The organism is Flectobacillus rivi, assembly GCF_030056655.1.
GTDB classification, from domain to species: Bacteria; Bacteroidota; Bacteroidia; order Cytophagales; family Spirosomataceae; genus Flectobacillus; species Flectobacillus rivi.
This window is the reverse complement of the sequence record NZ_JASHIE010000001.1, coordinates 115,343-173,013: the sequence shown is the minus strand read 5'-3', so window position 1 is coordinate 173,013 and position 57,671 is coordinate 115,343. Positions and strand designations below refer to the sequence as shown.

Sequence of the window (57,671 nt, the reverse complement as noted above, 5' to 3'; positions counted from 1 at the left end):
CCTTCATTGATAACGTAGGTAACCGCTACACTTCCTTTTTTGATAAACAAAGAGTCGACTTTATAAGAAACTTGGGTTAAGAAAAAGCCATGATTTTTGTAGTAAGTTTTGATTTTCTCAACGTTTTTCTCAGACTCATCCTTGTAAAAATAAGAAGGAGGTTCACCAAATGTACGCATGGCCCAGTTGCCCTCAGCAATGGCTCGGGTAAGTTTTTGAGCCTTTTTTTCCTTCTTTTGAAGAAGTTTGTTGTATTCGTTCGAATTAATATCAAGCCCTTTTATTTGTTCCTCAAAATCCTCATTTAACTTTGTAAGTTCATATTCCCATTGAAGTTTCTTTTTAGGAAAATCTTTAGAAAAAAGCTGATAAAAATACAAACCAGGGGTAATGGGTGTTCGCAGAATTTTTTTGTTGGGTTTTTGGGGCAATAGCGGTTCTAAATTCTCAGTAGTGATTTTTCGGTTGCCACGAAAGTTTTGAGAATACAGCAAAGGGTCAGAAAATATGTTTGAAGTAGTACAGCCCGAAAGCCAACTACCCATACCAATCAATGTGAGATATATGCAAAAATGTCTCAAAGTCATACTTAATATATGTAACAAGGGTGCTGATATACAGCGACTAACCTTTTAAAATATTGCTTTATGTTGTCAAAAAATCAGATTAAATACATTAATTCTCTTCAGCAAAAAAAGTTTCGTCAAGAATACCAATCTTTTGTGGTGGAAGGTGCCAAAAGCGTGGTTGAACTACTTTCATCTGATTTTGAGCTGGAGTCGTTGTATGTCACTGAGGATTTTTACAAAGAAACTAAACCTCTATTAGACAAACAACCTTTGAGAGCCGAAATTGTAGGACAGGCAGAATTAGAAAAGGCTGGTACATTTAGTTCGAACAACGCGGCGCTTGCGGTTGCCAAGATAAAATCTAATCAAGAGTTACTGTTGAATGAGACTGAATATGCTTTGGTTTTGGATGAAATTCGTGACCCCGGCAATTTGGGAACTATTATTCGTATCGCAGACTGGTATGGTATTCAAAAGATTATTTGTTCGGAGGGCACTGTAGATTTGTATAATCCCAAGGTTATATCTTCAACGATGGGTTCTTTTACGAGAGTTTCTTTGTTTTATACCGATTTAGTGAAGTATTTAAAAGGTCAACAAAAGTCGATATATGGGGCATTTTTGGACTCAGAAAATGTACACACGCTCAATTTTGCGCCGAGTGGGTATATCATCATAGGTAATGAAGCGAATGGGATTTCTGAAGCAGTAGAGGAGGTCGTTACGCATAAAATTACAATTCCAAGATTCGGTGGTGCAGAGTCACTAAACGCTGGTATTGCGACTGCCGTAATATGCGATAATTTAAGAAGATAGTTCTTTAGAATTTTTGCTGTTGTTGGAGCTCTTTCCAACAACAGCAAAAAAATCAATCTATTTCATCAAGGCTACGTTGTAAATCTCGTACCAGTCTTCGTGGTTCAATTTGATTTCGGTAGCGCTCACAGCATTGCGAATACGTTGTTCAGACAAAGATCCAATAATTGGTAAAGTACCTAGTTGAATCAACCATGCTACCGCAGTTTGCTCGATGTTAGCACCATATTTTTGACCAACCTCAGCTAATTTTTCTTTCAAAATTGCCGATTTGAAATCTGTGCCATCAAGGATTTTTCCACCTGCCAATGGCGCCCAAGCCAATGGTTTGCTAAAGCGTTGTTTGATAAAGTCTAAACGACCATCCTCAATAGCAGAGGTGTTGGCTAAGTTTAGTTCAATATGATTGGTAACGATGGGTTTGCGCAAATATGATTCTAACAATTGGTGTTGGAATACCGAAAAATTACTTACACCAATATGTTTGATTTTGCCAATGTTTACCAACTCACGAAGCGTTTGTGCCGTTTCTTCAGGATTGCTAATCATATCTAATTGATTCAACAAAAAGATATCTAAGTAATCTGTGCCAAGGCGCTTCAAAGAGTTATCTACACTTTCTAAAATGTATTTTTCAGAATTGTCAAAATACGTATATCCTTTGTTTGATTTACGAACGCCACACTTACTGAATAAAACAATATCTTCTCTTTTGACCCCTTTACTTTTGATTAATTTACCAAAATACTCTTCAATAGAAGAATTACCATAAATGTCTGCGTGGTCAAAAGTATTTACTCCTAATTCGAGGCAAAGATTTACGATTTTTTCCATCTGGTTAATGGTCTGTTCGCCATTGTTAGTCCATCTCCAAAATCCATAAACCGCTTCTGAAACTTTAGGACCCGAATCACTCAAATAAACTTTGTTCATAAAACAGGGGGTTAAAACACTTAAGTACTTGTTGGTTTTTCAACCGTTTGTTGGTTAGTATAAAATTAAATTGAACCAGAAATGCTAGAAATCATATTCAGCAGTTTTCTTCAATTTGCTTTTTTGACAAAGATTCAAAAAATCTCTTTAACCCAAAAATATAGCGTCGATAATTTATTGAAATGATAAAATATGATTCGTATTTTATGATATATGATGATACATGTTTGTGACGAAATTCGTGTTGACATAGCTTTAAACGCAATGCATTGCATATTTACAACTGAAATAATCACAAAATCTACCAATCACCATTCACTCAATTTGTTTAGAACCAGTCATCCACGTTCACCCCAGATTCTATTTGTTTTTGTAGAGATTCTGGAAATTTAGCAAAAAAATCAATTCCTGTTTTCTTCTCAATACTATCGATACTCACGGCAAAAGAGCGAACCGTTTCATAGGAAGCTTGATTTGGCATCAAGAAAGCAATAGCCTGTTTGTCTCTTGGGTCGTATACAATTTTGTAATAATATTCGGGTACCGCTATTTGATTGCGTTTTCCGATAAATTCTAATCCTTGGCGTAAAATAGGTCCTGTTACAACAATCAAATCCCCTCTATCTTGTGCCCATTTTCTGACTCTACTTTCCAAATCACTCCAAATACCTCTGTTAAAATCGGGAGCTTGTGGACTCATATTGGACATGTAAAAGGTCTCATTTTGCAATTCGTGATCATATTTAAAATCACCAGCAGGGCAAAGGTGACCTCTGTCATAACCCGATCTAGAGTAATCCTGAGTAACTGCCGAACCCGTAGATACTTCAGGGTCAGCCATAAATTCATTCGAGCGGGGTTCATTCCCCTTTGCTGCTTCTGACTTTAATAAATGCAGCACCCAAGATGCTTGTTCATAGTCCTCCTGATAGCTCAACATATAGCCTGTATGACGTACAATCTCGTTGTCTTTCGAAGAGTAAGGCTTGTATTTGTCAAGATCTTTGAAAACTACATTTGAAGAGCTATTATCCTTGAAGACTTCATCTTTAATATTGGGTAAAGTCTTGGTGCCTTCCTCCACGGCATCTTTCAGAATATCTACGATAGAGTTATCTTTCTTGGAGGAGCTTTTAGTGTCACTGGCTTCATTGTCAGAAGCTTCGGTGTCATTTTCTTTTGTGTCGCTAGCTACATTGTCTTCGCGTCCTTCACGAGTCCAAGGCTCTTTTTTCTTTTCATTTTTACCGTTAAAAATGTTAGAAACATCGTGTTTAAATTGCTGAAAAGGATGAGGTTGACCCCAATAATATAAAACGATTCCGAGTACAGCTAGAAAAAATAAAAACTTAATTTTACTGGTTTTCATAATACAATTTTACTGGGTTTTCTAGACCCATTCTGGTATGAATATCTTCGATTGAGGCGGTATGTCCCAAAGCGGTTTTTTGAAAGTAATTTCAGATTAGGCTTTTGGGATTAAGCTAAAAGACTACAATTTTACTAATTTCGTACTAATAAACGTAAGAGTCTGGGGCTTTTTGACTAAAAAAACGAGAAATAAGCTCGAACAGTATCAGAATTAAAAAGTCGTAGATAAAAAAATCAAATGAGTCGAAAAAAAATAGTCGTAATAGGAGGAGGAGCTGCTGGCTTTTTTGGTGCTATCAGAGCTGCCGAGCAAAATCCTGCTGCAGAAGTTTTGTTATTGGAAAAAAATAGGACGGTTCTCAACAAAGTGCGAATCTCGGGTGGAGGGCGTTGTAATGTGACACACGCTTGTTTTGATGATAAAAAATTGTCAAAGTTCTATCCAAGAGGAGGAAGTTTTCTGAAACCACTTTTCAAAACCTTTAATCCTCAAAGTACTATTGATTGGTTTCAACAAAAAGGAGTAGCGTTAAAGATTGAATCGGATGGACGTATGTTTCCAACCACAGATAGTTCTGAAACCATCGCCTTATGCTTGGAAAATGAGGCTATTAGAAAAGGCGTTCAAGTAAAAACTTCGACAGGTGTATCCAAAATCCACCCGAAAGAAGAGACTGGATTTGTCCTTGATCTATTAGATGGAACAAGTCTTGAAGTAGAAGCCGTGTTGGTCACTACAGGAGGAAACCCGAATGTTGAGGGTTATCGTTGGCTGGCAGATTTGGGCTTGAATATTCTTTCCCCATTACCGTCTTTATTTACTTTTAATACTCCAGAGGGAGTTTTTAAAGATCTCTCAGGCGTGAGTGTGCCCAATGCTAACGTCAAAATTGCAGGGAAAAAACTCAAACAGGATGGCCCTTTATTAGTAACGCACTGGGGTTTTTCGGGTCCAGCTATCTTAAAGTTATCGGCTTGGGGCGCCAAAGAATTGGCTGAGGTGGAGTATAAATTCTCTACATTAATCAATTGGTGTGGCGAAACAACTGAAAATGAGGTACGTGAGCAATGGATTTCTCAAAAAAAGCTTCATCCTAAAAAAGTGATTCAGTCAAACCAATTATTGGGTGTACCGTCTCGTTTATGGAAACGTTTATGTGAATTAGCCGAAATAGATGAACAACTGCGCTGGATTGATGTTTCAAACAAACAACTCAATAAACTTACCGAAAACTTGATCAATTGTAATCAGACAGTTGCTGGAAAAACTACCTTTAAAGAAGAGTTTGTTACTTGTGGAGGCGTAGATTTGAACGAAATCAACCCCAATACGATGGAGTCTAAAAAAATTAAAGGATTGTTTTTTGCAGGAGAAGTACTGGATATTGATGCTGTAACAGGCGGATTTAATTTTCAAGCCGCTTGGACAACTAGTTATGTGGCTGGATCGAATATAAGTATTTAAGAGAATCAAGATTTCTTGTATTTTGTTAAACAGAAAATAGGAGTCATCTCGAATTTAGTGATTATGTGAAAATTTGTATTCTGTCAGTAGAGACGCAATGATTGTGTCTTAAGCTAAGTCATATTTAGCATAGTAGCATTAAAAAAGCGGTCGAAAAACAATTTTCGACCGCTTTTTTGATTTTTAACATAATCACTCAATCCCAACTCACTAAATTGAGAATGATTTTTATCTATTAACGATGTCTACCACCGCCGCCGCCAAAACTTCTACCGCCCCCTGAAAAACCTCCTGAGCGGAATCCTCCTCCATAGTTTCCTCCATAACTTGGACGATTACCTCCGTTGAAACTATTACCTCTAGAAGCAGTAAAATGGTTATTCATTGTACCACTAAAGGTATTTCCTCGATAATAATTAGGTCTGCTAGCCACTACGTTACGGTAATAATTTCCGTAATGACGATACAAATTTGGGTAATTCATATAATAACCGCCATTAAAGAACCAGTTTGAGAATCCGTAGGCAGGAAACATGCCTAACCCCCAGCCTCCAAAACCATAACTCATCCCAAAACTGCCCCAATATGCTCCAGGATACCACAAAGCTGAGCCATACCAATATGGATAACCAAACCAATATGAGTATGGATTTGCATACCCGTAACCATATCCATTACCATAAGCGATTTGACCATTGGGTAGGATATATCCATTGCTTTTGGCGAAATCCTTAGCTGCTTGGTTCAACTCTTGTTTGGCTTGTGGATTTTTATCCAATTCACGTTTGTAGGCAGCCAATTGCGCTTGATTTTGAACGACCAAACTATCATGTTGTGCAGCCAACTCAGTTTTTAAACCGCTTTGATCTGAAATATACTTTTTACCTAATTGTTGCGTAATGTCCAAATTGTCATTCAAGAATAACATTACATCTGGATATTTTGCCAATGTAGTAAAAGCAGTTTGCGCTGTGGCGTCAAGTGGCTGAATGGTTTTTTTGAACCCATCCTCCGCTTGTTGATACAATTGATCTACTTTGTCTAAATCATCTTCGTGATGACGATAAAGTTTCCATGCCGCAGTTGCCAAATTTTCATCTTTGTTGGGTAACATCGCTTCAATCTCATCACGACTTTTACCGCTTGGAGTGGTAGCCAAGGTGTGTAACAAATCTGGATAACGTGTTAGCTCGTAAAACCAGCCTTGTTTTTTCTGATTAAAGTCTTTAATAACGTTTTGAAATGAGTTTTGAGCCTGACTACGCAAATTTTGAATCGTTGCCAACGCCACAGGATATTGACTGGTGGTCAATATAGACTCACGTACATCTGCATCGTATGAAGCAATACTTTGTTGCATCCCTTTAAGGGTTTCTATCTGATTAGCTTGTCCAAAGATTTGACTTTGGAACAATGTCATGATAAGAGCTGTAAAAGCAACAACTGTTTGACGGAAGCTAATTCCTCCCAATGCTTCCATTCCTCCGAAAAGCTTGTTAGTTTTCATGGCTTTAAATACTATAATGATTAGAAAACGAATAGATAATACTGTGGAAACCGAAAAGTCAGTATCCAAATGACTGTTGCAACCGAAAATGAGTTTACAACGTATTAAAACAAGCAATTAGAAAAGTAAATATTTCCATTCATGGAAAAGCACGTAGAGATGATTGATGTGATAAGGAAAAGTGGTGCCAGTAGATTTCCATATTACCAAATTTTCAGGTAATACAAAGGCATCAAAAAAAGCACTAAAATCTGGAAGAAAACCAACAACTGATACAAAGTCTGAAGTATGTTCTGGTTCTGTTTCGTTGTCATCTGCCAAAACAAATGATGGAGTTGTGTTTTTTACTACTCCATATACACCAGAAATACTTGAAGTTGCAATAAACGCTTTTCTTCCTGAGTTGACGAATGAAGTAGATTTCATTCCCCAAGCCAAGCATCCATAACCTAAGATTAGGATGAAGAAAAGCAATATGTGTTTTTTGCAGTTCATGACTTTCGTTGTGATTTTACTAGTAAACGCTCCGCGTAGGAGTTTGTTATATTTCTTAGAACGTTTGAAAATGGAAAGGTTTAATTGGATTTCGGATTTGGGATATTGGATTTCAGATTTTTTTAATTTGAATTAGATAAACTTTGATTATTCAAGAAAATAAATTGATCATTTTACGAAAAATCCAAAATCTAATATCCCAAACCCGAAACGGTTTACCATTCTTCTCTCTCATCCAAAAACATTTGATAGGCTCCTTTTAGTTCTTTCAAAGCCTTTTCATTTTGGAGATTTGCTGTAATCTCAATTCCTTTTTGGTAGGTCTGTTCAGCCAAATCAAATTCTTCTAAAGTAGTATAAAGCGCCGCAGCATGATAATAGGTTGCCCAATAATTAGGGTGATTTGTTATCAATTCTTCAAATAGTTGTCTTGCTGCCTGTAGGTCAAATTTTAATAGCTCTGTTGCCAATGCATACGCATTAAACGGGTCATTTGGCTCTTCTTCATAAAATTTACGCAATTGTTCAAGGCGAAATTGGTTCATCTTGCTCTAAATAAAAGGGTTTGTAAAAAACTTTGAAAAAATTATTATGCTTGCATACTATTTTTAAAACTTTTCGTTAATATTGCATCAGGATATTGTTCGAAAAGTTAAAAATATCCTCGGTATAGTGAAATATTCAAGCTGTACGATTAATCTACTGTAAACATAATATTTTAATTGTTATGAAAATCTTAGTATGTATTACCAATGTCCCTGATACCACCGCTAAAATCTCTTTTACCGATGGTGATACCAAGTTTAACAAAACGGGCGTACAATATATTTGCGGACCTTACGACGATTATGCCTTGTCTCGTGCAGTCGAACTCAAAGAACAGCATGGTGGCACCGTAACAGTTTTGAACGTGGGTGAGGCTGAGTCTGAACAAGTAATCCGTAAATGTTTGGCAATTGGTGCCGACGATGCTATTCGTGTGAACACCGAACCGACAGATTCGTATTTTGTTGCAGAACAAATTGCACATATTGCTTCTCAAGAAAATTACGATTTGATTTTGATGGGTCGTGAATCTATCGATTTCAACAGTGGTGTGGTACATGGTTTAGTAGGAGAGATGTTGGGAATTCCGTCGCTTTCGCCAGTCATGAAATTAGAAATTGATGGAGGTGTTGCTAAAATGACTCGTGAAATTGAAGGAGGAAAAGAAGATATTGAAGCTTCATTGCCATTGGTATTAGGTTGCCAAGAACCAATTGCTGAGTGGAAAATCCCAAATATGCGAGGCATTATGTCGGCTAGAACAAAACCTCTAAAAGTTGTAGAGCCAGTTGGGGTAGGGTTGACTATTACAGAGAAATATGCGCTTCCTGCACCAAAAGGAGCTGTAAAAATGATTCCTGCTGAAGAGGCAGAAAAATTGATTGATTTGTTGAAAAACGAAGCTAAGGTTTTGTAAGATTCTCAATCAAATATTTATTCCAAGCATTTAACCGTGTTAATTAAAAAGTGTTTAAAATCAGATAGTTATTTAGAGAAGCATGAAGTACCTAATAACAGATATACGATTAACAGATAACAGTTTTTATTGATTAGCACACAAACGATATTATTATGAGCGTTTTAGTTTTTGCCGAATTAGATAACGGCTCAATCAAAAAATCTTCATTAGAAGCAATATATTATGGCTCAGAAGTTGCCAAAGCAAAAGGTAGTTCAGTAACAGTTCTTGCCATTGGCGAGTCTAGCAATGAAGCTTTGGCCATCGCTGGCAATTACGGAGCAACCAAAGTATTGTGGGCGTCTGATGCTCGTTTGAATGTTGCCTCGATTCAGGCTTATTCAAGTGTATTAGCGGAGGCTGTAAATGCGACTTCAGCAGAGTTTGTCATTTTATCGAAATCTTCATTGGGAGATGCCGTATCGGCACGAGTATCTGCCAAGTTGAAAGCTTCTATTGTGTCAAACGTGGTGGATTTACCAGATTTTTCTAGTGGTGTCACGGTGAAAAGAAGTATTTACACAGGGAAAGCCTTTGCGACTGTAGCGTTGACTGCTGACAAGAAAGTGATTGCGATAAAGAAAAATGCGGTAAATGTGGTTGAGGGCGATGGTAGTGCATCGGTTGAAAATTTTGCACCAGCCTTGAACGATGCTGATTTTGCCGTAAAGGTGACAGGTACACATAAAGCATCTGGACAAGTATCGTTACCAGAGGCAGACTTGGTGGTATCGGCAGGTCGTGGATTGAAAGGGCCAGAAAATTGGGGAATTGTGGAAGACCTTGCCAATGCGTTAGGAGCGGCTACGGCTTGTTCTAAACCTGTTTCTGATTTGGATTGGAGACCTCACCACGAGCACGTAGGTCAAACAGGTATTAAAGTTTCTCCTAATTTATATATCGCTTGCGGTATTTCAGGAGCCATTCAACATTTGGCGGGTGTCAACTCTTCTAAGGTGATTGTGGTAATTAATAAAGATCCAGAAGCGCCATTCTTCAAAGCTGCTGATTATGGTATTGTTGGTGATGTATTTGATGTATTGCCTCGTTTGACAAAAGCCATTCAAGCAGCGAAGTAAAGGTTAATCCTGACTTATTCAGAGATTTTATAACAAGACATATTGATAAACCGAAATTTCTTGCTGTTGCAAATTAGACCTATTCTCGCAAAGAGGTAGGTCTTTTTTATGAATAGTCAGTTGGTATTGCACAACGGTTTTAAACAATTTTTGATTTGGGATTTCTGATTTCGGAATTATTGCAAATACCTTCATTTTTTACAAAATAGGGTTTTATAAAGTAGATTATACTTCCGCAATCCAACATCCAATATCCGAAATGGATGATTCTTAAAATCCTTTGTACAGCCTTAATAATCAGTATGAAATACAATTAGGGATACGTATATTTCTAAAACAACAAATAATCCTACTTTTAATTTAGCAAAACAAACAGGACGAAAACTTTTTTAAAATTAATCAGGTTTATATCTTTGTTATCAGCATAAATCCTACTGGTTATGCCAAATTGGCATAGTGAGACTGTTTGGCAAGGTTGTAGACAATGTTGGTAGGAATTCAACCGTTTATTCATTATAAGCTCTTACAAAGTGGAGAAAATAAGACTAGAAATATTGGGATTGTCGCCAAGCTCATCACAAACAGGTTCTTTTGCACTTGTTTTGGGAGAGGAGCACGGACCTCGTCGTTTACCTATTATTATCGGAACTTTTGAGGCTCAGGCAATAGCCATTGAAATTGAAAAAATCGAACCTAACCGCCCAATGACACATGATTTGTTTAAGACATTTGCAAAATCATTTGGCTACACAGTTAACGAAATAACCATTACAGATATAAGAGAAGGCGTATTTTTTGCCAAAATCCAATGTTCGGATGGCTTACGAGATGTTGCTATAGATGCTCGTCCTTCCGATGCCATAGCGATTGGTCTACGCTTTAATGTGCCAATTTATACAACCGAGCACGTTTTGTCTGAAGCAGGTATTTCTGTAAATGAGACTTCTCAGCACGACGACGATGAGGAGGCAATTGAAACGCCAAGTCCTAAAAAATCATTTGGTGAAATGCTCAGAGATAATCCAGTAGAAGTACTCAACAAAATGCTTGAGGAAGCTATCGAAAGTGAGGATTATGAAAGAGCAGCCAAAATTAGAGACGAAATCGAACGTAGAAATTAATTCAACTGATAGCAAAAGCCGTTTGAGTTTATCAGACGGCTTTTTTGTTAAAAAGCGTTAAATGTATATTATTGCAATGAAAAACAAGTAATTTTGTTTGTATAACAATCGAACCTACGAATTACTTGCGCAGCATTGAAGATTACGCTCCAAATCGCACTGTAAAATCATGCCAAAAGTTAAAAAACTAGGAAATACCCCTAACCTGATGGTAGTTGTGAGTTTAACAATTGCCTTGTTCTTAATTGGTCTTTGTGGACTCTTGACGCTCAACGCTCGCAAATTGGCAGAGGTCGTTCGTCAAAATGTAGAAGTGCAGGCTTATCTTGACAATGATTTGTCCAATGCCAAACTGGATTCGATTTACAAGCAAATTGCAAAATATCCATTTGTTCTTTTTAAGGATAATTCTGCTCAGATTAACTTTATTTCAAAAGATGCTGCCGCAAAGCAGTTTATTGAAGACTCAGGGGAGGATTTTCATAAGTTATTAGGCAAAAACAACAACCCTTTACTGAATTCTTATTCAATTAAAATCAAAGAAGAATATTTCAGCGAAAGTAGATTGAAAGAAATCAAAAAGTCGCTAGAACGTATCCAAGGAATCAAAGAAGTGGGTTATGTAGAAAACTTTGTAGACGAAGTCAACAAAAATATCTCTAAGATATATCTCATTTTATCAGGTTTTGTTTTGTTGTTGCTGGTTATCATCATTATGCTGGTCAATAATACCATCAAACTCGCACTATATTCACAGCGCTTTCTGATTCGCAGTATGCAGTTGGTAGGGGCTACAGATTCTTTTATCCGTAAGCCATTTGTGTCAAAAGGTGCTTTACAAGGTCTGATCAGTGGTTTTATTGCAAGTACTTTGTTGATTGTTACCCAACAATTAGCTGTTAATAAAGTAGATGGCCTGGTGATTTTACAAGAAATAGATAAGATGGTTTTGTTAATCCTTATCATCTTGATGATTGGCGTATTAGTTGGAGTAACAAGTACTTTTCGCTCGGTCGATAAATATCTCAAATTGTCTTTGGATGATCTTTATTAAAATTAAGATTGTAAAGGCTTAAACTATTAAAGTGAACTTCGAAGCCATAATGGCTTTTATATCAATAAAATTCGAAAACTATGTCAAATTCATCAAAATTACCATTCGGAAAAGCCAACTATACATTGATGTTGTTGGGTATTGTTGTTGTTCTTGCAGGATTCTTTATCATGAGTTTGGATAAAGAGGAGTTTGGCTTTGGTTTCTTAGGCTTGACCCTCGGACCATTGGTAGTATTGGCAGGGTTTACCATTGAATTTTTTGCTATTTTGAAGAAATCTTAGAGGAAAAATAATTTCCTACTATTAAATCATATTAATATTTACCGTTAAAAAACAAAAAGAGGAAATCTGGATATGAAAACAGGTTCTTCTTTTTGTTTTTTGTATTTTTGAGCCATTAATATTTCCTACTTAAAAGATACTTAAACATTATATGTCTATCATTCAATCTATTATTCTAGCCATCATCGAAGGACTTACCGAATTTTTACCTATTTCATCTACTGGACACATGGTTTTAACCAGCTCGATTCTTGGAATTGAGAATGATAAGTTTACCAAACTTTTTGAGATATGTATTCAACTAGGCGCTATTTTGGCGGTTGTTGCCTTATACTGGAAAAAGTTTTTTGACTTTTCTAAATGGCAATTCTATGTAAAGTTGATGTTGGCGGTAGTCCCTGCTTTAATTTTTGGCAAATTATTCGACGATTTAATTGATGAACATTTAGGAAATCCAGCATTTATCGCAACGGTTTTATTGCTTGGAGGTATCATTTTACTATTTGTCGATAATTGGTTTAAGAAACCGATTTTTGACGAAGAAGCGGATATTACTAATATTACTGCCATCAAAATTGGTGCGTATCAGTGTTTGGCTATCATGTTTCCAGGACTTAGTCGTAGTGCTGCCACGATTATTGGTGGTATGCAGCAAAAATTGACTCGTAGCTTAGCGGCTGAATTTTCTTTCTTTTTGGCGGTTCCTACTATGGCTGCAGCTACTGGTTACAAACTGCTAAAATTTATTAAAGAAGAAGGAGCTATTACTTCAGAGCAGGTAAAATTGTTAGCTGTAGGAAACATTGTTGCTTTTTTTGTAGCGGTATTGGCTATTAAGTTTTTCATCAGTATTTTGAATAAATACGGCTTCAAATATTTCGGTATTTACCGTATTATCGTAGGCTTAACCATTTTAGGACTATTAGCAACAGGACACACACTTAGTGTAGTCTAGGAGCAATGATGTGAAAAATCAAAATTCTGGAGTTATTTTTGTCATAAAAGTGTTTCCCTTCATAATGATGGCTATAATATGAACCATGAGTAATGAAAGAATACATTTGATGGTAAAATGAGAAGGAAGGTTTTATAAAAACTGTACCAACTCCAAGAAATATAATTTTTATGAATGAAAATCAACAAAATCAGCCTGTGCAAGATCCTGGAGAGGTGTTGCTGATTGATAAACCTCTTACGTGGACTTCTTTTGATGTAGTCAAAAAATTGAAGTATGCAGGTAATTTTAAAAAAATAGGTCACGCAGGTACATTAGATCCATTGGCAACAGGTTTGCTAATTCTTTGTACAGGTAAAATGACCAAGCAAATAGACAGTTTTCAAGCGCAAGAAAAGGAATATTCAGGAACATTGGTTCTAGGAAAAACCACCCCTTCGATAGATTTAGAAACTGAATTTGACGGTGAATTTCCGACTGAACATATTACTGAAGAAATCATGCAAAATGCCTTGGCGCAATTGACAGGTCCAATTTTGCAAATTCCACCGATTTATTCAGCGATTTCTGTAGGAGGAAAACGTTTGTACGAATTGGCAAGAAAAGGAAAAACAGAAGATGATATCGAAATAAAATCGAGAGAAGTCGAAGTGAAGAAATTTGACATTGAGACTTCAGAGTTCCCAACGATTCATTTTCGAATTGTCTGCTCAAAAGGTACATATATTCGCAGTTTGGTACGTGATTTTGGATTAGCTTGTCAATCAGGAGCTTATATGAGTGCACTTCGTCGCGAACGTATTGGAGAGTTTGAGGTAGCTAATGCTTTGACTATTGAAGAGTTTGTGAGCCAAAGAGCGGTTGCTCCTGTAAAATAGCATATTATTGGATTTGTGGTGCGACTGTGTCGTACCACATTTTTTTTAGACTAACTTTGTGATATGAAGGTATATTACGGAATTCAAGAATTTCAAAGACTAGAAAACGCAGTTGTTACCAGTGGCACATTTGATGGCGTACATCTGGGACACCAAAAAATATTAAAAAGGCTAGCAGAAGTAGCACAACAAACAGGAGGAGAAAGTGTTGTTATTACCTTTTATCCACATCCTCGCACGGTGGTGTCGGCCGATAATCAGGAAGTAAAACTCCTTTCTACTTTAGATGAAAAAATAGAATTGTTGACTCAAAATGGCGTTCAACATCTATTAGTAATTCCGTTTACCAGAGAGTTTTCGGAGCTTACTTCGGAGGAGTTTATCCAGAAAGTAATCGTCAATACCATTGGTACTAAAACTCTGGTGATTGGCTACGACCATCGCTTTGGAAAAAACCGTGAGGGTGGGTTTGATTATCTGGTTCAAAATGCCAGTCGTTATGGTTTTGGCGTTGAGGAAATTTCACGTCAAGATATTGATCACGTGGCGGTGAGTTCATCAAAGATTCGCAAAGCTATCCAAGACGGAGATATGACCCAAGCGCAGCATTTTTTGGGTCGCAACTATGACTTAAATGGCTTGGTGGTAAAAGGCAAACAAATAGGTCGTACCATTGGCTTTCCAACAGCTAATATCCAAGTGCGTGAACAAACCAAACTGGTTCCTCAAGATGGTGTTTATGCGGTTTGGGTATATTACAATGCTGAGAAATTGAGAGGAATGCTAAACATTGGTAACCGACCAACTGTAGATGGTACTTACAAAACGATTGAAGTAAATATCTTAGATTTCAACAAAGAAATTTATGGCGAAAACTTAAAAGTAGAGTTTGTACAGAAAGTAAGACCTGAACAAAAATTCAACGGATTAGATGCCTTGAAGGCGCAAATCGCTCAAGACAAACTGACCGTTTCTGATATTTTGAAATAGAGAGTTATTATTCTTTCAATTAGCTGATGATTTATGTCGTCAGCTAATTGAATATAAGTTAGAAGATGTTATCAGTTAATCGTATATTCGTTATTTGAAGGCACTTGAAATCAGATACAGCAAGAAATGCTACCGATAATTAATGTAAATTTTATGCTAAAGCCTACTCAGTCCTTGGCCCAAAACTTGAGCAATGCCTGATCTATTATTAATAGATGCGATATTACCTATTCAAAAATTTGAAGGAAAAGGAGGCTGGACATACGTGGCTTTACCTACTATTGCTCAAAATTCACAAAATCCATTTGGTTGGATACAAGTAAAAGGTTCTATCGATTCATTTCAATTGTCACGCTACAAATTGATGCCTATGGGCAATGGGCATTTGTTTTTGCCCCTTAAAGCTGAGCTTCGTAAGCAGATTAAAAAACAGGCTGGAGATACAGTGTATATTCAACTGTTTTTGGACGAAAGTCCACTTTCCATTCCAACTGAATTTACGGAGTGTCTAGCGCTAGATTCTTTTGCAGAAAAAGCATTTAACAAGTTGGACGAGCGTCAACAAGAAGCGTTTGTTAAGTGGGTTTTTTCCGCTAAAAATGAAGATATCCAGGTGGAAAGAATGGCTCAAACACTCAAAGATTTGACCAATGGTTTAACCAAACCTTCACGATAACAATAAGATTATTCCCCTTCCTTTCTCAACGTAGTCTACACATTTTTACTTCAAATAATTTCAACCAACTAATATTTATTGTATTATTCAAAGAATATCCAGTATAAACAGGATGGGGCATGATGGTTCGTTTTGATACAATAGGTTATTTTACAATAAATAATTTGTAAAGTGCAAAGTATAAATAGTTGATTTAAAGCGTTTTTTTCTTTGCAAAACTTACTTTACAAACCTATGTTAACCGAAAATCAAAGACCTTACCGAAATGGAAAGTCAGGAAAACAATCTTAATCGAAGAGCATTTTTACAGCAAACATCCTTGGCCTCAGCAGGTTTATTGATGGCAAACTTATCAGAAACGCTTGGCAATACTACCACCAAACGCAAAGTAGCAATGGTGGGTACAGGTCATCGTGGAACGGGTATGTGGGGAACCCCAGTTGTAAAAGAATTTGGCGATGTAATTGAGTTTGTTGGTTTGTGTGACATCAATCCAGGTCGTGCCGAAACAGCAAAGCAATTCTTGGGTGTAAATTGTAATGTTTACACAGATTTCGAGAAAATGATGAAGGAAACCAAGCCCGATTTGTTGATCGTAACAACAGTCGATGCTACACACGATAAGTTTATTATTCGTGGGATGGAATTGGGTGCTGACATCATTACCGAAAAGCCAATGACTACTGACGAAGGAAAATGTCAGGCTATTTTAGATGCTGAAAAGCGTACTGGAAAAAAGGTAACGGTTACTTTTAATTATCGCTATTCGCCTCACCGTCAGAAGATTTATGAACTTTTACGTGAAGGAGCTATCGGAAAAGTTACTTCTGTAGATTTCCATTGGTACTTGGATACTCGTCATGGTGCAGACTATTTCAGACGCTGGCATCGACTTCGTGAAAATTCTGGTTCGTTATGGGTTCACAAAGCAAGTCATCATTTTGATTTGTTGAACTGGTGGCTAGAATCAGAACCAGAATCCGTATATGCACAAGCGTTGCTAGAGCACTACGGAAAAAATGGCGAACAGCGTGGTACTAACTGCCGTTCGTGTACACACAAGACGTCTTGTAATTTTTATTGGGATATAACAAAAGACACCCGCTTAACGAAGCTTTATGTAGAAAACGAAAAGCATGATGGCTACTTGAGAGACGGTTGTGTGTTTAAAGAAGATATTAATATTTTCGATAAAATGGCTGCCACTATTCATTATGCCAATGGTGTGAATGTAGCCTATTCGTTAACAACATATTCACCTTATGAAGGATATAGAATAGCATTTAACGGAACAAAAGGACGTTTGGAAGCTTGGATTAAAGAATCGGGCAAAATGACTATTGAGAATTATGATGAGTTGATGCTTTCTCGCAATTTTGGAGATATCGAATACATCAAAATTCAACAAGCTGAAGGACATGGTGGAGGAGATGCACGCTTGAGAGATAAGATTTTCCGTAATCCTAATGCCAAAGACACATACCGTCAGGCGGCAGGAAGTCGTGATGGAGCAATGGCTATCCTAGTTGGGATAGCAGCAAGAAAAAGCTCAGACACAGGACAGCCTGTAAAGATAGCCTCATTGACCGACCTAAAACCATTGGCAGTGAAATCGTAAGAAATACTATCGAGATGCCTAAAAGCACTTGATTAAAATGCTTTAGGCTGTAAGCCGTATGCATTAGGCAAAAAAGATTCAATTATTTCGTGAGAAATACTTTTCAATTTTTAGCCTACAGCCTAGAGCTTAATACGGGCAAAATTAAATTTAAGGTTATGCTTGGGGCTTTCAGGTAACGGCTTTCGGCGGTGGGTTTTTGAAAAAAGCATTGCTATTGGGTAATAAAAAACATTTTAACACTCTTTGCCTTGTGCCTGTTGCCTAGTGCCTAAACACATAACTTTAATCTTATTCTGCACGATTACTTAAAATATTAGACTTCTAAATATTTAATTCTAAGACACTATTTGCGCTAATGAAAAGCTTTCCAGAACCTTTATGAAAATTAAAGGGGCTAGGCTTTTCATTGCCTTTTTGTACCTAGTGTCCTTCAAATTATTTATAAAAAGACAGTACATAAATAGTAAAACAGAGGTCCGAACCCTCCATTATCTTTTAATCCAAATTAAAAACAGACTATATGAGATCAATTAGACAATTTGTATGGATCGTTTTGTGCTTGCTTTCTTATGTTGGCTTAGCACAGGAGCGAGTGGTGACTGGTAAAATTACCGACGCATCGAGCAACCAAGGAGTACCTGGTGTGAGTGTATTGGTAAAAGGCAGCCAGCGTGGTGTTACTTCTGATGTAAATGGGGGTTATTCTATTTCGGTTGGAAAAGGTGCAGTGATAGTTTTTACTTCGGTAGGTTATGAAAAACTAGAAGTAGCTATTGATGGTCAAACAAAACAAGATGTAAGTTTAAAGCCAGATATTAAATCATTGGATGAGGTTGTGGTAGTTGGATATGGTACGCAGAAAAAAGCGAACGTAACAGGTGCAATGGCAAACTTCAATGCCAAAGACTTAGACCAACGCCCTATCTCTCGTGTTGACCAAGCTTTGGTAGGTCAATTGGCGGGTGTACAAGTAAAGCAAACATCAGGAACTCCTGGTAAAGGCTTTAGTGTACAAGTACGTGGTTCGGGTTCAATTTCGGCAAGTAACGAGCCTTTATATGTGATTGATGGTTTCCCTTTAGAAACATCTGGACAAAATGCTTCTGGTGGTTTTAGCACAGGTAACCCATTGGACAATATCAACCCGAATGATATTGAAAACATTCAGGTATTGAAAGATGCCTCTTCTGCGGCTATTTATGGTTCAAGAGCGGCTAACGGTGTAGTATTGATTACTACGAAAAAGGGTCAGGAAGGAAAAGCAAAAATTACTTTTAATGCTTATTCGGGTATTACGAAAGCCGTTAGAATGTTGGATATGTTAAGTGCTGACGAGTGGGTAGATCGTGCAACAGAGATGATTAATGCTCAGTGGGTAGCTTCTGGTGCGGGTCGTACTGCTTCACAAACGACTGCTGAAAGAAGAGCTATCTTAGGTTTGGCATCTACAGCAGTAAACTCAAACTTGATGTTGGATGACCGTTGGGCTCAAGCGGGTCACCCAGGATTAAATTATATCGACTGGCAAAAAGAAGCTTTCAGAACAGGTAAAGTAAATAACTATCAGTTGTCTGCAAGTGGAGGAAATAACTATGTGAAGTACTATGTGTCAGGTAACATGACTCACCAAGATGGTACAGTTTTGAATACCTATTACCGTAACTACTCAGCTCGTGCAAACGTAGAGGTAAAAGCAAACGAAAGATTGAAGTTTGGTGTAAACTTAGCACCATCATACTCAGAAGCAAACGACCCAGGGGTAGAAGGTAAAGACGCTATTTTGCATATTGTAGCGGGTATGACGCCAGTACAAGAAAATGGTTTGGATGCAAATACAGGTCAATATGGTCAATATCCATGGAGTGTAAGCCGTAATAGCCCTATTCGTCAGTTAGAAAGTAACATTGGTCTTACAAAAACGTTTAGAACGATTTTCTCAACTTTTGTAGATTATCAATTAGCAAAAGGATTGACATTTAGAAGCTCTATCAACTTTGATAATACAGATTTGTCAACCAAAAGATACAGCCCAGACTGGGTAAATGGTAGTTTGTCTGCACGTACTACAACGCCAGGTTTGTCTACTTCAGGTAGTTTCTCTACGTTGAAAAAACAAACTTTGGTAAACGAAAATACCTTGTCGTATTCTACTACAATCAACCAAGACCATGATATTTCGGCAGTCGCTGGTTATGCGTATAACTTGACAAAAATCGGAACATCAACGATGTCATCAAACGGTGGTTATAACAGTAGTACCATTACAAGTTTGAATGCCGCAGTAAGCGTAACAGGTAATACCAACGAAACACAAAACGTATTGTTGTCTTATTTTGGTCGTGTGCAATATGGCTATAAAGGCAAATACTTGTTGTCAGCGAGTGTTCGTCGCGATGGTTCTTCTCGTTTTGGTGATAACAACAAATGGGGTTTATTCCCATCAGCTTCAATTGGTTGGAGATTGAGTGAAGAAGATTTTATGAAGAATGTATCTTCTGTGAGTGACTTAAAATTGCGTGCAAGCTGGGGTAAAGCTGGTAACTACAACATTGGTGATTATAGCAGTATCTCTACATTGGGCTTCTATAACTATGATTTTGGAGGTACTCAAGCGGGTGGTCAAGCGCCAAACCGTATTTCTAACCCAGATTTAACTTGGGAAAAATCATCTACGATCGACGTTGGTTTAGATGTTGGTTTCTTGAAAAACCGTTTTACTGCATCATTTGACTATTACACAAAACGCAATACCGATTTGTTGTTGAACGTACCTGTTCCTCAAGCTACAGGTTTTGCTACCTCATTGACTAACATCGGGGAAGTATTGAACAAAGGTTGGGAACTAGAGGTAACTTCTCGCAACATCAATAACTCATCTTTCCAATGGACTACATCGGTTAACTTGAGTCATAACGAAAACCAAGTGGTTCACTTAGGGGCAGGTGACGCAACGATTTATATCCCATCGTCATTTGATATTCCTCACAGTGTATTGCAAGTTGGCGAGCCAATGTATGCTTATCACCTAGTAAAACAAGTAGGTATTTTGACACAAGCCGATATTGATAACAAAGTGGCTTTGTTCGGTACACAAACCGTTGGAGATCCGAAATATTTTGATGCGAATGGTGATGGTAAAATCGATGCTAACGACCGTGTATATGCTGGCAAGCCAAATCCAGATTTGGTATATGGTATGACTAACACATTCAAATACAAAGGTTTTGATTTGACTGTATTAGTTCAAGGACAATCAGGTGGATATGTATATTCATTGTTCGGTCGTGCGGTTGACAGAACTGGTCAAGGTTATACAGACAACGCTTTGGGTATTTACAGAGACCGTTGGCGTTCAGTAGATAACCCAGGTGATGGTTTGAGAGGTAAGGCTTATTCTACATTTGGACGTATCAAAAACACTGACTGGTTGTGGTCATCAGATTACTGGAGAGTTCGTAACATCACTGTAGGTTATGATTTGGGTCAAGTAATCAGCAAAAAATATGTAAAAGGTGCTCGTATTTATTTCACAGCTGAAAACTGGTTTGGAGCAGACAAGTACAAAGGTGGTTGGAACCCAGATGCTGTAAATACTAACTTAAGTGGAGATAACTCATTCCCACAAGGTGGCGATTACGGCGGTTTACCATTGTCTCGTTCTTTGATTTTAGGTCTTAACTTGACATTCTAATAAGGCATTGAGGGTTGGGTTTTTGTCGAAAAGTACCCAACCTCCATGAAGAAACCAAAAGATCATATCCTTTACAGATAATTACATTGACAACATGAAAAAAGTATTTTTATATATAGCATTGGCTACTTTAGGTTTGACAAGTTGTACTGACGAACTTGACCAAACGCCTATTTCGAGTGCCACAACTTTGACATTTTACCAAACCAACAACGACTTCTTGCAAGGCATCAATGCAGTTTATGCTTCTTTGTCAGCCTATCCTGAACGTCAGTTAAATTTATCAGAAACTCGCTCAGACAACTTGTATGCGGTATCTGATGGTGGTGTGCGTGACTGGGAAGGTATCAACTCTTTCCACCAAACGATTTCTTCTAACCCTTACGTTGCGGAGGCTTGGAGTGCCAACTACAGTGGTATTTTTAAGGCGAATAACTTTTTAGACCAGTTGACAAAAAATGGTGCTGTGATTACAGACCCTGCTTTGAAAACTCGTTTTGAGGCAGAAGCTCGTTATTTGCGTGCTACGTTTTATTTCGACTTGTTGCGCTGGTTTGGCAAAGTACCTGTAATTGATAAAGTGGTTTCACAAAATGAAGCTCTTGCAATAGGTCGTTCTTCGGTGGCAGATGTGTACAAATTAATCATTTCAGATTTGCAGTTTGCTGTAACAAATTTACCTGTAAGTTATACGACAACCAACGTTGGGCGCGCTACAAACAATGCTGCCAAAAGCTTGTTAGCTTTGGTTTACATGACTCGTTCGGGTGCTACTTACGGTATCGAAGGACCGGGTATCAACTCAAATGAATGGTCACAAGCGTTAACCTTGTTAAATGATGTAATTAGTTCTGGAAAATATGCGCTTCAAAGCACTTATGCTGGGGTTTTCTCTTATACAAATGAAAATAACAGTGAAGTGGTTTTCGACGTGCAATATATCAGCGGTGGCTTGGGCTTAGGAGCAAGTTTCCCTTGGATGTTAGCTCCTGATACTTATTTCACTGCCAATGGCTTGGGTGCACAAGGTGGTTTGACCATCCGCCCAGTTTCTTCAGATTTGGTAAGTACTTATGAAGCAGCCGACGTTCGTAGAACATTCTCTATCTTGACAGGATATACTTCGAATGGCGTGCAAGAAACACGTCCATTTTTTAAGAAATATCTTGATTTGTCAAAATATGGTAAAAGCCGTACTGACTGGCCTATCAACTTTATCGTGACTCGTTATGCAGATATTTTGTTGTTAAAAGCTGAGTGTCTCATGCGTACCAACAATGGTGTAGCAACTGACGAAGCTATTGCCTTGGTAAACCAAATTCGTAAACGTGCTGGCTTGGCAAACGTTACTACTTTGACCTTAGACGGACTTTTGGCTGAGCGCCGTAAAGAATTTGCTGCGGAAGGTTCGAGATGGCATGACTTGGTACGTTTTGGTGTGGTCGACAAAGTGATGGCTGCATGGATTCCTAAAGAAGATGTGTTGAAGCAAATGAAATCATTTACGACAAACTACATCATCTACCCAATTCCTCAAACAGAAATTGATGTAAAAACTGGTCTATATATACAAAATGCGGGATACTAGATAGTCAAGAAATTGTGAATGAGGAGTTGTACTTTGATTTCTAATTTTGATACCATTATCTAGTTTGGGGCTTGAATTTAGTTTTTATGATTATTTAAAGACTAATTTCTTAATATACCTCCGCTATCTTCACGACGGCTTGATTTGTAATGACTCAAGCCGTTTTTTTGTGGACAAGATATACAGTTCTTGAAATAAATTCCTTATAAATCTTTATTTTTCGTCGATTAACTATAAATTGCGTCAAAAGTGAAACTGAGCATTTGACACATGAAAACTATTTACCAATTCCTACCCCAACTCATAATTCGTACACCTGCATTTGCTTTTAATGATGATTTTGATGAAGCTTTTCTTTTGCAACTACTAGAAAATCCGCATTTCTCCGAAGCCCTGTATTTAGCCTCCCCTGTGCTTTTTGAAGAAGCCAAAGCTTTAAAAAATCAAGAAAAAGTGGATGCGAAGAAGAAGCAAAAAATCTTATTTTCTTTATCAAAATACTACACTCGTATGTGTTCGAGATGTACGCCATTTGGACTCTTTGCAGGTTGTGCCGTCGCCGAATGGAGTGACGAAACTTCCATCCAATTTTCAGAATTCTTCCACCGACATACGCGCCTAGATATGCACTATGCTGGGGCTTTGGCACAGCGTTTAGCAGAAATTCCAGCGATAGCACAACGAATTCTTTATTTTCCTAATTCAAGTCAGTATCGACTAGGGGAGGAGTTTCGTTATGTGGAATATCGTTATGTAAATGGAAAGCGACATCATCAGATTTCAGCCATCGATTATTCGCCTTATATTGAGTTTATCCTAGAAAAAGCACAATCAGGTTCAACTTTATTAGCATTAGCGTCATCTTTAGTAGACGACGAAATTACCCTAGAACAGGCGCTGGGTTTTGTGGCAGAACTGATTAGTACGCAACTCTTGGTTAGTGAGTTGGAGCCTGCTATTACGGGTGAGACTTTTACACAACAACTTATTATGATTCTTTCCCGAATCAATCAAAACGGAGATTTAGACGGTATTTTGTCTATTCTGCAAAGGGTTGAAAGGGCTTTGGAAGATATTGATAAACAGCCATATAGTACCGTCGAACATTATACTCAAATTATGGAATTACTTCAGCCTTTGGGTGTTCCGTTTGAGGAAGGCAAACTCTTTCAAACCGACAGAATCAATCAACTCGAACAGACTTTCATTCAAAAAGATATACAGGAGGACATATCGGAGGCAATCGAGCTTCTCTATAAAGCACAAACTTCAAGCGAAAATGGTACGATGCAACAATTTATCGACCAATTTTATGAAAGATACGAGGCACAGGAAGTGCCTTTGCTGGTAGCTTTGGATACCGAAGCTGGTATAGGATATGGGATAACAGGTAAAAATCAATTGACGCCTATCGCTGAAGGATTGAGTGCAAAAGGGCAGATATCTTCCACAAAATCTTGGCAAATGGGCAAATGGGAGCAATATCTGTTTCAACAATGGCTCGAAGCTTATCGCCAAAACGCCTTTCAAATTGACCTACAGGAAACAGAAATTGGACAACTATTTTCGGATAAACTTCCCATGGCAGCGTCTATTCCAGTCATGTTTCGTTTGACGGGAGATAGTCAATATCCGATGTATCTCGAAAATATTGGAGGTTCGAGTGCCGTCAATATCATCGGTCGTTTCGCGCATGCTTCTGAGGAAATATTGTCTGTAGCGAAGGAAATTACCAAGCAGGAGCAGGCTCAAAATCCAGAGGTAATTTTGGCAGAAATTGTACACCTTCCTGAAAATCGTGTGGGAAATATCATTCTTCACCCTGCTTTTCGGCAATATGAAATTCCGTATTTGGCAAAATCTTCGGTGGAGTCAGCAAATCAATTGGCTTTGGATGATTTGATGGTCTCGGTAGATATTATGGCTAGAAAAGTGATTTTGCGCTCAAAAAGACTACAAAAAGAGATAGTGCCAAGGTTGAGTAATGCGCACAACTATATCCATAATGCGGTTCCTGTGTATCGTTTTTTAGGCGATTTACAGCATCAAGGTCAGACAAATTCTGTAGGCATTAACTGGCAAAAAGTTTATCCTGAAGCTTCTTTTTACCCAAGAGTTTGTTTTAAAAACATGATTTTAGAACCAGCTACTTGGCAATTGCAACGCAAGGATTTTGAGAAATTACTCAAGCAACCAGAAAATCAAGAAGCGTTAGATTTATTCCTTGAAGAATGGAAACTACCTCAACGATTTGTTTTATCAGATTCAGACAATGAATTATTGGTCAATACTCAGAATCCTTTAAGTGTTCAAACATGGTTAGATACGATCAAAAATAGGTCAGAAATTACGCTTAAAGAGTTTTTGTTCAATCCAGACTCTGCCATTTTCCAAAATAATCAACACAAAGGCTTTACCAATCAGGTAGTTGCATTTTTAGTAAAAAAAGAAAAGCACTATACTTCAAAGCCGCTTCTCGTGAAGCCTCTTGAGTCTACACAAAGGTCATTTGCCCTAGGTTCTGAATGGCTCTATTACAAGGTTTATTGTGGTGTGCAGTCAGCGGAGGTCATTCTTTCGGAGGCGATTACGCCTGTGCTGACGCACTTGAAAGACTCTAATTTGATAGACAATTGGTTCTTTATTCGTTATGCAGACCCCGAAAAGCATATTCGATTGCGATTCCATTTGAAAGATGTTAATGCCATCGCTCAAGTATTAACCAGTATCAATCAGGCTCTTTTGATTTTTAAGGAAAATAATCGAATATCCCAAATTTTGGTCGACACATACGAACGTGAATTAGAAAGATATGGAGCAAATATTATGGAAGAAACCGAACAATGGTTTGGGGCTGATAGCGATATGGTGCTCGGTTTTATCAACGTAACCACAAAGGAAAATAGAGATGGCTTACGATGGATATTTGCTTGCAAAGCATTGGATATTTTGTTGGAAGACTTTGAATGTACCACTCAAAACAAGCTCTCTTTGATAGAGTCGATGAGAGATAGTTTTGCTAGAGAGTTTAATCTGGACAAACCTATGAAGCTGTTGCTTGATGCAAAATATAGAGAAAACCGTACATCACTCGAACAATTTCTGGCTTTAGGGTTGGCAGAAGAACATGAATATGCGCCACTTTTATCGCTTATTCAAAATCGTTCGATAGAAACCTCAAATACCGTTAAGACTATTTTGGAAAAACAAGACATTAATTATCGCTCGAAATATCTCAGTGATTTGATTCACATGACCATCAATCGGGTAATTCCTGATGGACAGCGCACGCATGAGCTATTGATTTATGATTTTATGAGTCGCTATTATAAATCGTTGATTGCTCGGAGTAAGCGATAGACAATTTCTGATTTGGGATTTCTGATTTCGGATATAATGTGAGATATCTTTATTTGTTAAAAAAAATAGAAGCCTACATTTCCGAAATCTGAAATCCCAAAATCCTTCGCACACTACTAACTCATCATTCACAATTCATCATTCACAACTCCTATCTATCTATCTATCTATCTATCTATCTGTAAGTGTTTTTAGAAAAGCGATAAGCGCTGTTTTTTCGGCTTGGCTCAATTTGAGTTGTTCATCTGAAAGGGTTTGATTTTCCAGATTTACGCCCAATCCTAAGGCTCCACCATGATCGTAAAAGTCAATTACGGAGTTCAAATCTGGATAGGCACCGTTGTGCATATAAGGTGCTGTTTTTTCAATATTGCGAATGGTGGGTGTTTTAAAAGCAAAATGCCAATCAGCAATCTGTGGATTGTACGTACCACGTCCTAAATCCCTATCTATTTTTTTGCTTCGAGGTTGGTCAAAAATGCCCAAAACCTCTGATTCTGTTTTCTGGAAATCGGGAGGAACAGTTCCATTAAATAATGGAAAAAAGTGACAAGTACCACATTTGGCTTTTCCCATAAACAAGTTAAATCCTACTTTTTCGGTGTCATCCAAAATACCTTTTCCTTTCATATATTGGTCAAAACGACTCTTAAAAGGAGATAGTGAGCGAACATAAGACGCTATGGCATTTCTCAAATGTCTAGTTTCTAGTTTATTTACTTTTGGAAAAGCTTTTTGAATAGCTTGTGCATATTTTTCATCCTTTTCAATGAGAGATAAAGCCTTTTCTAAATTTCCCTTCATTTCTAAAGGGTTATGTACCACTTTTTCTGCTTGTTCTTCCAAACTACTCACACTCAAATCATAAAACTGTTTGCTTTGTAAGCCTGCATACATGAGGGTAGGAGTATTGCGTTGAACTTGTTTGCCTAAAATACCTTTGGCTTTTTTGAGTCCATCAGTAAATGCTTTGTCTGGCTGATGACAAGTACCGCAACTGATGCCATTTCCATTAGAAAGAACAGGATCGAAAAATAACATCTGACCCAATTCTGTTTTGGCTGGAGTGGTATATGAGTCCGAATTATGTGTATAAAAATCGCCACTAAAAGCATTAGCGTCAAAATAAGAACTAGCCTCGGCAGAAAGAATACGAGTATCTTTCATTGGCGCTATTTCTTGACTTTTTTGCCAATTAACCAGACTTTTAGTGAGCGGTTGAAGATACTTTTTGATACAAGTTAGTGCATCGAAACTCTCATTACTTTGTTTTTCTAAAAATTGAATAGTCTCCGAAAATGCTTTTTCTAAATCGTGATCTATCTCTCCAAAAAGGCTTAAATAATTAGGCAAATGAGCCAATGCCGCTTTGCTCTCGGCAATTTTGTTTTGTGAAAGAGGCGTATCAAACCCGCTCAATCCCAAAGAACTTATCCTAAAAATCTCTAAACGAGCGGCATCCAAACATTGGCTTGGCATGTATTCGATTTCCTGTAAAGTTTGGTATCGTTTGAGTTCTGTTTGCAGTTTGTTGATTTGATGAACCAGCTCCTGATGATTAGCCGTATCGATTTTTGGAAATACATATTCTTCAATCACCTGAAAACCACCAGGCTCATTAATCATATTTTCTTCTATTTCAATCTCATTCAAAGGTGCGCCATTGACTAATCTTGTGGCAGAAGGCATGAAATATTCTGTAATAAATTCAATTTTTTTATAGGCTATTCTAGCTTGAAGAAAAGCTTTTTGTATAGAATCTTGTGGTTGTTTGGTAACTACAGCTTGCTGTAGTTTTGATACTTGTTCATTCAAAATGCCCAAATCCTTTGCCATTTGTTTCTTGAAAGCAATAGTCGGATTCTCTGGTTTGCAAGACCATAGCAAAGAAATAAGGAAAAGTAATGTATATTTTTTCATAGTGCTATCTAAGAATAAAAATTGCCCCTGATTATAACAACCAAGGGCAATATGACTAACGAGAGATTTTATTTATGATTGATCTAGGATTTTCGTTTATCTTGGTACGCCAGACAAAATTACAACTTGTCCGCCTTCTGCGTATGATCCTGTGCTACTATCTGTAATACTTTTTGCAACAGTCGAGTTACTACCATCTGCATTGCTATATTTCATATCACGCCAAGTGTGTGGGTGAACGTTCAACAAAAACGTGCCAGGAATACCCACAAGTTCAGAAATATCGTGCATGGCACCGTATTCCCAAGAGCTCAAAGTATTCACACTGATTGGGTTATATTTTGCATTGAAAGTAGCATCTGTGCGACGGTGATTCATTTCAATCATTGGTTTCAATGCTTTCGTAGCGATGTTGTATTGCCACACACGACCATCGTGTTTATTGTCAGCATAGAATGAGTCACCATCTTCCTGAATGTAAACGTAGTTTTCAGTTACACAAATGTTGTCAGGGTTTACAATGCTATTACCTGGGTCAACAACACCGTCTACCAATGCTTCCAACGTTCCTTTTAATGGATTGCTAGCATCAAGTGCTAAGTGGTACACACGTCCCCACATAGTTTTGCCAGCTACAGGACTTTTCTTGTCACTTTGACTCACACCAGTCGCAGTAAAGTAAATATCACGATTTTTTGAAGCAGAACCTTTTCCATAGTCAACATCCTCTACACGAGCGAATTGAATGACATTTTTAGTAACCGAAAGGGCTGCAATCTGCGCACCTGTCAAGGTTTTAGCATTTTCAATTTCTACAAATTCTACATCATATTTCTGTCCAACAGCAATATTCGTTTCGATAGGGTCACTGTTGGTTCTTTTCAAGAAATACAATTTTCCATTGTTCAAATCTCCAACAGTATTAGATACATAAGCGACCAACTGACCATTGGTGTCGTCTTCTCCAATAATAATAACAGTTTTACCTGCAAAAGCTTCTTTGGGAAGTGGTACAGCATTTTCCATACTAGCTTTACCCAAAGCAGGTAATACTCTCGAAGCATCTTTTTTACCCGAAATATCAGCAAGAGGACTAATGCCATAAACCAAAGATTCGGCACCACTTTCGCCCGCAGTCAAAAACATTGGACCAAATCCATGAACTTCTGGAGTAGCCAATGTCGCTGAGCACAAACGCCATGTTCCTCCGTCACCATCAAGGATGTATTCGCCTTTGGTTGGTTTCAAGGTTTTGTCAAGATATACTCTTGATACCGAACGAATAATTTCATGGTTGTTAATCAAGATAAAACCTTCACCCGATGGATTTTTCATCAAGCCCGCACCGTCTGGTTGTGCACCGAATACAAAATTAGGAGAGTCTGTCAGTTTGTCGTCTGAGCTAATAAGGGTATTAATTTTAACAGCATCAAAACCCGAAAGGGTAGTTACCAAGGAAGGGTTTACAGAATAATCTTTGATAACAACGGGTGTACTTGGTACACCATTTTCATCTTTTTGACACGAAGTTAAACCAGCCAACGCCAATGACGATGCTAGAGAGATAGATAATAGTTTTTTCATAAATTATTAAATGCTTGTATGTGGTTGAGTTTCCAACCTTCATTTTGAATTTCGCTAGCAAAGGTAGGTCTACACTTTAGCCCAAAGTTTAGAGAAATGTTAAGGGAATATAAATCTATTTGCTCCTACATGACTGTTTATAGTTATTTCAGATTTAGGATTGCTGATTGCGGAAACATCAAAAAAACTTCTTAAACAAACTTCTACCATTCTTCCATCATGCATTTTTAGCTTTCTAAATAATTTTTAATCAATTTTTTCTTGGAATTAATCAATATAAGCTTTAAAATTGCATACTAATATTTGTCATGACAAATATTAGTAAAAACAATAATAGCCATGCCAATATATCATCGTTTGGGAGATATTCCCTCCAAAAGACATATTCAGTTTGAGAAACCTACTGGAGGTTTGTTTTACGAAGAATTATTCGGAACGATTGGTTTCGATGGAATGTCTTCATTGTTGTATCATCACCATCGTCCGACGCAGGTAAAGGAGATTCTCGAGAGTATTTCAACAGCTCCTAAAATTGCGGTTGATAAAAACATTGCTTCTCGAAAGCTTATTGGATTCAATGTTGCGCCTGCACAAGATTTTTTGGATAGCAGAGTTACCTTGATGGTCAACAATGATTTACACATTGGTGTGGCGGCTCCACAGCAATCACTTCGCACTTACTATTATAAAAATGCAGACGCAGACGAACTTTTATTTATTCATAAAGGAAAGGGGACTTTGCGCACCATGATGGGAAATATCCCTTTTGAGTATGGCGATTATCTCGTGATTCCAAGAGGGATGATTTACCAGATTGATTTTGACACGGCAGATAACCGTCTGTTTTTTGTGGAATCATTTCATCCAATTTATACTCCCAAAAGATACCGTAATCATTTTGGGCAAATGATGGAACATTCGCCTTTTTGCGAAAGGGATTACAAGTTGCCTCAACAACTCGAAACTCATAACGAAACGGGTGATTTTTTGATAAAAATCAAAAAGCAACAAACCTTACATTCAGTGGTATATGCTGCGCATCCCTTTGATGTGACAGGCTGGGATGGTTATAACTATCCGTGGGGCTTTTCGATTCACAATTTTGAACCGATTACAGGGCGTATTCACCAACCACCGCCAGTGCATCAAACCTTCCATACCGATGCTTTTGTGGTTTGTTCGTTTTGTCCGAGGTTGTATGACTATCATCCAAAGGGTATTCCAGCACCTTATAATCATTCCAATATCGATTCCGACGAAGTGTTGTATTATGTAGATGGCGATTTTATGAGTCGTAATGACATTGCTCAAGGACATATTTCGCTTCATCCTGGTGGTATCCCACACGGACCACACCCAGGAGCAATGGAACGCAGTATTGGTAAAACCGAAACCCACGAGTTGGCTGTGATGGTAGACACTTTCAGGCCTTTGATGTTGACCGAGGCTGCCATGAAAATTGATGATGGGAAATACTACCAATCATGGCTTGAAAAATAATAATGTAGAATTGTGAGTTGTGAATGATGAATGTAATAAGGGATTCACAAAACGGAAAAAATAGAAGCAAAAAAGGACTGTCTCCTCACAAAAACAAATTTCCCTAACTCACAACTCACAACTCATAACTCATAAAGAAAATGGAATACGATTTTAAACCTTTTTCGATGTCGCAAGACTATGAATCCTATACATCGGATGATAGAGAAGTTTGGAAAATTCTTTTTGAACGACAAATGGCACAACTGCCCAAGTTGGCGAGTAAAGAATATCTTGCGGGCTTAGAACGTGTGCAGTTTTCGGCCGAGAAAATTCCTAACTATGCTGAAACCAATGTACTGTTGCGTGGATATACGGGTTGGCAGATTCATGTGGTGCCAGGACTGATTGCAAACCGACCATTTTTTGAATTAATGCAGGCCAAAAACTTTTGTGCTTCGACTTGGCTTCGAAAACGTGAGCAGCTAGATTATTTGGAAGAACCAGATATGTTTCATGATATTTTTGGTCATGTGCCTTTACTTTCAAATCCTTCAATTTGTCATTTTTTAGAAGAACTGGCTCGAATAGCCTTACGATTTGTAGATGATGAAGAGGCAGTCGAATACATCGCTAGGTTGTATTGGTACACCATAGAGTTTGGCTTAATTAGAGAAGATGGAGAACTAAAGATTTATGGAGCAGGAATTCTGTCATCTTCTGGCGAAAGCGTGTATTCGCTCCAAGCTGACACGGTAGATAGGATTCCTTACGATGTCGTCAAGATTTTTGATACTCCGTATATCAAAGACCATTACCAAGCTCAATACTTTGTGATTGACTCCTACGAAGATTTATTCCACTCTATTCCCTTCATTGAGCAAGAATTAGAGAAAAGAATGACTCTAAAACATAAGAAAAATACTTTTACTTTTCACGACTCAGAAATCGGACAACATTATGCTAGTATCTGAAAATACCCTTGTGCCAGCCATGGCAACTACCGACTTTTTGCCACTTAATGGCACTGATTACATCGAAATGTATGTGGGCAATGCTCGTCAATCGGCGCATTATTTTCAAACAGCTTTTGGATTTCAACCATTGGCTTATGCAGGTTTGAGCACTGGTTTGAAAGATCGTGAAAGCTACGTTTTGGTGCAAGATAAGATTCGTTTGGTGCTTACCACGCCATTGGTAGCGAATACCGAAATCGGTCGTCATATCGATGTACATGGTGATGGTGTTAAAGCCGTTGCTTTATGGGTCGATGATGCACGAAGTGCTTTTGAAGAAACTACCAAACGTGGAGCTGTACCTGTTTTTGAACCAACAGAAGAGTCTGATAAAAATGGCTCTGTGGTTCGTTCTGCTATCAAAACTTATGGCGATACCATCCATGTATTTGTAGAAAGAAAAGCCTATCAAGGAATTTTCTTACCAAACTTTGTCGCGTGGAACCCGAGCTATCAACCATCAGACTTAGGTTTGAAATATGTAGATCACATGGTTGGCAATGTGGGCTGGAACGAAATGAACACTTGGACTGCTTTTTACGAAAAAGTAATGGGCTTTTCTCAAATGGTTTCGTTTGACGATAAAGATATTTCGACAGAATATACGGCTTTGATGAGCAAAGTAATGTCGAATGGCAATGGTAGAATCAAATTCCCGATTAATGAACCCGCCGAAGGAAAGAAAAAATCACAAGTAGAAGAATACCTTGATTTTTACGGAGGCTCTGGTGTGCAGCATATCGCTGTGGCGACCGATAATATCCTTGAAACGGTACAAGGAATGATGGCAAGAGGGGTAGAGTTTCTACAAGTACCTTCAAATTACTATGACTCTTTACTTGAAAGAGTTGGGCAAATAGACGAAGAAATTGAGTCGCTTCGTGCCCTTAATATCTTGGTAGATAGAGACGAAGAGGGTTATTTGTTGCAAATTTTCACGAAGCCCGTAGTTTCAAGACCTACGGTGTTTTTTGAAATTATCCAAAGAAAAGGTGCCAAATCCTTCGGAAAAGGAAATTTTAAAGCACTTTTTGAAGCAATTGAAAGAGAACAAGCATTGAGAGGTACCCTTTAATCAATAGATTTGGTGGTTTATTAGAAAAGCGTTGGTAGGTTATTGAGATTTTCTATTATATTTGAACACTAACAGTTGTTTTAACAAATACAACTGTTGCACATAACAAACTATCTCAATACTCATATATACCTTTTTCTGATATGACTACCAATCCAAGTGACTCACGTGCGTATTTCTTCAAAATAGATACCACCATGAAAAAAATACGGCAGAGTCTACAGAAAAAACTAGACGATGCCCAGCTTGATATTACGGTTGACCAATGGGTTTTGTTGGATCATATTTATAGAAGTCAAAAGAATGGCATTAGCCAAAACGAACTAGCCGAAATGACGGTAAAAGATGCCCCTACTGTTACTAGAATTATTGACCTTCTAGTAAAAAAAGGCTTAGCAGAGCGTTCTATGGCAGAAAATGACAGGCGGCGATTCAATATTAGTTTGACAGCAGATGGCGAAAAGAAATTTCATGATGCTTTTCCAATCGTAGCAGAAGTCAGGCGCAAAGGTTGGGGCGATTTGTCAGAAAATGACTATCAAACTTTTGTTCGTATCCTTGATTCTATTTACAACAACATAACTGGTTAATTATCGAGAAACATCTCCTACAAGCCCAATCGTTATCAGTAAACCCTTTTTTCATGGTGGTTTGCGGTTTAAGTAAAATGTTCTGTTCAGAAGATTTGGAAATCTCTTCAATTCTTTTGACTTTCAGGTAGTTATGTTTGTGCGTAATCTCTGTAGAGTATTTGCGCACAAATGTTGAACTGCCTTTTCCTATTTTACTGACCCCTTAATTTCATCCAAACTAATGATGCAAACCATTCCAACTTGGCTAGATATACCTGCCGATTCAGACTTTAGTATTCATAATTTACCTTTTGGGGTCTTTTCAACACAAAACACGCCTTTTCCAAGAATTGGAGTAGCTATAGGTGACTATATCCTTGATTTACATTTTTTGGTATCCGAGGGTGCTTTGGATGGGTTGAGTTTTGAGCTCGAAACACTTCAAGAGCCTGTCCTGAATTCGTTTATGGCATTGGGTAATGAGGCGGTAAGAGAGCTTCGGGGGCGACTACAGTTTTTGCTGTCACAAGCTACTACCGAAAGAGAGGCAATAGAGGAGGAGGGACTCACACTGCAAGTGGATGCGACCATGCATTTTCCTTTTCTGATAGGTGATTACACCGATTTTTACTCTAGTTTGGAGCATGCACAAAATGCTGGAAAATTATTCAGAGACCCTGCCAAAGCGCTATTTCCCAATTGGAGACATCTGCCCGTAGGTTATCATGGTCGAGCTTCTTCAATTCAATTATCAGGGATGGATTTTTATCGTCCTTATGGTCAAATTATCGATAAAGAACTCAGTACACCTGATAATCCCATCCCAAAATTTAGTCCTACGCAAGCATTAGATTTTGAGTTGGAAATGGCTACTATCATCGGAAAACCTTCAGAATTAGGAGAAAGAATTTCAGCAAAAAAAGCAGAAGAACATATTTTTGGTTTTGTACTTTTTAATGATTGGTCTGCCCGTGATATACAGCGTTGGGAATATCAGCCACTAGGTCCATTTTTAGGGAAAAACTTTTTTTCTGCTATTTCTCCTTGGGTAGTTACCCTTGAAGCATTGCAGTATTTTAGAGTTGAAAGCCCTGTACAAGACCCTGAGGTTTTAGATTATTTGAAGACTAGTGGTGAGCGAAATTTTGATATTCATTTATCTGTTGAAATAAAACCAGAAGATGCTCAACCTACTGTTGTGACACAAACCAATTTTAAACACATGTATTGGAATGTGGCGCAACAAATAGCGCATCATACAGTCAATGGCTGTAATCTCAACACAGGAGACTTGCTGGCGTCGGGCACTATCTCTGGTCCAGAATTGGGAAGTTATGGTTGTTTATTAGAAATTACAGAAAATGGTAAAAAAGCATTAACATTAACCAATGGTGACAGTCGTATATTTTTACAAGATTACGATTCGGTAGTGATGAAAGGCTGGGCAGAAAAAAATGGTATAAGAGTGGGGTTTGGAAATTTGCACAATAAAGTTTTACCCGCTAAATAAAACTTTTAACATCGTCATTGCTGTTCTTTCAATAGAAAATACTGGTTTAAAGCCTGATAGATTCAAAAATATTCATAATTCACGACTCAAAATTAAGCATTTATACTTATGCTATCTCTCAACCCTAAAGATATGGCGGCGCGAGTATTTTACTCGTATATGACCACATCCATCGCTCCTCGACCTATCGCTTTTGCCTCTACGGTCGATGCCGATGGAAATGTCAATTTAAGCCCTTTTAGTTTTTTTAACATCGTAGGTATCGACCCACCGTTATTGGTTTTTTCTCCCAATAATAGAGGTCGTGATAATTCGAAGAAGAATACAACCGAAAATATTGAGGCTTTTCCAGAAGTCGTAATCAATTTGGTGGATTATGCCATGGTGCAGCAAATGTCCTTGTCAAGCTGTGAGTTTCCCAAAGGAACCAACGAGTTTGTGAAGGCTGGTTTTACCGAACAAGCATCTGTTTTAGTAAAGCCTCCAAGAGTCAAAGAAGCGCCCGTGCAGTTTGAATGTAAGATATTAGAAATAAAATCTTATGGGACCTCAAACATTGCTATTTGTGAAATTGTAATGGCTCATATCGCAGAAAATCTATTGGATGAGCATGGAAAAATTGACCAGCTTAAGACCGATTGGGTTGCTCGTATGGGAGCAGATTGGTACGCTCGCATCACCCCTGAGGCGATGTTTGAAGTGCCAAAGCCTAATGTGCATTTAGGAGTTGGCGTGGATAGTATTCCTGAGTTTGTTAAAAATTCAGAACTTTTTGACGGTAATGATTTAGGTAAATTAGGAAACGAGAGTAATCTCCCATCAGAAGAGGATAGCAAAACCTATCTTCTAAATCTTGATGAAAAACCAAGTTTATTATTAGCAAAAGCACTTCTCGACCAAAACAAAATTCGAGATGCTTGGGCAGTGATTTTAGGATTGGAATAGAAAGTATTTGCCTTAGGCTTTATGACTTGAGCTAAAACATCTATATCCAAGAATAATTTACATGAGTGATCCCGAGTTTTTAGGATTGGGATTATTCTCCAAGTTTTTATCAAAAAAGCGGTGGAAAATATTTTTCGACCGCTTTTTTGATGTTGAAGCTGTTTAAACTTTTCAGAAAACAGTTTTTGGGATTAATTCTTAGCCTTACTTTTTGTCTTGATACAAAAAGTAACAAAAAAATCAAGAATTTATAAACTCGCTGCGCTCAAACAGTATAAATTCATTGCTTACGCAAGAAATATTACGAAAGGTTAAACAGCTTCGTTACTATGCTATATATGCATCAGCTTAAGACGCAATCATTGCGTCTTAAGCTGATGGAATACGATTTTTTACATAATCACTCACTCGCTAAATCACTAAATCGCTAAATTCGGGATGACTCATGTTTATCCAAATACTAATATTCTTGTGAAATAGGGTGAATCATTAATTCATCTATTACCACGTGTTCGGGTGCCGCAAGAATAAAATAGATGGTATTTGCCATATCTTTTGACGAAAGGTATTTGGCTTGATAAGGATCTCCTTCCTCTCTTTTGTGGAAATGTGTGTCTACTACCCCAGAATACACCACAGATACTTTGATTTTATCCTTTCTTACTTCTTTTCTCAATGCCATCGAAAAAGCATCTTGGGCATATTTGGAAGCACAATATAATGAGCCTCCGTCAAACACTCGTTTGGCAACATCCGAGGCGATATTGATGATATGTCCTTTTCCTGCATTTTTCATCAAAGGTACGGTTTCACGACAGAACAAAAATGTCCCTTTTACATTCGTTTCAAAAATAGAATCCCATTCTGAAGTGCTTATTTCGGTTGCTTGTTTGAATACTCCAAAGCCTGCATTGTTGACCAAAGCATCAATTTTGCCAAATTTTTCAGATGTTTCAGCAACTACACTTTTGACAAAATCTTCGTCTGAAACACTCCCTGCGAAAATCGCTACTTGAGCACCTAATGATTCAGCCTCTTGTTTTACTGCTAATAATTCTTGTTGATTGCGTGCAACTAAACTCAGGTTTGCACCATCTTTGGCTAAAGTAATTGCCAAAGCTTTGCCTATGCCACGGCTGGCACCCGTGATTAGGATAGTTTGGTTTTGTAAAGACATATAATTTTGAAAATTGTTTATAAAAATGATTTTTCTGTAAATGTAGAGCTTATTTTATGAAATCTCGATATTTCTAGGTTTGTGTACAGTATTCAAAACTAATGGAAATATAGGCAGAAAATCACCTAAAATAACTTTTGCCGTTGAGATACAAAATATTGCCTTACAGATAAAAACAATTACAAAATATTCTGTTTTAGCTAATTTCGCCACATAAAATTTTAAGTATTTATAAAAACATGAGCCGTATTAATTCAGAGAGAGAGTGGTGGAAAGAAGCAGTTATATATCAAATTTATCCCCAAAGTTTTAAAGATTCAGATAATGATGGCATTGGAGATTGGCAAGGAATTATCTCAAAATTAGATTATCTCCAATCCCTTGGTATTGATGCTATTTGTTTTCGTCCGTTTTCGTCCCATCTTTCTCATCAAGATAGCACCTTCGAACAATTGGTAAAAGAGGCCAATAGTCGAGGACTAAGAGTAATTTCGTCAAGGGCAGATTTGCCAATAAGTTTCCAAACGGAGCATTTGATATTGCGTGAAAGTTCTAACTTTCTTAACCCTCCGACAGAGTTAAAACTGTCGGAATTGAAACGTATTTTTAGAAAAAGAGAACAGGCTAAAGATGACTGGAATTGTGTGTATTGGGGCGATCATGATACTCCTAGAGTTTTGTCAAGGTTTGGCAATACCTCCAAATTTGAAAGTGAGTCCGCCAAAATGCTAGGAATGATTTTACTGACGCTCAAAGGAACACCGCTTATTTATCAAGGCGACGAACTTGGTATGAGTAATTGTGCCTTCAACGCGATTGAAGAATTTAGAGATGAAAAAGTAGGTGAAATATACGAATCTGTTATTAAAAAGATTGGAATAGATGAACAAGCTTTTTTAAGAGTTTGTAATCAAATCTCGGTTGACCATGCTCGCACGCCCATGCCTTGGGATAATACCGAAATGGCAGGATTTACAGAAAGTGCAGCCTCATGGCTGAAAATTAATCCAAGTAATACACGTATCAATGTTGCCTCACAGGAAATTAATTCGGATTCAATTTTAAGTTTTTACAAAACATTAATCCATATACGCAAAGAGCATCCTGACTTGGTGTATGGAGATTATAATGATTTACGACCAAATTGTAATAAGATTTTTGCCTATAAGAGAATTGGAAAGGATTTTACGTATCTTGTACTCAATAACTGGACAAATAAAACACAAAGTTTTTCGGTAAAATGTAAGGCTTCTGTTCTAAATTTACTCCTGAGTAATTATCCAAATGAATCGCATTACGAAAGCAATACATTTGAATTACAACCTTATGAGTGTAGGATCTATGAATATGCCCATTAGCTGTGACCGATCAGCTATCGATATGGTATTTTCATAATCCGAAAGCTGACAGCCAATGCTGATAGCATCAAATTCGTTAACTTATCTCTCTTTTTATGCAAAAAAATAATCCTAAAGTATTGAATGCTTGGGCAATGTATGACTGGGCAAACTCGGTACATTCATTGACAATTACCTCTGCGATATTTCCTATTTACTTTCCAGCGGCAGCCGTAATGATGCCCAGTAAAAGCACCAAACTGGACTTTCTGGGCTTGCAACTCGAAAATACCGTTGTGTATTCGTATGCGGTGTCGATTGGCTTTTTATTATTGGCATTTTCGGTTCCGTTTACTTCTGCCATTTCAGATTTTACAGGAAAGAAAAAAGCTTTTTTGAAGCTCTATTGCTATTTAGGCTCGCTCAGTTGTATGTTGTTATATTTTTTTGAGGAAGGACGCTACTACTTGGGAACCTTTGCCTTTTTGTTTTCAATCGTAGGCTGGGGGGGAAGTATCGTATTTTATAATTCCTATTTGCCCGAAATTGCTACCGAAGATCGGTTCGATAACTTAAGTGCCAAAGGATTTAGTTTGGGGTATATCGGGAGTGTGATTTTGTTATTGCAAAACCTAACAATGGTACTAAAACCAGAATGGTATGGCGGTATCACCAGCGGACAGGCTTCTCGTATTTCGTTTTTGTCTGTAGGTATTTGGTGGATTGTATTTGCGCAAATACCTTTTTCTATTTTGCCAGAAACCAAAAAAGAAAAGAAGAAAGAAGGTGGTTGGATTTTTAATGGTTTTAGAGAACTCAAAAAAGTATTCCATGAATTGCAAGGGCTAGAGTTTACCAAAAAATTCTTGTTGGCTTTCTTTTTTTATAATATGGCAGCACAAACTGTGATGTATTTGGGAGCGTTGTTTGGAAGTGAAGAGTTACATTTGCCCGACGATGCCTTAATTATCACGATTTTGTTGATTCAATTGGTCGCAATTCCTGGGGCCTATTTGTTTGCCAAAATTTCTAAGAAAATTGGTAATACTGCCTCTATTTCTTGGATTGTGGTTATTTGGATTGTGATTTGTATTGCAGCATATTTCGTTTATACCAAAAACCAATTCTTTTTGTTAGCTACAGGAATAGGTTTTGTGATGGGAGGGATTCAGTCCTTGTCGCGTTCAACGTATGCCAAGTTGATTCCTGAAAATACCCATGACACTGCATCCTATTTCAGTTTTTATGATGTGTGCGATCGCCTTTCGACTGTTATTGGGACGTTTATGTTCGGCTTAGTCAATCAACTGACGGGAAGTATGCGCATAAGTGTATTGGTACTTTCTGCAATCTTTTTAGTAGGGTATTTCTTGATAAAACGAATTCCTTCTAAGCAAATTTATTAGAACTAACAGATTTGTATTTTTAAGTGTTGGTTTTCCAACAAAATAGCCATGTAATCAATTGACTACATGGCTATTTTATTGGAAAATGCTTTATAGAATTAATGCTTAAATCCGAAGCCTTTAAGGTCAAAACAGATTTAATTAAAATATTTTTGAGTGGTAATAAAGCCCATAAATTGGGACTTTAGCCTCGATGATTTTATTTGTCCACAAGAACTTCTTTTTTCTCGCTAGTTGTCGAGAAATATTTTGTGCCACAATTCAAGCATGTGTAATACTTAATATTGGGAATAAAAAACAAAAACGTCTTTAAAAAAACACCTCTTTTGGTACGAGTACCGTAAGGGTTTCCACAGCTGGGACATTTTCTACTACTTGATTTGCGTACGAAGTAATAGATTAAAATCGAAAGTTGTACAAATCCGTACAGGAAAACGATTAGGAATAAAGGATTGATAGATTCTTCAAACATACCACTTAAATATAATATTGTGTGTTAAATATAGAACCAAGCCAACAAGGATATTCTTGGTCTCATAAGTTTGTAGTTTAAGCAAGAAAATTGTTTTTAAATTGATAGAACCCGATATTGATGGCGTATGTGGTTATTCGGGATGATTTTTCAGTAGATTGAGCGATTGTTACGATAATAAAGCAATTTCTAGTGACCAAATTGGAAAAAAAAACGTTAAAATCCAATAGTTTAAACTCAATTTTTTTAGGAAATGAGGGAGCGGTAAATGATTTGAACAACTTGAGGTGTATGTTACTAGTAGATAATGATATTTTAATGAAGAAATATTGATTTTAAGCTTATTTGTTCGAAATGTTGTATTTTGCCTAAAATATAACGTAGATGAAATTTTGTACAAGAATATATAGTTAAAGTACAATATAAATGATAAAAATCATTTGATAATAATAGCTTGTTGCAAATGTCTATATCTTCGGTTACCCTCAAATGACTGGATATCTATAAGTTTTTTAAAAGGTTTTTTAGTACACTATTTACTACTTACTCAATACAACTTTAGTGCCTAATTTATTGACGTTGAGTAGATTCTTATCGCCAATAGCTTAGGTATTTAGTCGTAATATATTTCTTAAATTGTACTATTTATCTCTATCACAATGCGAAAAAGCTTGATATTCATATTTCTCTAAATCATAAAACACACAATTTACGTATTTTTTATCTACACAAAAAAAAGATTGGTCTATATATAAAATTCATTGGTCTACAAGGCGCCTTTTTGAGGCTTTCTTCCTCTTTCTTGCACTAAACAAAAGCACTTCTTGCATAGTCTAAGCAACAAAAATCCGAAAAGATATAATTTCATCTTTATCTAAAATAAATTTATGAAAACCTATTTCCGAACCGCTCTACTAATTCTCGTTAGTTTTGGAGCTTGGGCACAAACGAGTCGACTTACTGGAAAATTTGTAGATGCCAAAGGCGAAGCCCTGATTGGTGTAAACGTAGTGTTGACTAATCCTAATGATGCAAAAGATAAGCATTTTGGTCCTTCCGATGTGAACGGCCGATTTATTATCAACCGTATTCCTCTAAATACCACATACCAACTTAAAGCAACTATTGTCGGTTACAAAGAACTAACCAAAAGTGTTACTATTTCGAAGGAATTTAATAACCTTGGAGATATTGTGCTACAAGAAAGTACCAACGAACTCAATGAAGTTGTCGTAAAAGGAAAAGCTGCGACAATGGTACAAAAAGGCGATACCTTACAGTACAATGCCAATGCTTTCAAAACAGCGCCCGATGCCAATGCAGATGAATTGGTAAAAAAATTGCCAGGAATTACTGTTGAGAATGGACAAATCAAGGCACAAGGTGAAAATGTGGCTCAGGTGCTTGTAGATGGAAAACCATTTTTTGGTGACGATCCCAATATTGCCTTGAAAAACTTGCCAGCCGAATTAATTGACAAAATTGAAATCATGGATCGCTTAAGTGATCAATCTCAGTTAACAGGATTCAATGATGGAAATACGACCAAAACTATCAATATTGTAACCAATCCCAATAGACGTAATGGTCAGTTTGGTAAAATTTATGCTGGATTAGGGACAAATGATAACTACACGGCAGGTGGAAATATCAACTTATTTAATGGTGAAAAAAGATGGTCTATTGTTGGGATGAGCAACAATATCAATCAGCAAAACTTTTCGAGTCAAGACCTTTTGGGAATAAGTAGCAGCGGCGGCGGTGGAGGTGGAAACCGTGGAGGCGGTGGCGGAAACCGTGGTGGTGGTAACTTTGGAAGTTCGGCTGATAATTTTTTGGTTGGACAACAAACGGGTATCAATACTACTAATTCATTTGGCGTAAACTATACTGATAACTGGGGTAAAAAATTAGCGATAAAAGGAAGTTATTTCTTCAATAATAGCAACAACAATAATACCCAATCTACTTATCGTACTTATTTCTTGAGTCAGGCTGCTAATCAGTATTATGATGAACAATCAAATAGCTCGAGTAATAATTATAACCACCGTTTGAATCTTCGCTTGGAATATACTATTGACCCGAAGAATACTATCATTTTTACGCCAAGATTGAACCTGCAAAATAATAACTCTACCAGTATTGTCGACGGTTTGACTACGGATGCTACTAATCAGAAACTCAACCAGACTTCAAATAATACTACTGCTAAGCGTACAGGATATACATTCAACAATGACATCTTGTATCGTCATAGTTTTGCCAAACGTGGTCGTTCAGTTTCTTTGAATTTGAGTACAGCTCTCAATGACAGAAATGCCAATAGTAACCTAGTTTCAAACAACCAGTATTTTACAAGTAATACAAGCTCAGCTACTAGACAGATTTCTGTAACTGATACTAAAGGTTATACTTTGTCCGCTAACTTAGTTTATACAGAACCTATCGGAAAAGGGTTATTACAAGGAACCTACAACGTGTCGTTCAATAATAATAAGAGTGATAAGGTAACGAATAAGTTTAACCCAACCTCTAATGAATATTCGGTGTTAGACTCCTTGTTGTCAAACAAGTTTGACAATGACTATCTTACGCATCGTGCAGGCTTGGGCTACAACTTGCGAATGAAAAATGGTAACTTAAACTTAGGCGCTAATTATCAATCAGCTGAGCTTTCGGGTCAGCAGTTGTTTCCTAGAACTACACAAGTAGAAACTAGTTTCCAAAATGTTTTACCATATTTGCAATGGGATTATAGATTTACGCAAGATAGCCGTATCCGTTTTAACTATCGTACTTCTACTAATGCACCAAGTATCACGCAGTTACAAAATGTATTAGACAATACTAACCCTTTGTTTTTGACCAGTGGTAATCCCAATTTGGCACAAGAGTATAGTCATAATCTAAATGCTAGATATACTTATAATATACCAGCTAAAGCGTTGACATTTATGTTGTTGGGTAATTTTGGTTATACCAAAAATCCAATTGGAAATGAGGTAACTATTGCTCAACAGGATATGATTATTGATAGAGGTGTGACTTTGAGAAAAGGTGCTCAGTTGACTCGACCTATCAACTTTGATAACTCTTTGAATATGCGTTCGTTTATGGTTATTGGTTTCCCATTGTCCTTTATTAAAACCAACGTCAACCTTACGTCGAGTTATAACTATTCGAAATTGCCAGGTAAAATCAACAACCAGTTGAACAACAGTAACCAGTATAATTTTAACCAAGGAATTACTTTTGCGAGTAATATTAGTACCAATATCGACTTTAACTTGACTTATAATTTAGGTTACAATCAAGTAGATAATACTTTACAGCCGCAGTTGAATACTAAGTATTATGTACATACAGGAACAGGTAGATTAAATTTGATTTTTGGAAAAGGATTTGTATTCCAATCTGATTTGAGCTACTATAGATACAATGGTTTGTCTGATTCTTTCAACCAACAGTTTATTTTGTGGAATATGTCCGCAGGGAAGAAATTCTTGAAAAATCAGCGTGCAGAAGCCAAAATCACAGTGTTTGATGTCTTGAAGAAAAATAATAGCATTACTCGTACGGTAACAGATACTTATATCGCTGACGTTCGCTCAAACGTTTTGACGCAGTATTTTATGCTAACTTTCACTTATAATATTCGTAATTTCAAAGGAAATAGCTAGAGCATAAGTGGCAAAGTGAACAGAGATAAAAGCACAAAGTGTGATTAGAGATTGAGCGCATGAGTGATTATTTCTAAAATGAATTCCATTTGTAGAGACGCAATGATTTGCGTCTAAAGAGGTGTCACGTTGAAATATAGTATCAAACATGAGTCATCCCGAATTTTTAGGATTGGGATTATTTTTCAAGTTTTTATCAAAAAGGGGTCGAAAAATATTTTTCGACCCCTTTTTGATGCTACTATGCTAAATATGACTTGGCTTAAGACGCAATCATTGCGTCTCTACTGATGGAATACAAATTTTTACATAATCGCTCACTTGCTAAATTCGTGATGATTCATGTTGGAAGAATTAGGCTTTTCTTAAGCCCAAAACCTACTTCACATATCCATATTCCAGTGCAAGTTTTAGTAAACTCACCATATTTTTAACATCGAATTTAGCTAGTAAATTACTGCGATGTGTTTCTACTGTTTTTTCGCTAATACAAAGCGTATTGGCAATTGATTTGGTCGTTTGTCCTTTGGCAATCAGTTCCAAAATCTCTTTTTCTCTTCTGGTAAACTTCAATTCGTGTAGATTCCGCTCTTGATTCTTTTGACGACTCAAGCCATTCATAATAATTTCTGTTACGGCAGCGCTTTGATAATTTTTCCCTTCACTAACTGCCCTAATAGCCTCTAAAAACTCTTCTCGTCCAGTATTTTTTAATAGATACCCTGATGCACCATTTTTCAACATTTTGGTAATAAAACTTTCCTCTTGGTACATCGAAACGGCTATTACTTTGGCCAGAGGATATTGTTCGGAGATATTTTTACATATATCCAGTCCACTTTCATTACCCAAATTGATGTCAAGTAATACCACTACATTTTCAGTGGGATTCATTATTTCAAAAAGTTCTTTGGCGGATTGGCACTGCCCAATGACACTTATATCAGACTCTAATCCGAGTATATGTGCGAGCCCTTCTGTAAAAATTTTGTGGTCATCGACCAATATTACACGAATCATCTGTTTTTTTGTCAAAAATCTGGTTACTATGAAAAGCTATTTGCGATATATACTTTTTAGTGTGGGAATATTTGTCTTGAATCAACTAAAGGCTCAGCAATTACCCCACCCTGATTCCCTTTATGAAAAATCCACCTTGGAGCGATACCTCAAGGAATTTCATGAAAAAAATAATATTAAGGGACTAGCCATGACGTATTTGACTCAAGCCAAAAGTCAAGAGCGATGGAATTTGCCCGACGAATCTCCCATTGAGAGTTATCGCAAAAGTATGGATTATTTCCGAGTCTTGGGTGATTCTTTACATTACTATGAAGTAAAAGGCTCGTTGGGAACCTACTTTATGGATCGTCCAATTTTTGCCAGTTATGCCAACGAATATCTGTCGAGTGCGGTACAATACTTTCGTAAGATTCATCGACCAGATATGGAAATTGGGCATTTGATAAATCTTGCCAATCTGGCTATTCGTCAGAAAGAAATGCAGAAAGCAAAACAGTTTCTTGTCCGTGCCGATGAGTTACCGCAATCCGCTATTTCAAAAGGAAGAAATGCTGCTGCTTGGGCAGATTGGTACAGGAGAAATGGGTTTTATATTGAAGCTATTCAGAAGGCTCGTTTGAGTTTATCTATTGCCCAAAATATCAAGGTGGCATGGTTAGAGGCTGTATCTTATTTCTATTTGGGGGCGGCTTATCGAAAGTTAGGACAGAATGAGGAGGCAATTCAATCGTTAAATTTAGCACAAACAATCACCGAAAAATACTTTAGTATGCTTTTGCTCCGCAAGGCAATATATGAAGAATTAGGTTTGGTTTATGAAAATGAAAAGCTGTTTAATAAGGCTTTTCAATACACTTCTTTAGCATATCAGACTTTTCAGTTGCTGGAAAGTTCGAAGCTAGAAGTGGAGGTTCGACAATATCGAGAGTATCAATTATTGGAAGAACAACAAGAGAAAATCTCAAAAATTGCCCTCGAAAAGCGCTTGGCTGAAGCTGAACTAGTTTCCCTGAAAGCTTCACAACGGATTTATCTCTTGACGATTCTGGTGGCTTTTTTGTTACTGGTCATACTTTTGTATGCCTATTTTTCGAAACAAAAGGTTGCCAAACTCCAAGCAGACAAGGTGTTCAAAACTGCACAAATAGATACCTTGCAAGCGTTGATTAATGGACAAGAACAAGAACGACTTCGGATTTCTCAGGATTTGCACGATGGGGTAGGGACTTTGCTATCAAGAATCAAAATGATGATGGACGCTCCGTTTTGGAACAATGTCCAGTTACAACATTTGCTCGATGATGCCTGTAAAGAGGTGCGGAATATCTCAGGTAATTTGCAGCCCTCAAATCTTCAAAATTTTGGATTGATAGCTGCCATTGAAGATTTGGTAAGTAAAAATCATTCTGAGGAAACGGAAATCATATTTCAAGTTTATGGACAAAGTTTTGATTTTGGAAAAGAAAAAACCTTGATGCTTTATCGAATTGTTCAGGAATTATTGGCAAATGCCTTGAAATATGCCGAAGCTTCGGAGGTGCTTATCCAATTAAGTTTTCAAGAAAACCATATTCACTTGACCGTCGAAGATAATGGAAAGGGTTTTGATACCAACATAGCGCAAAAGTCTGTGCGAGGGTGGCAAAATATTCGTTCCAGATTAGATTACTTACAAGGAACTCTATCTATTGAAAGCGATGGACAGTTTGGTACTTCCATCAATATAGAAGTAGATGAGAATAATTGATATGATTAAGAGAAGCTGGAATGCTAAAAACAAAACTCAGGGTTTTCCCTGAGTTTTGTTTTTAGGGATTAACCCTGAGTTTTATAAGATAAAAAAAATAGAAATTTGTATTAAAGAAAGACATCTCAAGTCTACACAACAAGTTGTATCCAAAAAACACATAAATATATATTGAAAATTGAATTGGGAGCTGCATTTTACTTTTGGGCATAGGATATGTATCTATGCCTAAAGTAAAATCTCTTATTTGTTATTAATCAATGGATTACGGAATAAATATGCAAAAATTTACAAAAAAGATTTTGGTGCTATTATCATTACTTTCCTCTGTCACCATGACACTGGGTCAAAGTGGACCAGCCTTACAAAACGAACCATTTGATCTGAGTCGTGATTTTAGAGATTTTACCAATACTTATTTTTTAGCGGATAGTTTGGCAGGTTTTAACCCAACTACCGGACAAGGACAGTTGAAATGGAGACGAAACCAGTACTATCCTCAGCACGCATTTAACAATACAATGGCGGGTATTCATAAGGTCTCAGGCAATGAGTTCCCAGGTATTGAATACGCTGCCGACCCAGTACTTCCATTTAGTATTGAGTTTGTTTCGCCCAAAACAATTCGCATCAAAGCCCAAACAGGTTATGTAGCACCGTCAACCGAGCCATCATTGATGTTGGTCAAAGAACCCAATAAAGATGCTTCATGGGTTTATTCAAAAATCAAGAATGGTCATCAGTATAAAAGTGCATTTGGTACGGTTGTGATTACCGAAAATCCTTGGGCAATAGAAATTCATGACGCCAATGGCAAACTACTTACCAAGACACGCCATCAGGTAGATGGAAAAACTTCTTTTACGCCCTCATTACCTTTTTCTTTTGTTCGTCGTGCAGCAGATTATTCGCGCAGTGTTGCAGCAGTATTTACACTTTCGCCTGACGAAAAAATCTTTGGCTGTGGCGAGTCGTTCACCCGATTAAATAAATACGGACAAAAAGTAAATCTTTATACCACCGACCCTAACGGCGTAGAAACCAACGGTATGTATAAGCCTATTCCATTTTTTATGAGTAGTCGTGGATACGGAATGTTTATGCATACTTCATCGCCAATTACTTGTGATTTTGGGGCGACATTTGGAGCTTCAAACGCTTTGTTAATTGGAGATGAAAGCTTGGATTTGTTTATCTTTTTGGGTGAACCTAAAGATATTTTGGACGAATATACCAACATTACAGGCAAGGCTTCCATGCCACCGTTATGGTCGTTTGGCTTGTGGATGAGCCGTATTTCGTATTTTTCGGAGCAAGATGGTCGTACGGTTGCCAAGCAGTTGAGAGATTATAGAATTCCTTCGGATGTGATACATTTTGACACAGGCTGGTTCGAAACCGACTGGCGTTGTGATTATGAATTTTCGAAAAATCGTTTTCAGGATCCTGTCAAAATGATTGCTGATTTGAAAGAGCAAGGATTCAGAACTTGCTTGTGGCAGTTACCTTATTTTGTTCCAAAAAATGAATTGTTCTCAGAAATAGTTTCAAAAGGATTGAGTGTCAAAAATGCCAAAGGAAATCTCCCTTATGAGGATGCCGTATTAGATTTTACCAATAAAAATACCATTGAATGGTATCAGAATAAAATCGGTAATCTGCTAAAAATGGGCGTGTCAGTCATCAAAGTTGACTTTGGCGAGGCAGCGCCATTGAATGGTATTTATTCGAATGGTCGTACAGGTTTTTACGAACATAATTTGTATCCATTGCGATATAACAAAACCGTAGCAGATATCACCAAACAAATTACAGGCGACAATATCATTTGGGCTCGTAGTACATGGGCTGGTAGCCAGCGTTATCCTTTGCATTGGGGTGGCGATGCCGAGGCTTCGGATATGGGTATGGAAGCGCAGTTGAGAGGAGGCTTATCAATTGGTCTATCAGGATTTAGTTTTTGGAGTCATGATGCTGGTGGATTTGCCGCCCAAACACCAGAAGATTTATATCGTCGTTGGGCACCTTTTGGCTTATTTACTTCACATTCACGTTGCCATGGTCAACCTCCCAAAGAGCCTTGGGCTTATAGTGAGAAATTCTTGAATACTTTTAGAAAAGTAGCAGAAACAAAATATAAATTGATGCCATATATCTATGCGCAAGCAAAGGTAGCTTCTGAAAAGGGATTACCTATGATGCGTGCGCTTTTTGTAGAGTTTCCTGAAGACCCTGGAGCGTGGCAAATTGAAAACGAATACTTGCTAGGGCAAGATTTATTAGTTGCCCCAATTTTTGAAACGGGCTCAAATGAGAGAAATGTATATTTGCCAAAAGGAAAATGGATTGATTTTCAGACAAATAAAGTGTATGAAGGAGGATGGCATAAAATGGGAGGTGGTGAATTCTCAATTGTTGTTCTTGTGAAAGATGGTGCTGTGTTACCTCAAGTACAATTGGCTCAATCTACTGCACAAATTGATTGGTCAACGATAAAACTGGTCAGTTATGCCACCAATGGCGTTGCTACTGGAAAAGTTTATCTACCAAATGATAGCCAGTGGCAAGAAGTCAGTGTGTTGATAAAAGGGAAGAAAACGCAATTACTCAAAGATCCATATAACCAAAAAGTCAAGTGGAATTGTGTAAGTTTTCTTGAAAAATAATACTATTTAATTCTTCGGTCGTTACTGACTATTTATCCAATTTATTTAATACTATGAATCAAGTTAGTTTTCGCTACTTGGCTGGATTTTTACTGGCAGGGTTTGGGTTATTAGCTCAAAATCCTGCCGACCAAATTCGGCTCAACCAAGTTGGTTTTTACCCCAATGCGCCAAAACAAGCGCTTGTGGTTGGTAAAAACTATGAAAACTTTACGCTTATTGAAAAAGAATCTCACAAGGTTGTTTATAAAGGGAGAATAAAAGCTGCAGTAAAAAGCCCTTTTTCTGAGAAATACACACAGGAAATTGATTTTTCTAACTTTAAGAAAAATGGGAGTTATATACTTTCAGTAGAAAAGCTCGGAGAATCGTATCCTTTTGAAATCCGAAATAATGCATTGAGTGGCGTAGCAAAAGCTTCTATTAAAGGCTATTATTTTCAACGCGTTTCTGAGGATTTGCCTGAGAAATATGCAGGAAAGTGGGCAAGAAAAGCAGGGCATCCTGATACCTCGGTATTGGTTCATGCCAACGCCGTCTCAACGAATCGTCCTGAAGGTACTCGTATCAATTCTCCAAGAGGGTGGTATGATGCTGGGGATTACAATAAATACATTGTCAATTCGGGGATAACCATGTACACTTTGCTTTCGGCATTGGAGGATTTTCCTAAAGTTGCTAACGACCTAGAATTGAATATTCCTGAGAGTGGTAATAATCTTCCTGATTTATTAGATGAAATTCTAGTGAATTTGGAATGGATGTTAACGATGCAAGATCCAACGGATGGGGGTGTGTATCATAAGTTAACGAATGCCAATTTTGATGGAATGGTGATGCCTGACAAGGCTACTCAGCCAAGATATGTAGTACAAAAGAATACTATTGCGAGTTTAGATTTTGCAGCCGTAATGGCACAAGCTTCAAGGATTTTAAAACCCTATAACCCTGAAATATCAAGTAGGTGTTTAACATCAGCGGAAAGTGCATGGAATTGGGCAAAAGCTAATCCTAAAGTATTCTATCGTCAGAATCAGAATAACGAAAAGTTTAAACCTGCTATTACGACTGGTGGATATGAGGATAATAATGATACAGACGAATGGTTTTGGGCATCAGCAGAGTTGTTTGTAGCCACGCAAAAATCCCAATATTGGGAAGGTATCGCTAGTACTGATGTGTATTGGCTTCCTATTCAATCGTGGAATTCGGTGATGCCTTTGGGAGCATTTTCTCTGTCAAAAGCACGAAAAACTTTGCCCTCATTTACGACTAATAAAATAGCACAAATTCAAAATACCGTCTTGCAGCAGGCCGATGAAATGGTGAAGGATTTGGATAAGCCATTGTTTAGAACAGTGATGGGAAAATCAGCCAAAGATTTTATGTGGGGAAGCTCTTCTCATGCGGCTAATCAAGCCATGTTTTTACTACAAGCATTTCAGCTTAATCCTAAAAAAACCTACTTGGAGGCAGCTTTGGGAAATATGGACTACTTGTTAGGAAGAAATGGTGTTGGATATTCATTGTTAACGGGTTATGGAAGTAAATATCCTATGCACCCGCATCACCGACCGTCTATTGCCGATGGTATAGACGAGCCAGTGCCAGGACTACTTTCGGGCGGTCCCAATCCTGGTCAGCAAGACCAGTGTAAATACGATTCGAAGGTTCCAGATGAGTCTTTTTCTGATTCGGATTGTTCGTATGCCTCTAACGAAATTGCCATCAATTGGAATGCTCCATTGGTTTATTTGGCAATGGCTTTGGAGTCTTATTATCATTAAAATGCACTTTCATACATTTGTTAATACGAATAGTTTTATGCCTATTTTTTTGAAAACCGTAAAATAACTTCCAGTGGGGTTAAGTTATTGATTAATAGCTTGTTGTTTTGATTTTTTGTTGCAAAAGACCGAAATGGTTGCTCAAAAAGTTCTTTGAGTTGTACCTTTGTCACAACAAACATTATTAAAACGAACCCTTAAATTATTATGAAAAAGCTTTATAGTTTTTTAACCCTATTTTTCTCAATTGCACTTCTTTTTGGTTGTAGTTCTGACGATGACAATACCAACACTGTTCCAACAGTAGACTTCGATGTTGCCATAGGCTCGTACACGCTTCGTTCAATTTCGAATACTGCTGGTCAAGCGGTAACGGGCTCAGGTACTTTGACGGTAAAAAGAGAGAATGGTAATACCGCTGGATTTACGTATGCTGTGACCTTGAAGAGCGGAACTTCTACCTCAAATGTAAACATTACGAACACTTACACGGTATCTGTTGCTGGAACGAAAATTAGTTTTGGTACCGATCACTACTATCAGTCAGGAACGCTATATGCGTCAATTCCAACAGGTTCAGGAATTTATACGGCTGTGTTTACAAAATAATAGCATTATAAAGTAAGGATTATAATTGAATTTGATTAAAACCTTCTCATGTTTTGGGGAGGTTTTTTCATGTAAAACCCTTTTAAAATTAAGAAATTAAAACGTTTGAGATAGCAAAAATCCAGTACGCATACACAGTTAAGATTTTTAGTTGTTGTACTAACTATTGAGGATTTATGGGTAGCTTTGTAGACTTTTCAATCATCAAATTATACTCATGAATATTTACCTAAAAAAATCACTTCTATTGCTATTACCCTTCATGGTAATTTCCTGTAAACAACAATCATTTGAAGAACAGATTCAACCTATTGTCACTACTAAAAACAATTTTGACTCAGCGCTGGGAGATTACCAACTTATTTCATTAGTTGATACTAAAGGAAATCTCGTGGCGGGTAGTTCAGGTACTTTGCATTTAGAGAAAGAGTCAAATGGCTCAGCAACGATTAAGATTAGTATAGAGATTAAAACAGCAAATTCTGGAGGAGGAATGGGCTCAAGTTTTAATTATGCTGCCCAAAATGATGGAAAGAAAATACGTTTTGGTGCAGATATTATGTTGAAGCTAACGAGTTTCATGCTCCTGTAAGTGTGTACAACTACTTGACCAACTCTAATGAAGTATATACAGCAACGTTTTTGAAAAAATAAGTTTAGCGTAAAGCTTGAACACTTTCATGATTCATCCCGAATTTTAAAATTGGGATTATTCTCTAAGTTTTCTTCAAAAAAGCGGTCGGAAAATATTTTCCGACCGCTTTTTTGATGCTACTATACTAGATATAACTTGGCTGAAGATGCAATCATTGCGTCTCTACTGCTAGAATACAAATTTTTACATAATCACTCACTCGCTCAATTGTTTATTCTTTTTTATCTCCTTTTAAAAACTCTAAATTCCAGATTTTTTCCGCTTTTTGACCTAAAAACCAGAACGATACAGCAAGAATCAAAAAGAAGACTGCTTTGTGAATAGAGTCCCAGAAGTATTCAAAGAATTTGGTATAGAGGTTGATAAACAAAAAAGTAATCCCAAAACTTCGGGAGGTATAATCGTCTTGTTTGAGTCCATACCAAATGGCTACAATTGCCGCACCAGCAAATAAGACTCCCCAGTGAAATAATTCGATTTGTTTGACATGATACCAAGAATCCATATCGCCATAGTTGCCAAAAATAGAAAGTATCCAAAGCGATATAAAAAGGTATAAAAGCCCAAGGACATAAGTAGGATGCTTAAATTCTTCAAACTTTGATTTTTTAGTTATAGAAAAACTAGCGATGGTCAATATTAGACCAAACAATACAAATCGCATTGGATAGTTCATCCCAATAAAATAAGCGCCCCAGCCTGAAGCATAGCCTGTTTCTGTGCCAAACCATGTTCCGAAAGATAAAACGGCAAAAATCCAGACTAGTGTCGAAGGAAACCAGAACCCCAAACCTGCATAAATGAAGGTAGAAAGTAAAAATAGCATCGAAAAGTGCCCACTGCCATTGTCGATGACTTTTCCAAAATAGCCAACAGCTACTGCCGTTGCCAATACACCTCCCAAAAAGATGGTTTCGTTGCTAAATAGATTTTGTGGATGATTTTTGCGCCGATTAAGTCCCCAAGCATAAAGCCCCGCAGCGATACCGATAAAACCAATACAGATAGCCGTATTAGAGGAAGTAAAAAGCTCAGTGATAAGTTCGATAAGACGATTGTCTTTGAGTGCTGTAGCTACCGAAATAATGATACAAATCATGGCAATCCAAAACGCATAGATGGCCAGTTTCATCCAATCAAAAGGTCGAATTTGTATTTCGGATTTAAGTTTTTCGGCGGTATCGTTGTTGATGGTTCCTCGCTTTTGCCACTCTTCAATTGTTTCTAAGAGAAACTCACCTTGTTTTTTGTTATAATTCATGCAAGAAAGGATTTTATGAACGAATAGTTGAATCAGTCAATTTCATTCTGGTGCAAATCAAAGCATGAATTTTTCACTCCTTTTGCGTAAATGCAAATTATTTGACAAATAATCTGTGCTGATGAATAGGGTAGAGATGATATATTGTCATGAAATCAATCTCATGAAGCTTTTAGAATAGGAAGATTTTTCTTGAAATAAGTAGGTGTTGTACCTTCATATTTTTTGAAAATCGTACAAAAATAATTGACATTCTGAAAGCCCACTCGATAGCTCGCATCTGTTACGCTAGTACTTGGGTCGGCCAGTAGCTTTTTGGCCAACTTTACTCTTTCTTGAATGATAAATTCGACAGGACTTAATCCAAACTCACGTTTGAAGCTACGGAAAAAATGCGCTTTTGACATACAAGCCATATCGCTGAGTTTTTCAATGGTGAGATTCTCAGCCAAGTTCTCGCGAATGTATTTTACGACATGTGCAAAACGATTGGTATTGATGTATTGCATATAATTGTCAAAAATCAACACACGGGCTTGCGTTTGCATTAGGCGAAGCAATAGTTCTTGTAGGGCAAAATTGGCAAACAGGTCTTTGGATACATTATTTTCTTTGGAAACATATACCAACCGATCAATAGTGCTGGCTAACTCTTGGGTATTCTTGATATGAAAACGATTGAGGTCAATATCCCAAAGTTCGTTTTGCTCAACTTTAGCATATTTTTCATTTAGTAAATCTACGGTCTCTTTGATTTTTTCTTCATCAATTGCCAGAGCAATACATTGAGTAGGTGTATGTAAACTAGCTTCTGGAAAATCGATAATCATTTCTTCATTGGAAGGTACTATAACGGATTCGCCTGGCAGGTAGTCAAAACGCTTGTCTCCAAAAAGATTCATCACCTTTTTGCCACGAAGCATAGCGGTAAATACCAAGTCATTAAATTTAAGACTGACCCTTTCGCTTTGCTGATGCGTTTCGAAGATATTCAACTCACAATGATTTAAGTTGAATGTCGAACGATGCTCCACTAGCGTCTGGAGTTGTCTCAAACTGGTTAATGATTGGGTTTGTGGCGCAAATTTTTTTTCCATGACCAGAATCTCTCTTTAATTATCGGGATTGACAATCTTCAAAATGAGGGGTCGCTCTCTTTTTTGAAGACTAACACACTGTTTATAAAACTTACAAAAACAAGATAAGATTGTATTTGATGGTACAATTTACTACCAAAATACCTTTTTTGTCTGTGAATAGGTCTTTTTTATTTCCTATTTCAGCTTTATTCTATACAATTTAACAAATAGTAAGTTGTCAAGATTAAATATGATATTTTATTGTAGAAACATGATACAATAGTGAAGATTGAAGTGAGATTAAATTGAGAATTTTGAAACATCAAACAACACGAAATCCTTTTAACTCAATTTAACAACATGGAAACAACAGTAGAAGTGAGCAATTTGGTGGCACGTCCACAATTCAAAGAGAGATATGAAAACTTTATTGGTGGAGAATGGGTAGCTCCTGTGAAGGGTGAATATTTTCAGAACTCTTCACCAGTAGATGGTAGCACTTTTACGGAAGTGCCACGTTCGAGCAAAGAAGATGTGGAGTTGGCTTTGGATGCAGCACACAAAGCTTTTGCTACTTGGTCTCGTTCTTCAGCAGCTTACCGTAGTAATATTTTATTGAAAATTGCTGATGTAATGGAGGCTAATCTTCAGTACTTGGCAGCAGTGGAAACAATCGATAACGGAAAGCCCGTTCGTGAAACAATGGCGGCTGATATTCCTTTGGCGATAGACCACTTCCGCTATTTTGCTGGTATCCTTCGTGCCGATGAGGGCTCAATGTCTGAATTGGATGCTGATACGATTTCGATGCATATTCATGAGCCAATTGGGGTAGTTGCTCAGATTATTCCTTGGAACTTCCCACTTTTGATGGCGGCATGGAAACTTTGCCCAGCTTTAGCCGCTGGTTGCACTGTAGTTATGAAACCTGCCGAACAAACACCTGTTGGTTTATTAGTCCTCATGGAATTGTTACAAGACGTTCTTCCTGCTGGCGTAGTAAACGTAATCAATGGTTTTGGAGTAGAAGCAGGAAAGCCTTTAGCGCAATCGCCTAGAATAGCAAAAGTAGCCTTTACAGGAGAAACATCAACAGGTCGTTTGATTTTGCAATATGCTTCTGAAAACATTATTCCTGTAACGATGGAATTGGGAGGGAAGTCTGCCAATATTTTCTTCCCAAGTATTATGGATGCAGACGATGAGTTCTTTGACAAGTGTTTGGAAGGTGCAACTATGTTTGCCTTGAATCAAGGTGAGGTTTGTACTTGTCCATCACGTATGTTGGTTCATGAGAGCATTTATGAGAAGTTCATCGAAAGAGTTGTAGAAAGAGTTGAAAAAATCAAAATGGGCCATCCGCTTGATCCAAATACCATGATGGGTGCTCAAGCGTCTAAAGAGCAATATGATAAAATCTTAGGTTATATCGAAATTGGTCAAGAAGAAGGAGCGGAGTTGTTGACAGGTGGTGCTTCCCAGTACATTGATGGTCTACCAGAGGGATATTACATCAAACCTACGCTTTTCAAAGGACATAACAAGATGCGTATTTTCCAAGAAGAAATCTTCGGACCAGTATCTTCTATCGCTACCTTCAAAACAGTCGAAGAGGCTATTGCTATTGCCAATGACAGTTTATACGGTTTGGGAGCTGGTGTTTGGACACGTGATGCACACGAGTTATTGACCGTGCCAAGAGAGCTTCAAGCAGGTCGTGTATGGGTAAACTGCTACCACGCTTATCCTGCCCATGCTTCGTTTGGAGGATATAAAAAGTCAGGTTTTGGTCGTGAAACCCACAAAATGGCAATCAACCAATACCGTCAAACTAAAAACATTTTGTTGTCAAACAACAAAAATAAACTTGGATTCTTTTAAACAATGAGTTAGTTGTGAATGGTGAATTGTGAATAGTTGTAACAAATACTGCATAGAGGTACTATATACCTTCTTTAGGAGTAATTTGTAATTCACAATTCACTCATTCAAAATTCAAAATTGAAAACATGAATCAAATTAAGATAACAGCTTTAGCGAAAGATGTGGTTCGGCAATTGCAGAATCGACATGGGCGACTGATGTTTCATATCAGTGGTGGTTGTTGTGATGGTACTCAGCCTCAGTGCTACGAATTGGGAGAATTCCGATTAGGAGAAGTAGATATTAAATTAGGGGATGTTTGTGAATGTGCTATTTATACTACTAACGATCAGTTGGCTTTTTGGAAAGACTCTGAACTGACACTAGACGTGTCGCCAGGTAAGGGAGGAGGTTTTTCGCTAGAAGCACCTCTAGGAGTAAGATTTATTATGAAATCTAGTAAATGTGTATTGAATAGTTGATGGGTTTGTATTTTTTGAGTTAATACTAATTTACTATTTCTCCAGCTATTTAGTGTGAGGAATTATCAAATTTAAGATGTAGTTATTAGGTATGTGCTAGGTCATAAAAGTCATGACAAATCTGAAAATATCGCTATATTTGTAGTACAAAAATACGAAATAGTTATGACTGTAAATCCTCAAAATAAACCCTCAAAGAAAAGTCCTTACAAGGGACTTTTGGAAGAGCATGAACTTCATACACCAGAGGAGAGAAAAAAGAATACCGAAAGGCTCAAAAAAATACATCAACAGAATTTGCAGAAGCTTCAAAAACAGTAAATGGCTTACCTATTAGATACAAACATTATTATTTTTATTCTGAAT

At 37.4% G+C, this 57,671-nt stretch carries 43 protein-coding genes (1 of these 43 cut by a window edge); 31 read left to right on the top strand and 12 right to left on the bottom strand.

The features are described 5' to 3' along the window. On the bottom strand, positions 1-587 hold the start of the coding sequence (gene tamL, locus QM481_RS00685; RefSeq protein ID WP_283380250.1) for a translocation and assembly module lipoprotein TamL. The gene continues 1,891 nt to the left of window position 1, outside the view; only the first 587 of its 2,478 coding nucleotides appear in the window; its start codon is at positions 585-587; its stop codon lies off the left edge, out of view. A gap of 60 nt (positions 588-647) precedes the next feature. On the opposite strand from tamL, the gene QM481_RS00680 reads away from it, so the two are divergent. Further along, positions 648-1,385, top strand: coding sequence for a TrmH family RNA methyltransferase (locus QM481_RS00680; protein ID WP_283380249.1), 738 nt, complete (start codon positions 648-650; stop codon positions 1,383-1,385). Between the two features lie 57 nt (positions 1,386-1,442). Here the strand turns inward: QM481_RS00680 and QM481_RS00675 are convergent, their stop codons facing one another. Further along, a complete protein-coding gene (locus QM481_RS00675) occupies positions 1,443-2,318 on the bottom strand; it encodes an aldo/keto reductase (RefSeq protein ID WP_166549412.1) in 876 nt (291 codons plus the stop codon). Positions 2,319-2,646: 328 nt separating this feature from the next. Next, a complete protein-coding gene (locus QM481_RS00670) occupies positions 2,647-3,687 on the bottom strand; it encodes a DNA/RNA non-specific endonuclease (protein WP_166549411.1) in 1,041 nt (346 codons plus the stop codon). Between the two features lie 240 nt (positions 3,688-3,927). Here QM481_RS00670 and QM481_RS00665 point away from each other — a divergent pair, with 240 nt between their 5' ends. Continuing rightward, complete coding sequence (locus QM481_RS00665; protein ID WP_283380248.1) at positions 3,928-5,154, top strand: BaiN/RdsA family NAD(P)/FAD-dependent oxidoreductase; 1,227 nt, start codon at positions 3,928-3,930, stop codon at positions 5,152-5,154. Between the two features lie 235 nt (positions 5,155-5,389). Here QM481_RS00665 and QM481_RS00660 read toward each other — a convergent pair whose 3' ends face one another. The 3 genes from QM481_RS00660 to QM481_RS00650 all read right to left on the bottom strand — a co-directional run bounded on the left by QM481_RS00660 (position 5,390) and on the right by QM481_RS00650 (position 7,701). Next, a complete protein-coding gene (locus QM481_RS00660; protein ID WP_283380247.1) occupies positions 5,390-6,661 on the bottom strand; it encodes a hypothetical protein in 1,272 nt (423 codons plus the stop codon). A gap of 117 nt (positions 6,662-6,778) precedes the next feature. Further along, positions 6,779-7,156: a hypothetical protein gene (locus tag QM481_RS00655; RefSeq protein ID WP_283380246.1), complete on the bottom strand. Its 378-nt coding sequence runs from the start codon at positions 7,154-7,156 to the stop codon at positions 6,779-6,781. A gap of 215 nt (positions 7,157-7,371) precedes the next feature. Further along, a complete protein-coding gene (locus QM481_RS00650; protein ID WP_283371230.1) occupies positions 7,372-7,701 on the bottom strand; it encodes a tetratricopeptide repeat protein in 330 nt (109 codons plus the stop codon). Positions 7,702-7,883: 182 nt separating this feature from the next. Between QM481_RS00650 and QM481_RS00645 the strand changes: the two genes are divergently transcribed. The 13 genes from QM481_RS00645 (at position 7,884) to QM481_RS00585 (ending at position 25,957) form a co-directional block, all read left to right on the top strand. Continuing rightward, positions 7,884-8,618 carry an electron transfer flavoprotein subunit beta/FixA family protein gene (locus QM481_RS00645; protein ID WP_095164051.1) on the top strand — a complete coding sequence of 245 codons (735 nt, stop codon included), beginning with the start codon at positions 7,884-7,886 and terminating at the stop codon, positions 8,616-8,618. 155 nt (positions 8,619-8,773) lie between these two features. After that, positions 8,774-9,739, top strand: a complete 966-nt coding sequence (locus QM481_RS00640) for an electron transfer flavoprotein subunit alpha/FixB family protein (protein ID WP_283380245.1) — start codon at positions 8,774-8,776, stop codon at positions 9,737-9,739. 530 nt (positions 9,740-10,269) lie between these two features. Beyond that, on the top strand, positions 10,270-10,860 hold the full coding sequence (locus tag QM481_RS00635) for a bifunctional nuclease family protein (RefSeq protein ID WP_166549405.1): 591 nt from the start codon (positions 10,270-10,272) through the stop codon (positions 10,858-10,860). A 169-nt stretch (positions 10,861-11,029) separates the two neighbouring features. Next, positions 11,030-11,914: a cell division protein FtsX gene (locus tag QM481_RS00630; RefSeq protein ID WP_283380244.1), complete on the top strand. Its 885-nt coding sequence runs from the start codon at positions 11,030-11,032 to the stop codon at positions 11,912-11,914. An 80-nt stretch (positions 11,915-11,994) separates the two neighbouring features. Then, complete coding sequence (locus tag QM481_RS00625; RefSeq protein ID WP_095164055.1) at positions 11,995-12,198, top strand: DUF3098 domain-containing protein; 204 nt, start codon at positions 11,995-11,997, stop codon at positions 12,196-12,198. A 151-nt stretch (positions 12,199-12,349) separates the two neighbouring features. Beyond that, positions 12,350-13,153: an undecaprenyl-diphosphate phosphatase gene (locus QM481_RS00620; RefSeq protein ID WP_166549402.1), complete on the top strand. Its 804-nt coding sequence runs from the start codon at positions 12,350-12,352 to the stop codon at positions 13,151-13,153. A 170-nt stretch (positions 13,154-13,323) separates the two neighbouring features. Continuing rightward, positions 13,324-14,031 (top strand): tRNA pseudouridine(55) synthase TruB, encoded by a 708-nt coding sequence (gene truB, locus QM481_RS00615; protein ID WP_283380243.1) that lies wholly within the window; start codon positions 13,324-13,326, stop codon positions 14,029-14,031. Between the two features lie 63 nt (positions 14,032-14,094). Then, positions 14,095-15,021 (top strand): bifunctional riboflavin kinase/FAD synthetase, encoded by a 927-nt coding sequence (locus tag QM481_RS00610; RefSeq protein WP_283380242.1) that lies wholly within the window; start codon positions 14,095-14,097, stop codon positions 15,019-15,021. A gap of 193 nt (positions 15,022-15,214) precedes the next feature. Beyond that, a complete protein-coding gene (locus QM481_RS00605) occupies positions 15,215-15,697 on the top strand; it encodes a YdeI/OmpD-associated family protein (protein WP_283380241.1) in 483 nt (160 codons plus the stop codon). 265 nt (positions 15,698-15,962) lie between these two features. Beyond that, complete coding sequence (locus QM481_RS00600) at positions 15,963-17,315, top strand: Gfo/Idh/MocA family oxidoreductase (RefSeq protein WP_283380240.1); 1,353 nt, start codon at positions 15,963-15,965, stop codon at positions 17,313-17,315. A 523-nt stretch (positions 17,316-17,838) separates the two neighbouring features. Next, complete coding sequence (locus QM481_RS00595) at positions 17,839-21,009, top strand: SusC/RagA family TonB-linked outer membrane protein (protein ID WP_166549397.1); 3,171 nt, start codon at positions 17,839-17,841, stop codon at positions 21,007-21,009. A gap of 94 nt (positions 21,010-21,103) precedes the next feature. Then, positions 21,104-22,597 carry a RagB/SusD family nutrient uptake outer membrane protein gene (locus QM481_RS00590; protein ID WP_283380239.1) on the top strand — a complete coding sequence of 498 codons (1,494 nt, stop codon included), beginning with the start codon at positions 21,104-21,106 and terminating at the stop codon, positions 22,595-22,597. Positions 22,598-22,867: 270 nt separating this feature from the next. Next, positions 22,868-25,957 (top strand): lantibiotic dehydratase, encoded by a 3,090-nt coding sequence (locus tag QM481_RS00585; RefSeq protein WP_283380238.1) that lies wholly within the window; start codon positions 22,868-22,870, stop codon positions 25,955-25,957. 171 nt (positions 25,958-26,128) lie between these two features. Here the strand turns inward: QM481_RS00585 and QM481_RS00580 are convergent, their stop codons facing one another. Together QM481_RS00580 and QM481_RS00575 are read right to left on the bottom strand one after the other, a co-directional pair. Next, on the bottom strand, positions 26,129-27,877 hold the full coding sequence (locus QM481_RS00580) for a cytochrome-c peroxidase (RefSeq protein WP_283380237.1): 1,749 nt from the start codon (positions 27,875-27,877) through the stop codon (positions 26,129-26,131). 96 nt (positions 27,878-27,973) lie between these two features. Continuing rightward, complete coding sequence (locus QM481_RS00575; protein ID WP_283380236.1) at positions 27,974-29,461, bottom strand: PhoX family protein; 1,488 nt, start codon at positions 29,459-29,461, stop codon at positions 27,974-27,976. A gap of 339 nt (positions 29,462-29,800) precedes the next feature. Between QM481_RS00575 and QM481_RS00570 the strand changes: the two genes are divergently transcribed. From QM481_RS00570 to QM481_RS00545, 6 genes are all read left to right on the top strand, one after another. Then, complete coding sequence (locus QM481_RS00570) at positions 29,801-30,961, top strand: homogentisate 1,2-dioxygenase (protein WP_166549392.1); 1,161 nt, start codon at positions 29,801-29,803, stop codon at positions 30,959-30,961. 140 nt (positions 30,962-31,101) lie between these two features. Continuing rightward, the gene (gene phhA / locus QM481_RS00565; protein WP_205690754.1) at positions 31,102-31,914 is read left to right on the top strand and encodes a phenylalanine 4-monooxygenase; all 813 of its coding nucleotides are present in this window, start codon (positions 31,102-31,104) and stop codon (positions 31,912-31,914) included. Then, positions 31,901-33,031, top strand: a complete 1,131-nt coding sequence (gene hppD / locus QM481_RS00560; protein ID WP_283380235.1) for a 4-hydroxyphenylpyruvate dioxygenase — start codon at positions 31,901-31,903, stop codon at positions 33,029-33,031. Before phhA ends, hppD begins: the two co-directional genes overlap by 14 nt. A gap of 143 nt (positions 33,032-33,174) precedes the next feature. Then, positions 33,175-33,621 carry a MarR family winged helix-turn-helix transcriptional regulator gene (locus tag QM481_RS00555; RefSeq protein ID WP_166549390.1) on the top strand — a complete coding sequence of 149 codons (447 nt, stop codon included), beginning with the start codon at positions 33,175-33,177 and terminating at the stop codon, positions 33,619-33,621. Between the two features lie 223 nt (positions 33,622-33,844). Then, positions 33,845-35,113, top strand: a complete 1,269-nt coding sequence (fahA, locus tag QM481_RS00550; protein ID WP_283380234.1) for a fumarylacetoacetase — start codon at positions 33,845-33,847, stop codon at positions 35,111-35,113. A gap of 108 nt (positions 35,114-35,221) precedes the next feature. Then, positions 35,222-36,058, top strand: coding sequence for a flavin reductase family protein (locus tag QM481_RS00545; RefSeq protein ID WP_283380233.1), 837 nt, complete (start codon positions 35,222-35,224; stop codon positions 36,056-36,058). Between the two features lie 460 nt (positions 36,059-36,518). Here the strand turns inward: QM481_RS00545 and QM481_RS00540 are convergent, their stop codons facing one another. Next, a complete protein-coding gene (locus QM481_RS00540; RefSeq protein ID WP_283380232.1) occupies positions 36,519-37,235 on the bottom strand; it encodes an SDR family oxidoreductase in 717 nt (238 codons plus the stop codon). A gap of 239 nt (positions 37,236-37,474) precedes the next feature. Here QM481_RS00540 and QM481_RS00535 point away from each other — a divergent pair, with 239 nt between their 5' ends. From QM481_RS00535 to QM481_RS00525, 3 genes are all read left to right on the top strand, one after another. Further along, the gene (locus tag QM481_RS00535; RefSeq protein ID WP_283380231.1) at positions 37,475-38,593 is read left to right on the top strand and encodes an alpha-amylase family glycosyl hydrolase; all 1,119 of its coding nucleotides are present in this window, start codon (positions 37,475-37,477) and stop codon (positions 38,591-38,593) included. A 95-nt stretch (positions 38,594-38,688) separates the two neighbouring features. Next, a complete protein-coding gene (locus QM481_RS00530) occupies positions 38,689-39,978 on the top strand; it encodes an MFS transporter (RefSeq protein WP_283380230.1) in 1,290 nt (429 codons plus the stop codon). Between the two features lie 1,359 nt (positions 39,979-41,337). Then, positions 41,338-44,133, top strand: a complete 2,796-nt coding sequence (locus QM481_RS00525; RefSeq protein WP_283380229.1) for a TonB-dependent receptor — start codon at positions 41,338-41,340, stop codon at positions 44,131-44,133. Positions 44,134-44,511: 378 nt separating this feature from the next. Here QM481_RS00525 and QM481_RS00520 read toward each other — a convergent pair whose 3' ends face one another. Next, on the bottom strand, positions 44,512-45,153 hold the full coding sequence (locus tag QM481_RS00520) for a response regulator (RefSeq protein ID WP_283380228.1): 642 nt from the start codon (positions 45,151-45,153) through the stop codon (positions 44,512-44,514). 28 nt (positions 45,154-45,181) lie between these two features. Here QM481_RS00520 and QM481_RS00515 point away from each other — a divergent pair, with 28 nt between their 5' ends. The 5 genes from QM481_RS00515 to QM481_RS00495 all read left to right on the top strand — a co-directional run bounded on the left by QM481_RS00515 (position 45,182) and on the right by QM481_RS00495 (position 52,557). Then, positions 45,182-46,903 carry a tetratricopeptide repeat-containing sensor histidine kinase gene (locus QM481_RS00515; protein ID WP_283380227.1) on the top strand — a complete coding sequence of 574 codons (1,722 nt, stop codon included), beginning with the start codon at positions 45,182-45,184 and terminating at the stop codon, positions 46,901-46,903. Between the two features lie 278 nt (positions 46,904-47,181). Further along, entirely contained in the window at positions 47,182-49,569 is a 2,388-nt protein-coding gene (locus QM481_RS00510) for a glycoside hydrolase family 31 protein (protein WP_283380226.1), read from the top strand. Between the two features lie 53 nt (positions 49,570-49,622). Continuing rightward, positions 49,623-51,356 carry a glycoside hydrolase family 9 protein gene (locus QM481_RS00505; protein WP_283380225.1) on the top strand — a complete coding sequence of 578 codons (1,734 nt, stop codon included), beginning with the start codon at positions 49,623-49,625 and terminating at the stop codon, positions 51,354-51,356. A gap of 207 nt (positions 51,357-51,563) precedes the next feature. Then, entirely contained in the window at positions 51,564-51,965 is a 402-nt protein-coding gene (locus tag QM481_RS00500) for a hypothetical protein (protein WP_283380224.1), read from the top strand. A 217-nt stretch (positions 51,966-52,182) separates the two neighbouring features. Beyond that, complete coding sequence (locus QM481_RS00495) at positions 52,183-52,557, top strand: hypothetical protein (protein ID WP_283380223.1); 375 nt, start codon at positions 52,183-52,185, stop codon at positions 52,555-52,557. A 274-nt stretch (positions 52,558-52,831) separates the two neighbouring features. Here the strand turns inward: QM481_RS00495 and QM481_RS00490 are convergent, their stop codons facing one another. Together QM481_RS00490 and QM481_RS00485 are read right to left on the bottom strand one after the other, a co-directional pair. After that, positions 52,832-53,881, bottom strand: coding sequence for a hypothetical protein (locus tag QM481_RS00490; protein WP_283380222.1), 1,050 nt, complete (start codon positions 53,879-53,881; stop codon positions 52,832-52,834). 161 nt (positions 53,882-54,042) lie between these two features. Next, entirely contained in the window at positions 54,043-54,978 is a 936-nt protein-coding gene (locus QM481_RS00485) for an AraC family transcriptional regulator (RefSeq protein ID WP_283380221.1), read from the bottom strand. A gap of 342 nt (positions 54,979-55,320) precedes the next feature. Here QM481_RS00485 and QM481_RS00480 point away from each other — a divergent pair, with 342 nt between their 5' ends. Together QM481_RS00480 and QM481_RS00475 are read left to right on the top strand one after the other, a co-directional pair. Next, complete coding sequence (locus tag QM481_RS00480) at positions 55,321-56,841, top strand: aldehyde dehydrogenase family protein (RefSeq protein WP_166549376.1); 1,521 nt, start codon at positions 55,321-55,323, stop codon at positions 56,839-56,841. Positions 56,842-56,969: 128 nt separating this feature from the next. After that, a complete protein-coding gene (locus QM481_RS00475) occupies positions 56,970-57,305 on the top strand; it encodes a DUF779 domain-containing protein (RefSeq protein ID WP_283371201.1) in 336 nt (111 codons plus the stop codon). Positions 57,306-57,671: the final 366 nt, after the last annotated feature.

Coding starts and splice junctions, on each gene's coding strand:
- QM481_RS00620 (WP_166549402.1), top strand. CDS start 12,350: ATGTCTATCATTCAATCTATTATTCTAGCCATCATCGAAGGACTTACC.
- QM481_RS00580 (WP_283380237.1), bottom strand. CDS start 27,877: ATGAAAAAATATACATTACTTTTCCTTATTTCTTTGCTATGGTCTTGC.
- QM481_RS00605 (WP_283380241.1), top strand. CDS start 15,215: ATGCCTGATCTATTATTAATAGATGCGATATTACCTATTCAAAAATTT.
- QM481_RS00645 (WP_095164051.1), top strand. CDS start 7,884: ATGAAAATCTTAGTATGTATTACCAATGTCCCTGATACCACCGCTAAA.
- fahA (WP_283380234.1), top strand. CDS start 33,845: ATGATGCAAACCATTCCAACTTGGCTAGATATACCTGCCGATTCAGAC.
- QM481_RS00545 (WP_283380233.1), top strand. CDS start 35,222: ATGCTATCTCTCAACCCTAAAGATATGGCGGCGCGAGTATTTTACTCG.
- QM481_RS00515 (WP_283380227.1), top strand. CDS start 45,182: ATGAAAAGCTATTTGCGATATATACTTTTTAGTGTGGGAATATTTGTC.
- QM481_RS00530 (WP_283380230.1), top strand. CDS start 38,689: ATGCAAAAAAATAATCCTAAAGTATTGAATGCTTGGGCAATGTATGAC.
- QM481_RS00655 (WP_283380246.1), bottom strand. CDS start 7,156: ATGAACTGCAAAAAACACATATTGCTTTTCTTCATCCTAATCTTAGGT.
- QM481_RS00485 (WP_283380221.1), bottom strand. CDS start 54,978: ATGGAAAAAAAATTTGCGCCACAAACCCAATCATTAACCAGTTTGAGA.
- hppD (WP_283380235.1), top strand. CDS start 31,901: ATGCTAGTATCTGAAAATACCCTTGTGCCAGCCATGGCAACTACCGAC.
- QM481_RS00540 (WP_283380232.1), bottom strand. CDS start 37,235: ATGTCTTTACAAAACCAAACTATCCTAATCACGGGTGCCAGCCGTGGC.
- phhA (WP_205690754.1), top strand. CDS start 31,102: ATGGAATACGATTTTAAACCTTTTTCGATGTCGCAAGACTATGAATCC.
- QM481_RS00570 (WP_166549392.1), top strand. CDS start 29,801: ATGCCAATATATCATCGTTTGGGAGATATTCCCTCCAAAAGACATATT.
- QM481_RS00520 (WP_283380228.1), bottom strand. CDS start 45,153: ATGATTCGTGTAATATTGGTCGATGACCACAAAATTTTTACAGAAGGG.
- QM481_RS00590 (WP_283380239.1), top strand. CDS start 21,104: ATGAAAAAAGTATTTTTATATATAGCATTGGCTACTTTAGGTTTGACA.
- QM481_RS00595 (WP_166549397.1), top strand. CDS start 17,839: ATGAGATCAATTAGACAATTTGTATGGATCGTTTTGTGCTTGCTTTCT.
- QM481_RS00675 (WP_166549412.1), bottom strand. CDS start 2,318: ATGAACAAAGTTTATTTGAGTGATTCGGGTCCTAAAGTTTCAGAAGCG.
- QM481_RS00670 (WP_166549411.1), bottom strand. CDS start 3,687: ATGAAAACCAGTAAAATTAAGTTTTTATTTTTTCTAGCTGTACTCGGA.
- QM481_RS00475 (WP_283371201.1), top strand. CDS start 56,970: ATGAATCAAATTAAGATAACAGCTTTAGCGAAAGATGTGGTTCGGCAA.
- QM481_RS00510 (WP_283380226.1), top strand. CDS start 47,182: ATGCAAAAATTTACAAAAAAGATTTTGGTGCTATTATCATTACTTTCC.
- QM481_RS00585 (WP_283380238.1), top strand. CDS start 22,868: ATGAAAACTATTTACCAATTCCTACCCCAACTCATAATTCGTACACCT.
- QM481_RS00610 (WP_283380242.1), top strand. CDS start 14,095: ATGAAGGTATATTACGGAATTCAAGAATTTCAAAGACTAGAAAACGCA.
- QM481_RS00665 (WP_283380248.1), top strand. CDS start 3,928: ATGAGTCGAAAAAAAATAGTCGTAATAGGAGGAGGAGCTGCTGGCTTT.
- QM481_RS00600 (WP_283380240.1), top strand. CDS start 15,963: ATGGAAAGTCAGGAAAACAATCTTAATCGAAGAGCATTTTTACAGCAA.
- QM481_RS00680 (WP_283380249.1), top strand. CDS start 648: ATGTTGTCAAAAAATCAGATTAAATACATTAATTCTCTTCAGCAAAAA.
- QM481_RS00630 (WP_283380244.1), top strand. CDS start 11,030: ATGCCAAAAGTTAAAAAACTAGGAAATACCCCTAACCTGATGGTAGTT.
- QM481_RS00555 (WP_166549390.1), top strand. CDS start 33,175: ATGACTACCAATCCAAGTGACTCACGTGCGTATTTCTTCAAAATAGAT.
- QM481_RS00500 (WP_283380224.1), top strand. CDS start 51,564: ATGAAAAAGCTTTATAGTTTTTTAACCCTATTTTTCTCAATTGCACTT.
- QM481_RS00480 (WP_166549376.1), top strand. CDS start 55,321: ATGGAAACAACAGTAGAAGTGAGCAATTTGGTGGCACGTCCACAATTC.
- QM481_RS00505 (WP_283380225.1), top strand. CDS start 49,623: ATGAATCAAGTTAGTTTTCGCTACTTGGCTGGATTTTTACTGGCAGGG.
- QM481_RS00535 (WP_283380231.1), top strand. CDS start 37,475: ATGAGCCGTATTAATTCAGAGAGAGAGTGGTGGAAAGAAGCAGTTATA.
- QM481_RS00660 (WP_283380247.1), bottom strand. CDS start 6,661: ATGAAAACTAACAAGCTTTTCGGAGGAATGGAAGCATTGGGAGGAATT.
- QM481_RS00490 (WP_283380222.1), bottom strand. CDS start 53,881: ATGAATTATAACAAAAAACAAGGTGAGTTTCTCTTAGAAACAATTGAA.
- QM481_RS00525 (WP_283380229.1), top strand. CDS start 41,338: ATGAAAACCTATTTCCGAACCGCTCTACTAATTCTCGTTAGTTTTGGA.
- QM481_RS00495 (WP_283380223.1), top strand. CDS start 52,183: ATGAATATTTACCTAAAAAAATCACTTCTATTGCTATTACCCTTCATG.
- QM481_RS00575 (WP_283380236.1), bottom strand. CDS start 29,461: ATGAAAAAACTATTATCTATCTCTCTAGCATCGTCATTGGCGTTGGCT.
- QM481_RS00650 (WP_283371230.1), bottom strand. CDS start 7,701: ATGAACCAATTTCGCCTTGAACAATTGCGTAAATTTTATGAAGAAGAG.
- QM481_RS00640 (WP_283380245.1), top strand. CDS start 8,774: ATGAGCGTTTTAGTTTTTGCCGAATTAGATAACGGCTCAATCAAAAAA.
- truB (WP_283380243.1), top strand. CDS start 13,324: ATGAATGAAAATCAACAAAATCAGCCTGTGCAAGATCCTGGAGAGGTG.
- QM481_RS00625 (WP_095164055.1), top strand. CDS start 11,995: ATGTCAAATTCATCAAAATTACCATTCGGAAAAGCCAACTATACATTG.